This window comes from Pseudomonas sp. B22129 (genome assembly GCF_044218875.1).
GTDB lineage: Bacteria > Pseudomonadota > Gammaproteobacteria > Pseudomonadales > Pseudomonadaceae > Aquipseudomonas.
The window spans coordinates 2,259,019-2,315,111 of the sequence record NZ_CP162592.1; the positions used below are offsets into that span (position 1 = coordinate 2,259,019).

The 56,093-nt window shown below is 61.5% G+C and carries 51 protein-coding genes (2 of these 51 only partly in view); 30 read left to right on the forward strand and 21 right to left on the reverse strand.

Going from position 1 to position 56,093, the window contains the following annotated elements; translation table 11 throughout:
- Both AB4P94_RS10315 and AB4P94_RS10320 read right to left on the reverse strand, forming a co-directional pair.
- A protein-coding gene (locus tag AB4P94_RS10315) for a cation diffusion facilitator family transporter (protein ID WP_395610427.1) crosses the window boundary here: on the reverse strand, positions 1-647 show its 5' portion. 247 nt of this gene lie to the left of the window's left edge; the window shows 647 of its 894 coding nt (coding positions 1-647); the start codon lies at positions 645-647; its stop codon lies beyond the left edge, outside the window.
- A 9-nt stretch (positions 648-656) separates the two neighbouring features.
- Positions 657-1,076, reverse strand: coding sequence for a polyribonucleotide nucleotidyltransferase (locus AB4P94_RS10320; RefSeq protein WP_395610428.1), 420 nt, complete (start codon positions 1,074-1,076; stop codon positions 657-659).
- A gap of 239 nt (positions 1,077-1,315) precedes the next feature.
- On the opposite strand from AB4P94_RS10320, the gene hrpB reads away from it, so the two are divergent.
- Positions 1,316-3,823 (forward strand): ATP-dependent helicase HrpB, encoded by a 2,508-nt coding sequence (gene hrpB / locus AB4P94_RS10325; protein ID WP_395610429.1) that lies wholly within the window; start codon positions 1,316-1,318, stop codon positions 3,821-3,823.
- 124 nt (positions 3,824-3,947) lie between these two features.
- On the opposite strand, the gene AB4P94_RS10330 is transcribed toward hrpB, so the two are convergent.
- The gene (locus tag AB4P94_RS10330; RefSeq protein WP_395610430.1) at positions 3,948-5,036 is read right to left on the reverse strand and encodes an endonuclease/exonuclease/phosphatase family protein; all 1,089 of its coding nucleotides are present in this window, start codon (positions 5,034-5,036) and stop codon (positions 3,948-3,950) included.
- Positions 5,037-5,076: 40 nt separating this feature from the next.
- A complete protein-coding gene (locus tag AB4P94_RS10335) occupies positions 5,077-5,736 on the reverse strand; it encodes a YciC family protein (protein WP_395610431.1) in 660 nt (219 codons plus the stop codon).
- A gap of 180 nt (positions 5,737-5,916) precedes the next feature.
- Here AB4P94_RS10335 and AB4P94_RS10340 point away from each other — a divergent pair, with 180 nt between their 5' ends.
- From AB4P94_RS10340 to AB4P94_RS10350, 3 genes are all read left to right on the forward strand, one after another.
- Positions 5,917-6,687 carry a DUF2076 domain-containing protein gene (locus AB4P94_RS10340; RefSeq protein WP_395610432.1) on the forward strand — a complete coding sequence of 257 codons (771 nt, stop codon included), beginning with the start codon at positions 5,917-5,919 and terminating at the stop codon, positions 6,685-6,687.
- A gap of 119 nt (positions 6,688-6,806) precedes the next feature.
- Positions 6,807-7,283: an NYN domain-containing protein gene (locus AB4P94_RS10345; RefSeq protein WP_395610433.1), complete on the forward strand. Its 477-nt coding sequence runs from the start codon at positions 6,807-6,809 to the stop codon at positions 7,281-7,283.
- Between the two features lie 25 nt (positions 7,284-7,308).
- Positions 7,309-7,920, forward strand: a complete 612-nt coding sequence (locus AB4P94_RS10350; protein WP_395610434.1) for a PolC-type DNA polymerase III — start codon at positions 7,309-7,311, stop codon at positions 7,918-7,920.
- Between the two features lie 283 nt (positions 7,921-8,203).
- Here AB4P94_RS10350 and AB4P94_RS10355 read toward each other — a convergent pair whose 3' ends face one another.
- Positions 8,204-8,902: a cyclase family protein gene (locus tag AB4P94_RS10355; RefSeq protein ID WP_395610435.1), complete on the reverse strand. Its 699-nt coding sequence runs from the start codon at positions 8,900-8,902 to the stop codon at positions 8,204-8,206.
- Positions 8,892-9,347 (reverse strand): Lrp/AsnC family transcriptional regulator, encoded by a 456-nt coding sequence (locus AB4P94_RS10360; RefSeq protein WP_395610436.1) that lies wholly within the window; start codon positions 9,345-9,347, stop codon positions 8,892-8,894. The genes AB4P94_RS10355 and AB4P94_RS10360 overlap by 11 nt, the downstream gene beginning before the upstream one ends.
- 160 nt (positions 9,348-9,507) lie before the next feature.
- Here AB4P94_RS10360 and yedA point away from each other — a divergent pair, with 160 nt between their 5' ends.
- Positions 9,508-10,404: a drug/metabolite exporter YedA gene (yedA, locus tag AB4P94_RS10365; RefSeq protein WP_395610437.1), complete on the forward strand. Its 897-nt coding sequence runs from the start codon at positions 9,508-9,510 to the stop codon at positions 10,402-10,404.
- A gap of 48 nt (positions 10,405-10,452) precedes the next feature.
- Positions 10,453-11,790 (forward strand): DEAD/DEAH box helicase, encoded by a 1,338-nt coding sequence (locus AB4P94_RS10370; protein WP_395610438.1) that lies wholly within the window; start codon positions 10,453-10,455, stop codon positions 11,788-11,790.
- A 113-nt stretch (positions 11,791-11,903) separates the two neighbouring features.
- Here the strand turns inward: AB4P94_RS10370 and AB4P94_RS10375 are convergent, their stop codons facing one another.
- The 3 genes from AB4P94_RS10375 to AB4P94_RS10385 all read right to left on the reverse strand — a co-directional run bounded on the left by AB4P94_RS10375 (position 11,904) and on the right by AB4P94_RS10385 (position 17,846).
- A complete protein-coding gene (locus tag AB4P94_RS10375) occupies positions 11,904-13,127 on the reverse strand; it encodes a TIGR03862 family flavoprotein (protein ID WP_395610439.1) in 1,224 nt (407 codons plus the stop codon).
- Between the two features lie 240 nt (positions 13,128-13,367).
- Positions 13,368-16,697 carry a type III effector HrpK domain-containing protein gene (locus AB4P94_RS10380; protein ID WP_395610440.1) on the reverse strand — a complete coding sequence of 1,110 codons (3,330 nt, stop codon included), beginning with the start codon at positions 16,695-16,697 and terminating at the stop codon, positions 13,368-13,370.
- 228 nt (positions 16,698-16,925) lie between these two features.
- On the reverse strand, positions 16,926-17,846 hold the full coding sequence (locus tag AB4P94_RS10385; RefSeq protein ID WP_395610441.1) for a histone deacetylase: 921 nt from the start codon (positions 17,844-17,846) through the stop codon (positions 16,926-16,928).
- Between the two features lie 75 nt (positions 17,847-17,921).
- On the opposite strand from AB4P94_RS10385, the gene AB4P94_RS10390 reads away from it, so the two are divergent.
- From AB4P94_RS10390 to AB4P94_RS10400, 3 genes are read left to right on the forward strand one after another with little or no spacing between them, the layout of a single operon-like run.
- Positions 17,922-18,491 carry a GNAT family N-acetyltransferase gene (locus tag AB4P94_RS10390; RefSeq protein ID WP_395610442.1) on the forward strand — a complete coding sequence of 190 codons (570 nt, stop codon included), beginning with the start codon at positions 17,922-17,924 and terminating at the stop codon, positions 18,489-18,491.
- A 38-nt stretch (positions 18,492-18,529) separates the two neighbouring features.
- Positions 18,530-19,399 (forward strand): acyl-CoA thioesterase II, encoded by an 870-nt coding sequence (gene tesB / locus AB4P94_RS10395; RefSeq protein ID WP_395610443.1) that lies wholly within the window; start codon positions 18,530-18,532, stop codon positions 19,397-19,399.
- Positions 19,396-19,983 (forward strand): HAD family hydrolase, encoded by a 588-nt coding sequence (locus AB4P94_RS10400; RefSeq protein WP_395610444.1) that lies wholly within the window; start codon positions 19,396-19,398, stop codon positions 19,981-19,983. Before tesB ends, AB4P94_RS10400 begins: the two co-directional genes overlap by 4 nt.
- Before the next feature lie 132 nt (positions 19,984-20,115).
- Here the strand turns inward: AB4P94_RS10400 and AB4P94_RS10405 are convergent, their stop codons facing one another.
- The 3 genes from AB4P94_RS10405 to AB4P94_RS10415 form a co-directional block, all read right to left on the reverse strand.
- Positions 20,116-21,102, reverse strand: coding sequence for an alpha/beta hydrolase (locus AB4P94_RS10405; protein WP_395610445.1), 987 nt, complete (start codon positions 21,100-21,102; stop codon positions 20,116-20,118).
- Positions 21,103-21,990, reverse strand: coding sequence for a neutral zinc metallopeptidase (locus tag AB4P94_RS10410; protein WP_395610446.1), 888 nt, complete (start codon positions 21,988-21,990; stop codon positions 21,103-21,105).
- A gap of 156 nt (positions 21,991-22,146) precedes the next feature.
- Positions 22,147-22,563, reverse strand: a complete 417-nt coding sequence (locus tag AB4P94_RS10415; RefSeq protein ID WP_395610447.1) for a membrane lipoprotein lipid attachment site-containing protein — start codon at positions 22,561-22,563, stop codon at positions 22,147-22,149.
- Between the two features lie 184 nt (positions 22,564-22,747).
- On the opposite strand from AB4P94_RS10415, the gene AB4P94_RS10420 reads away from it, so the two are divergent.
- A complete protein-coding gene (locus AB4P94_RS10420) occupies positions 22,748-23,626 on the forward strand; it encodes a DMT family transporter (protein WP_395610448.1) in 879 nt (292 codons plus the stop codon).
- 1 nt (position 23,627) lies between these two features.
- Here AB4P94_RS10420 and AB4P94_RS10425 read toward each other — a convergent pair whose 3' ends face one another.
- The gene (locus AB4P94_RS10425; protein ID WP_395610449.1) at positions 23,628-24,962 is read right to left on the reverse strand and encodes an MFS transporter; all 1,335 of its coding nucleotides are present in this window, start codon (positions 24,960-24,962) and stop codon (positions 23,628-23,630) included.
- A 212-nt stretch (positions 24,963-25,174) separates the two neighbouring features.
- On the opposite strand from AB4P94_RS10425, the gene quiC reads away from it, so the two are divergent.
- Positions 25,175-27,076 carry a 3-dehydroshikimate dehydratase QuiC gene (gene quiC / locus AB4P94_RS10430; RefSeq protein WP_395610450.1) on the forward strand — a complete coding sequence of 634 codons (1,902 nt, stop codon included), beginning with the start codon at positions 25,175-25,177 and terminating at the stop codon, positions 27,074-27,076.
- A gap of 77 nt (positions 27,077-27,153) precedes the next feature.
- Positions 27,154-27,795, forward strand: a complete 642-nt coding sequence (locus AB4P94_RS10435; RefSeq protein WP_395610451.1) for a TetR/AcrR family transcriptional regulator — start codon at positions 27,154-27,156, stop codon at positions 27,793-27,795.
- Between the two features lie 135 nt (positions 27,796-27,930).
- Here AB4P94_RS10435 and AB4P94_RS10440 read toward each other — a convergent pair whose 3' ends face one another.
- Positions 27,931-28,779 (reverse strand): shikimate dehydrogenase, encoded by an 849-nt coding sequence (locus AB4P94_RS10440; RefSeq protein WP_395610452.1) that lies wholly within the window; start codon positions 28,777-28,779, stop codon positions 27,931-27,933.
- A 5-nt stretch (positions 28,780-28,784) separates the two neighbouring features.
- Positions 28,785-29,225, reverse strand: a complete 441-nt coding sequence (gene aroQ, locus AB4P94_RS10445) for a type II 3-dehydroquinate dehydratase (RefSeq protein WP_017253796.1) — start codon at positions 29,223-29,225, stop codon at positions 28,785-28,787.
- Positions 29,226-29,433: 208 nt separating this feature from the next.
- Between aroQ and AB4P94_RS10450 the strand changes: the two genes are divergently transcribed.
- From AB4P94_RS10450 to AB4P94_RS10490, 9 genes are all read left to right on the forward strand, one after another.
- Positions 29,434-29,955, forward strand: a complete 522-nt coding sequence (locus AB4P94_RS10450) for an RNA polymerase sigma factor (RefSeq protein ID WP_395610453.1) — start codon at positions 29,434-29,436, stop codon at positions 29,953-29,955.
- 63 nt (positions 29,956-30,018) lie between these two features.
- Entirely contained in the window at positions 30,019-31,017 is a 999-nt protein-coding gene (locus tag AB4P94_RS10455) for a FecR family protein (RefSeq protein ID WP_395610454.1), read from the forward strand.
- A gap of 149 nt (positions 31,018-31,166) precedes the next feature.
- On the forward strand, positions 31,167-33,923 hold the full coding sequence (locus AB4P94_RS10460; protein WP_395610455.1) for a TonB-dependent hemoglobin/transferrin/lactoferrin family receptor: 2,757 nt from the start codon (positions 31,167-31,169) through the stop codon (positions 33,921-33,923).
- Positions 33,924-34,030: 107 nt separating this feature from the next.
- Entirely contained in the window at positions 34,031-34,648 is a 618-nt protein-coding gene (locus tag AB4P94_RS10465) for a heme acquisition protein HasA (protein WP_395610456.1), read from the forward strand.
- A 174-nt stretch (positions 34,649-34,822) separates the two neighbouring features.
- Positions 34,823-36,553 carry a type I secretion system permease/ATPase gene (locus AB4P94_RS10470; protein WP_395610457.1) on the forward strand — a complete coding sequence of 577 codons (1,731 nt, stop codon included), beginning with the start codon at positions 34,823-34,825 and terminating at the stop codon, positions 36,551-36,553.
- Positions 36,550-37,875: an HlyD family type I secretion periplasmic adaptor subunit gene (locus AB4P94_RS10475; protein ID WP_395610458.1), complete on the forward strand. Its 1,326-nt coding sequence runs from the start codon at positions 36,550-36,552 to the stop codon at positions 37,873-37,875. The genes AB4P94_RS10470 and AB4P94_RS10475 overlap by 4 nt, the downstream gene beginning before the upstream one ends.
- The gene (locus tag AB4P94_RS10480; protein WP_395610459.1) at positions 37,872-39,188 is read left to right on the forward strand and encodes a TolC family outer membrane protein; all 1,317 of its coding nucleotides are present in this window, start codon (positions 37,872-37,874) and stop codon (positions 39,186-39,188) included. The genes AB4P94_RS10475 and AB4P94_RS10480 overlap by 4 nt, the downstream gene beginning before the upstream one ends.
- Before the next feature lie 135 nt (positions 39,189-39,323).
- A complete protein-coding gene (locus tag AB4P94_RS10485; protein WP_395610460.1) occupies positions 39,324-39,752 on the forward strand; it encodes a DUF4160 domain-containing protein in 429 nt (142 codons plus the stop codon).
- Positions 39,749-40,189, forward strand: coding sequence for a DUF2442 domain-containing protein (locus AB4P94_RS10490; RefSeq protein WP_395610461.1), 441 nt, complete (start codon positions 39,749-39,751; stop codon positions 40,187-40,189). Before AB4P94_RS10485 ends, AB4P94_RS10490 begins: the two co-directional genes overlap by 4 nt.
- Here the strand turns inward: AB4P94_RS10490 and trmA are convergent.
- Positions 40,186-41,265, reverse strand: a complete 1,080-nt coding sequence (gene trmA, locus AB4P94_RS10495; protein ID WP_395610462.1) for a tRNA (uridine(54)-C5)-methyltransferase TrmA — start codon at positions 41,263-41,265, stop codon at positions 40,186-40,188. The genes AB4P94_RS10490 and trmA overlap by 4 nt on opposite strands.
- Positions 41,262-42,557, reverse strand: a complete 1,296-nt coding sequence (locus AB4P94_RS10500) for an NCS2 family permease (protein ID WP_395610463.1) — start codon at positions 42,555-42,557, stop codon at positions 41,262-41,264. Before AB4P94_RS10500 ends, trmA begins: the two co-directional genes overlap by 4 nt.
- Before the next feature lie 209 nt (positions 42,558-42,766).
- Here AB4P94_RS10500 and AB4P94_RS10505 point away from each other — a divergent pair, with 209 nt between their 5' ends.
- From AB4P94_RS10505 to AB4P94_RS10520, 4 genes are all read left to right on the forward strand, one after another.
- Positions 42,767-43,213 carry a DUF4879 domain-containing protein gene (locus AB4P94_RS10505; RefSeq protein WP_395610464.1) on the forward strand — a complete coding sequence of 149 codons (447 nt, stop codon included), beginning with the start codon at positions 42,767-42,769 and terminating at the stop codon, positions 43,211-43,213.
- A gap of 96 nt (positions 43,214-43,309) precedes the next feature.
- Positions 43,310-43,819: a (2Fe-2S)-binding protein gene (locus AB4P94_RS10510; protein WP_395610465.1), complete on the forward strand. Its 510-nt coding sequence runs from the start codon at positions 43,310-43,312 to the stop codon at positions 43,817-43,819.
- Positions 43,816-44,805: an FAD binding domain-containing protein gene (locus tag AB4P94_RS10515; RefSeq protein WP_395610466.1), complete on the forward strand. Its 990-nt coding sequence runs from the start codon at positions 43,816-43,818 to the stop codon at positions 44,803-44,805. The genes AB4P94_RS10510 and AB4P94_RS10515 overlap by 4 nt, the downstream gene beginning before the upstream one ends.
- Entirely contained in the window at positions 44,802-46,985 is a 2,184-nt protein-coding gene (locus tag AB4P94_RS10520; protein ID WP_395610467.1) for a xanthine dehydrogenase family protein molybdopterin-binding subunit, read from the forward strand. Before AB4P94_RS10515 ends, AB4P94_RS10520 begins: the two co-directional genes overlap by 4 nt.
- Before the next feature lie 144 nt (positions 46,986-47,129).
- On the opposite strand, the gene AB4P94_RS10525 is transcribed toward AB4P94_RS10520, so the two are convergent.
- Positions 47,130-48,377 (reverse strand): MFS transporter, encoded by a 1,248-nt coding sequence (locus tag AB4P94_RS10525; RefSeq protein WP_395610468.1) that lies wholly within the window; start codon positions 48,375-48,377, stop codon positions 47,130-47,132.
- 318 nt (positions 48,378-48,695) lie between these two features.
- On the opposite strand from AB4P94_RS10525, the gene AB4P94_RS10530 reads away from it, so the two are divergent.
- The 3 genes from AB4P94_RS10530 to AB4P94_RS10540 are packed head-to-tail and all read left to right on the forward strand — an operon-like array spanning position 48,696 to position 51,324.
- Positions 48,696-50,135, forward strand: a complete 1,440-nt coding sequence (locus tag AB4P94_RS10530; RefSeq protein WP_395610469.1) for a cytochrome ubiquinol oxidase subunit I — start codon at positions 48,696-48,698, stop codon at positions 50,133-50,135.
- A 1-nt stretch (position 50,136) separates the two neighbouring features.
- Positions 50,137-51,144, forward strand: a complete 1,008-nt coding sequence (cydB, locus tag AB4P94_RS10535; protein WP_053258117.1) for a cytochrome d ubiquinol oxidase subunit II — start codon at positions 50,137-50,139, stop codon at positions 51,142-51,144.
- Positions 51,145-51,156: 12 nt separating this feature from the next.
- Entirely contained in the window at positions 51,157-51,324 is a 168-nt protein-coding gene (locus AB4P94_RS10540; protein WP_395610470.1) for a DUF2474 domain-containing protein, read from the forward strand.
- Between the two features lie 63 nt (positions 51,325-51,387).
- On the opposite strand, the gene AB4P94_RS10545 is transcribed toward AB4P94_RS10540, so the two are convergent.
- Positions 51,388-52,512: a methyltransferase gene (locus tag AB4P94_RS10545; protein WP_395610471.1), complete on the reverse strand. Its 1,125-nt coding sequence runs from the start codon at positions 52,510-52,512 to the stop codon at positions 51,388-51,390.
- A 164-nt stretch (positions 52,513-52,676) separates the two neighbouring features.
- On the reverse strand, positions 52,677-53,384 hold the full coding sequence (locus AB4P94_RS10550) for a LuxR family transcriptional regulator (protein ID WP_395610472.1): 708 nt from the start codon (positions 53,382-53,384) through the stop codon (positions 52,677-52,679).
- Between the two features lie 389 nt (positions 53,385-53,773).
- On the opposite strand from AB4P94_RS10550, the gene AB4P94_RS10555 reads away from it, so the two are divergent.
- Positions 53,774-54,550 carry a ferredoxin--NADP reductase gene (locus tag AB4P94_RS10555; protein WP_395610473.1) on the forward strand — a complete coding sequence of 259 codons (777 nt, stop codon included), beginning with the start codon at positions 53,774-53,776 and terminating at the stop codon, positions 54,548-54,550.
- Positions 54,551-54,596: 46 nt separating this feature from the next.
- Here the strand turns inward: AB4P94_RS10555 and mscL are convergent, their stop codons facing one another.
- Positions 54,597-55,013 (reverse strand): large-conductance mechanosensitive channel protein MscL, encoded by a 417-nt coding sequence (mscL, locus tag AB4P94_RS10560; RefSeq protein WP_395610474.1) that lies wholly within the window; start codon positions 55,011-55,013, stop codon positions 54,597-54,599.
- A 286-nt stretch (positions 55,014-55,299) separates the two neighbouring features.
- On the opposite strand from mscL, the gene katB reads away from it, so the two are divergent.
- Positions 55,300-56,093: the 5' portion of a catalase KatB gene (gene katB, locus AB4P94_RS10565; protein ID WP_395610475.1), read on the forward strand. The gene runs 748 nt beyond the window's last position; 794 of the gene's 1,542 nt are visible here — the first part of the coding sequence; its start codon is at positions 55,300-55,302; the stop codon falls past the right edge of the window.

Consider the following 56,093-nt stretch of genomic DNA (forward strand, 5'->3'; position numbering starts at 1 on the left):
ACATCCGGCGGCAGCTCCTCGTCCATCAGCACCGCAAAGCTTTCCCGGGCGATCTGGATTGCGCTCCACAAAATGTAGGCGGCGATGCCCAGGCCGAACCAGGCGTCCACCTGGTTGTAGCCAAAACCTGCCAACACCAACGCCACCAGAATGCTGCCGTTGAGCATCAAGTCCGAACGGTAGTGCAACGAGTCCGCGCGCACCGCGTTGGAGCCGGTTTCCCGGATCACCCGGTGTTGCAGCATCAACAGCGCGACTGTAAGCACCAGCGAAAACACAATCACGCCGATGCTCAGCCACGGCGCGCCCACGGGCTCCGGGTGCTGCAAACGCTGATAGGCCTGAAACGCGATCAACACCGCACTGCCCGCAATAAACAGCGCCTGGGCCATGCCCGACAGTGACTCGGCTTTGCCATGCCCATAACGGTGGTCGTCATCGGCCGGGCGCAGCGCGTAATGCACCGCCAGCAGGTTCAACAGCGAGGTCACGCCGTCGAGCAGCGAGTCGGTCAGGCCGGCAAGCATGCTCACCGAGCCACTGAGCCACCATGCGATGGCCTTGGTGATAATCAGCACGCACGCCACACCCACCGAGGCGCGGGTGGCCAGGCGCAAAAGCCTGGCGTGTTCGGGACTGCTGGTCATGGGCGGTCCTTAAGCGGCGGGTTGCAGGCCCAAAGACGCAAGTTGTTGCACGCTGCCCTTGAACTGAATCATGCGCGGGTCGTCCAGCGGCAAGGTGCGGCCGGTTTCTTTCTGGATGATGGTTTGCAGCTTGGCGTTGTCGACCTTGCCGTCAGCGCCGATGGCTTCGTGGAGTTTCTCCGGGGCGACTTGGGCGGTCTTGCCCGGTTCAAAGTAGATGGCGCCGGTGGCGAAGTCCACGCCGAACGCGATCAGGCCCGGGATCACATAGAACAGCAGGCCCACGGCGTCGAGCACGGCGATGGTCGGGTCGATCTTGCCGTCGATCTGGCCACGGCGGTCGGGGTAGAAAATCGAACCGCAGGCCGTCAATTGGCTCAGCAAGGTGACGGCGAGGACACCGCCGATGATGCGGGAAGCGATACGCATGAGGACTCTCCTGAACACAATTAATACGAAACTATAAGCGACGAAGATCCAATGTGGGAGCGGGCTTGCTCGCGAATGCAGTCTGTCAGTTGATGAATATGTGACTGATGCACCGCATTCGCGAGCAAGCCCGCTCCCACATTTGACGGTGTTGCCAAGTCAATTGGGGGTTGCCTGTGAGACCACCACCGGCATCCAGCCGTTCGCCGTTATACTCGCCGCTCTGCTTTGGAGCCAGTATGAATTCGTTGCCGATTGATGATGTTTTACCCGCCCTGCGTGACGCCTTGGCGAATCGCCATGAAGCCGTGCTGGAAGCGCCGCCCGGCGCCGGTAAAACCACCCGCGTGCCCCTCGCGCTGTTGAACGAGGCGTGGCTGGCGGGGCAAACCATCCTGATGCTCGAACCCCGTCGCCTTGCCGCACGTGCCGCGGCCGAACGGCTGGCCAGCGAGCTGGGGGAAAAGGTCGGCGAAACCGTCGGCTACCGCATTCGCCTCGACAGCAAAGTCGGCCCCAACACCCGCATTGAAGTGGTCACCGAAGGCATCCTCACCCGCCGCTTGCAAGATGACCCGGCGCTGGACGGCGTGGGCTTGCTGATCTTCGACGAATTCCACGAACGCAGCCTCGACGCCGACCTCGCACTGGCCCTGAGCCTCAATGGTCGCGACCTGTTTCGTGACGAGCAGCCGCTGAAAATCCTGCTGATGTCGGCCACCCTCGAAGGCGAACGCCTGTCTGGATTGTTGAACGACGCGCCGATCCTGCGCAGTGAAGGGCGCATGTTCCCGGTGCAGATGCGCTGGGGCAGGCCGTATCAAGCCGGTGAATTTATCGAGCCGCGTGTGGTGCAGACCATCCTCGAAGCCGTGCACGACGAGACCGGCAGCATTCTGGTGTTTCTGCCGGGGCAGGCCGAGATTCGCCGGGTTAACCAGCAATTGGCCGATGCCCTGGGTGATCGTCCGGATGTGCTGCTGTGCCCGCTGCACGGCGAGTTGGACCTCAACGCTCAGCGCGCCGCCATCGACCCGGCCCCCGCCGGCAAACGCAAAGTGGTACTGGCCACCAACATTGCCGAGACCAGCCTGACCATCAACGGCGTACGCGTGGTGATCGACGCCGGGCTGGCGCGGGTGCCGCGTTTCGACCCCGGCAGCGGTATGACCCGCCTCGACACTCAGCGGATTTCCCGCGCCAGCGCCACCCAGCGTGCCGGGCGGGCAGGGCGCCTGGAGCCGGGCGTGTGTTATCGCCTGTGGTCCGAGGACCAGCACGAGGGCCTGGCCGCCTACAGCAGTGCGGAGATTCTCGCGGCCGACCTCGCGGGCCTGGCCTTGCAGCTGTCGCGCTGGGGCGTCACGCCAACGCAGTTAGTCTGGCTGGATGTGCCTCCGACTGCCGCGTACGCCCAGGCCCAGGATTTGCTGGTGCGCCTCGGCGCCTTGAATGAAGACAAGCTGACCGCCCACGGCCAGAAGATGGCCGAGTTGCCGGCTCACCCGCGTATCGCCCATTTGCTGTTGCGCGGACAGGATTTGGGGCTGGCGGCGACGGCCTGTGATGTCGCGGCCTTGTTGGGCGAGCGCGATATCTTGCGCGGTGGCGGTGCGGACCTGCACAGCCGGCTGGCTTTGCTCAGTGGCGAAGAGCGCGCACGCGGCACCCAAGGCGGCGTGCAGCGCGCCAGGCAGCTGGTCCGGCAATATCGCGGCTATTTAAGAGGCAACGCGACGCAGCCGGTGGCCGACCCCGACCACCCGCGCTGGCTAGGCGCCTTGCTGGTGCTGGCCTACCCGGACCGCGTCGCCCAGCAACGCCGCCCCGGTGGCGCCGAATACCGCCTGGCCAATGGTCGCGCGGCGCTGTTTGCCGAGGCCGACAGCCTGATGAAACAAGCCTGGCTGGTGATCGCCGACCTTGGCAGCCGCCAGGGCCAGCGCGAAGAACGCATCTACCTCGCAGCGGATTTTGATCCGGTGCTGTTTGACACGGTGCTCGCCGAGCAAGTGCGCAACGTCGACCAGTTGGACTGGGACGAGCGCGAAGGCGTATTGCGCGCCGAACGCCAGCGCAAGGTCGGCGAACTGGTGCTCAGCCGCGAGCCCCTGACCGGCCTCGATGAAGCCGCGCGCAGCCAGGCGCTGGTCAACCTGGTGCGCCGCAAAGGCCTGGAGCTGCTGCCGTGGACGCCCGAGCTGCGCCAATGGCAAGCCCGCGTCATGCTGCTGCGCCAACTGGACGCCGGTAAAACCAGCGAATGGCCCGACCTCAGCGACAGCGCCTTGCTCGCCAGCCTTGAACACTGGTTGATGCCGTACCTGGGCAAAGTCTCGCGGCTCAGCCATTTTTCCAGCCTGGATATCTCCAGTTTCCTGCACAACCTGCTGCCATGGCCGCTGCCCCAGCGCCTTGACGAGTTGGCGCCGCAGCATGTGAAAGTGCCTTCGGGTTCCTCGGTGCGCCTGGATTACAGCGAACAGCCGCCGATTCTGGCGGTGCGCTTGCAAGAATTGTTCGGGCTGGCAGACACGCCGCGCATTGCCGGTGGTCGCCAAGTGGTCAAGTTGCACCTGCTGTCCCCGGCGCGCAGGCCGGTGCAGGTGACGCAGGATTTAGCGAACTTCTGGCGCAGCACGTATGCCGAGGTGAAGAAGGATTTGAAGGGAAGGTACCCGAAGCATTACTGGCCGGATGATCCTTTAGTTGCCGAAGCAACCGCCCGGATCAAACCCCGTAAGTAAGGCCTGTGGAGATCAAATGTGGGAGCGGGCTTGCTCGCGAATGCAGTCTGTCAGTTGATGAATGTGTGACTGATGCACCGAATTCGCGAGCAAGCCCGCTCCCACAGGGTTTCTTTGGTGTTTGTTATTGCGCGGCGGGCAGCAGGAACCGTGCAATCACCGGCAGGTGGTTGGAAATGCGCAACGTATCTTCCTGGCGCACCTTGGCCTCCACCCGCTTGATCCTAGGGCTGTAAAACAGGTAATCCAATGTACGATCCGGCCCCTCCACGCGCGGGTCATTCGGGAAGTGCGTCAGCCATTTCGCCCGGTCAATCCCGCTGGCTTCACTGTTACTCGGGATCATCGGGTATTTATCCCACAGTAAATGCAGCTCGCTGTCGGGCGAATACTGCCCGCGTTTGCCGGCATCCAGCCGCAGGAATTGCCCCAGCGGCAGCAGGTTGAAATCCCCGCCAATCAGCCACGGCGTGCCGCGGCCTTCGAATTTATCCAGCAACTTTACCGTGGCTTTCACCTGTTCCTGCACGGCGGTGCGCCCAGGTACGTCGCCATCCAGGCGCGTGTTGAGCACCGCCAGTTGGCCGCCGTCACTCAAAGGCAGGTAGGTCAGCAGCAAGGCGGGTTTGGGTTGGAACTGACGGCTGATGAAATTCGCCGGGGACACCGGCAGTTGCAAGCGTTCTGCGTGTTCGACCTGGTAGCGGCTCAGGGTCACGAGCTTGCGGCCGACGCTGCCGAAGATATGCAGGTTGGGCACAAAGTCGGCTTTCCAGTCGAACGCCTGAGCGCTGCACGGGTAGAGGTCGACCAGACGTTCCTGAAGCAGCGCGACCTGGTCCTGGTAGTGGGACGCTTTGGCGCCTTCGTCGAGCTCCTGCAACAGCAGGATGTCGGGCTGTTCGTCGCGAATCACCCGCGCCACTTCGTCGAGGCTGAAAGCCATGTCTTCCACGGTCGGCAGGTCGTCGGGGCCGCTGCCGTCGGTGGTGTCGTACCAGAATACGTAGTTCTTGCCGGCCAGGTATTGCACGTTCCAGGTCATGACCTTGAGCGCCTGCCCCGGCAGCAGGGTCGGCGCACGCGGCGCGACGCAGCTCACGGGCAGGATCTGCTTGTCGTCAGGGCGCCAGGTCAGGCTGTAGATCAAGGCCGTGAGCACGCCTGCAAGAATCAACAGGCTCAACACGGTTATGCGCAATAAACGGGTCATCGGCTCGGCTTATAGCGTTTTGGAGGTGCCACGGAGCATATCACCGCGCGTCGGCATCGCCACCGATCAGCATGAATAAACGGAACAAGACCACGCTGGTGAACAGTTGCAGGAAGCTGTGGGCGCTGTCGATCAGCACACCCAGCAACGGCGCCGGGTTTGGGTAGGCTGCGACGCTGGCGCCTTTGAGCAGCCACAACGGCGTCATCACGCACAGCAGGCACACCAGGATTCGCCAGAAATGCCCGCGAGTCAGGCGGAAACTCTCCTTCATCGCCTCCAGCGCCGGCATGCCGCGCAGCACCAGCAGGTACTCGGCAAACGCCAGCACCACCATCAGCCACAGGCCCGGCAGGAAATACAGCGACAGGCCAAGCAGAATCAGCAGTGTGCTCAGGGCCGTCAGCAGGGCGAAACGCGGCCACAGGGTCAGGGCCATCGCCCATAGGTCCTTGGTGTTCGGCGATTCGCCACGGGTGCGCGCATCCAGAAACAGAATCAACGCGCCGGTGTACAGCGGGTACACCAACAGGCCGACCACCACGCTGTAACCGGGGAAGGCATCCGGGCCCAGCGTGTGGTCGAGCACCTGTTGCAGCAGGGCTTCGAGGATCACCAGTGGCAAGCACAACTGGACGATGGCGCCCAGGTTGCCTCGGGTAAAACGAAAGGAGTCGCGCAGCACATCTAACGGATTCATCAGGTTCATCACAGGCCGAAAAGCAAGGACGACACTTTAACCGATCATGAAGAAAGGTGAGCAAACGTAAACCTTGCGTAAAGGCCATTGAAACGTCTGGTAACAGCCCCATAACTAGCACGTAGCCCTCCTGAACACAGGCGGGCCCATGATTTCTACCGGCAATCTAACGAGGTCGCCATGAACAGCGAAGAGCAAACCCTGATCGATGGACTGTTTTCACGGTTGCAACAAGCCGAAACGGACTCAGCCCCCCGCGACGCCCTGGCCGAAGCGCGGATCAAGGAGCACCTGACACGCCAACCGGCTGCCGGGTACTACATGACCCAGTCGATTTTGGTGCAGGAACACGCGATCAAGAGCCTCGACGCGCAGAACAAACAGCAGGCGCAGCAGATCCAGCAATTGCAGGATGAACTGCAACAAGCCAAGGCTCAGGCCGCGCAACCGGCGCCGAGCAGCGGTGGCTTCCTGTCGAGCATCTTTGGTGGCGGTAGCAACCGCGATTCGCAGCCTGCCCAAAGTGCTCCACCGTCCTCTGGCGGCTGGCGTGAACCGGCGCGGCCTCAGTTTGGCCAGCCAGCACCGCAGCAAAACTACGGTGCTCCGCAGCAGAATTACCAACAGCCACAGCAGGCACCCGCCGCGCCAATCGGCAGCGGTTTCCTCGGTGGTGCGCTGAAAACCGCCGCCGGCGTGGCCGGTGGTGTGATGCTGGCCGAAGGCATCAGCAGCCTGTTCAACCACAACTCGCAACAGCCGCAAGTCGTTGAAGAAATCATCCGCGAAGAACCAGCGCCCGCCAGCGACCAAGGCGGTTGGGGCAACGATGACCAACGTTTTGCCGGCGGTAATGACAGTTGGGGCAACGACAGCTCCTCGGACAGCTTCGCCGACAATGATTATTCCGACGACTCCTCCTCGTTCGGCGACGACGACTCCTTCGTCTGACACCCCCAAAGCCCGGTGCGCTTTGTCGCCCCGGGCTGATTTTTCGCTGAAACTTTCCCATGGCTGGCATACTGGCAACCTTTCCGGGCGCTGGCGCCTGGCTGTCATGAGGAAGTGCGGTGAAGAAAATTGCGGTGTTCGCCGATGTACAAAACCTCTATTACACCGTGCGCCAGGCGTATGGCTGCCACTTCAACTACGCCGCCCTGTGGGCTGACATCAGCGCGCGCGGGCAGATCGTCGAGGCGTATGCCTATGCCATCGACCGTGGCGACAGCAAGCAGCAGCAATTCCAGCAGATCCTGCGCAACCTGGGCTTCACGGTAAAACTCAAACCCTACATCCAGCGTGCCGACGGCTCGGCCAAAGGCGACTGGGACGTGGGCATTACCCTGGACATCATGGACGCCGCCGACCACGTCGACGAAGTGGTGCTGGCCTCCGGCGACGGTGATTTCGACATGCTGCTCGAACGCATCATCCAAAAGCACGGCGTGCAAGCCGTGGCCTACGGCGTGCCGGGGCTGACGGCCAACTCGCTGATACGCGCCGCCAGCCGCTACGTGCCGATCGAAGGCGCGCTGCTGCTTAAATAAACAGTTGGACGGAGTTGGAACAGGTTTGGAACGTATAGCAGTCATCGACTTTGAAACCACCGGCATTACCCCGAGCAGCCACTGCCGGGCCACGGAAATCGCGGTGGTCATCCTCGAACGCGGCCAGATCGTGGACCGCTACCAGAGCCTGATGAACGCAGGCGTGCGCGTGCCGGGCTTTATCGAACAACTCACCGGCATCAGCAACGCCATGTTGCGCAGTGCGCCCCCGGCCGAGCGGGTGATGAATGAGGTCAATGAATTCGTCGGCACCACGCCGCTGCTGGCCCACAACGCCGCGTTCGACCAGAAGTTCTGGGACTTCGAACTGGGCCTGATCCGCCGCACCCGCCTGCAAAAATTCGCCTGCTCCCTACTGCTGGCGCGCCGCCTGATGCCATCGGCGCCCAACCACAAACTCGGCACCCTGAATGCCTTCGCCCAATTGCCCCACACCGGCAAGGCTCACCGGGCGATGGCGGATGCGGAGATGGCGGCGAACCTCACAGCGCATTTGGCCAATGAACTGCGCGGCACCCACGGTTTGCGCGAACTGTCCCACGACCTGTTGTGCACCCTGCAGAAAGTGCCAGCCGCGAAGATCAATGAGCACCTGAAAAAACATCGCGGGTTTTGAGCCCCGCGAAGATCTCATGTGGGCAGAGCACTAATTGTGGTGAGCGGGCTTACACCCGCGTTGGGCTGCGAAGCGGCCCCAAAACCTGACACCCGGTTCTAACTGAAAGAACGCGGCGCCCTGATTGGGGCCGCTACGCAGCCCAGCGCGGGGCAAGCCCGCTCACCAGAACAGCCCATTCGCCCTAGAGTCTCCCACAGTAAATTGCATCTAGGCCTGGCGACTCGGTCATCTGTGGGAGCCGGGCTTGCCCGCGATGGCGTCAGTTGGCGTGGCGATGCAGTCAGGGAATAAAAGCCATCACTGAAGCCGGTGAACCCGATCCGCCTTCCAGCGCCAATACGCCAATCACCAGCGTTGAGCCCTTCGCCGGTAAAAGGTCGAGGTTGGTCAAGCACTCCAACACAATGCCATTCCCGGCCAGCACCGCGTGGTTCGTCGCGAATGTGTTGCTTTGCCCCGGATCAACCCCGTGGGTGTCGATGCCCACCCCGGCGATCTGGCGCTGGGTGAGCAAAAAACCAATTGCCGCTTCACCTATTCCCGGAAAGTGCGAGCCTTGTGCGTCCTGGCTGAAAAACGCAGCGGGGTCATGCCACCGGTGTTGCCAGCCGGTGTACATCAAAACCACCGAGCCTGCTTCGATCATGCCGTGCTGGCATTCCCAGTCTTCAATATCCTGCGGGCTGATTTCATAATCCGAATTGCTCTGGGTTCGACTGCGTACATCAATCACCACGGCAGACCGTACAAGGTCCTGCGGGTTGTAGCCGTCAATGCTGATCCCGTCCGAATAAAAACTGTTCGGCGCATTCATATGGGTCGCGCTGTGCTCGCCGAGGCTGAAGCGGCGCAGGAAATAACCGTCCTTTTCCAGTGAGGCGACGTCTTCGAATGTTACCGGTGGGTCCCCCGGCCACAGAGGGATGTGCGGTGTGATCGGGTGGCTGAGGCTGATGACCTGGCTGTGCTTACCCACCATTTTTCACCTCCAACTGGCCCAACGGCACCCGCCGTTCTATCGCGCTCGACAAAATAATCGAGGTCTTGCTGAACCCGAACTGCGCAATCCGGTTGATCAGGTTCTCCAGCTCCGGCATCGACCCCACCGCCGCCTGCATGATCACGCACGGGTCCCCCGTCACCCGGTGGCACTCGGTCAGTTCCGGGATTTCACCCAAGGCGTCATACACCTTCTGGCTGCCATGGTTGGTCAGCCGCAACTCAATCACACACTGAATCGGCAAGCCCACTTTGGCCAGGTCCACCTTGGCCTGGTACCCGGTGATGACGCCGCTGGCTTCCAGTTTGGCCACGCGTTCGGCCACGGCGGGGGCGGAGAGGTTGACCGTGCGGGCGAGTTGCGCGTAGGAGGCGCGGCCGTCTTCGAGCAGGGCGCTGAGGAGCATTCGGTCGTATTTGTCCATGATAAGGCTCCAATTGCGCAGGGCTTTCGAAAGCACGGTTTATAGCCTTCATAACCATGCTTTGAAAAGTGTATGGGCGCTTTAAACAGGTTTTGTAACTTATGTTTACCGGGCGGCCTTTCTAGAATAAGCCTCCCGTCTCCTGCCGCAGAGCTGCCCAATGCCTGGCCCACGTCGCTTCCCCTTACCGTTGATCGCTGCCTTTTTTGCGTTGTATGTGATTTGGGGTTCCACCTACCTGGTGATCCGCATTGGCGTGGAGTATTGGCCGCCGTTGATGCTCGGCGGGATTCGCTTTTTGGTGGCCGGCTTGGCGATGTATGGCTTTTTGCGCTGGCGCGGGGCGCCTGCGCCGACCTGGGTGCAGTGGAAGGCGGCGGCCAAGATTGGCGTGTTGCTGCTGACCTTCGGCAATGGCGCGGTGACGGTGGCCGAGCACACTGGCGTGGCCTCCGGCGTAGCCGCGCTGGCGGTGGCGACGGTGCCGTTGTTTACGTTGCTGTGCGGATATTTCTGGGGCGCGCGTAATACGCGCCTGGAGTGGGCCGGGGTGGTGCTGGGGATTATCGGCATTGCCATGCTCAATATGGGTTCCAACCTGCAATCGAGCCCGACCGGTGCGATGCTGCTGCTGTTTGCCGCCGCGTCCTGGGCCTTTGGTTCGGTGTGGAGCAAGCACTTGCCGTTGCCGGCGGGCGCCATGGCCAGTGCGGCGGAGATGATCGTCGCCGGTGTGTTGCTGCTGGTGGGTAGCGCCCTGACCGGCGAACGCCTGCATGCCATTCCGCCGATTGAAGGCTGGCTGGCCCTGGCTTACCTGGCCGTGTTCGGTTCGATCATCGCCTTTAATGCCTATATGTACTTGCTCAAGCACGTGCGCCCGGCAGCGGCGACCAGCTATGCCTATGTGAACCCGGCGGTGGCGGTGTTGCTGGGGATCGTCTTCGTCGGCGAAACCATCGGCAAGGAAGAAGCACTGGCGATGCTAGTGATCATCAGCGCCGTGGTGTTGATCGGCTTGCCCCAGTGGCGCAAGCCGAAGCCGGAAATAAGGTAAACTGCGGCGCATTGCGGCTTTGCGCTGAATTTTTCCTACGGTAAACACATGACTTTCGCCTCCCTTGGCCTGATCGAACCCTTGCTGCGCGCCCTTGAGACGCTTGGCTACCAGACCCCGACGCCGGTGCAGGCGCAAGCCATTCCGGCGGTGCTGGCCGGTCGCGACCTGATGGCCGCAGCCCAGACCGGCACCGGCAAGACCGCCGGTTTCGCCCTGCCACTGCTGCAACTGCTGACCATGGAAGGGCCGAAAGTCGCCGCCAACTCGGCGCGCGCGCTGATCCTGTGCCCGACCCGCGAGCTGGCCGAGCAGGTTCACGCCAGCGTCGCCGAATACGCGCAACACCTGCCGCTGACCACCTACGCGGTGTACGGCGGTGTGAGCATCAACCCGCAGATGATGAAGCTGCGCAAGGGTGTCGACATTCTGGTCGCCACGCCGGGCCGGCTGATCGACCTGTTCCGCCAGAACGCGCTGAAGCTCAATCAGCTGCAAACCCTGGTGCTTGACGAAGCCGACCGCATGCTCGACCTGGGCTTCTCCGAAGAGCTGGCGAACATCTACCGCATGCTGCCGAAAAAGCGCCAGACGTTGCTGTTCTCCGCGACCTTCTCCGATGACATCCGCCTGCTCGCCGGGCAGATGCTCAACGACCCGCTGAGCATTGAAGTGAGCCCGCGCAACGTCGCCGCCAACACCGTGAAGCAATGGGTGGTGCCGGTGGACAAGAAGCGCAAGCCCGAGCTGTTTGTGCACCTGATGCGCAAAGGCCGCTGGAAGCAGGTGCTGGTGTTCGCCAAAACCCGTAACGGCGTGGATGCGCTGGTGGACAAGCTGCAGGGCCTGGGCATCAATGCCGACGGCATCCATGGCGACAAGCCGCAGGCGACCCGCCAACGTGCGCTGGACCGTTTCAAGTCCAGTGATGTGCAGATTCTGGTGGCCACCGATGTAGCGGCCCGTGGCCTGGATATCGAAGACCTGCCGCTGGTGGTCAACTTTGACCTGCCGATTGTGGCTGAGGATTACATCCACCGTATCGGCCGTACGGGTCGTGCGGGCAACACCGGTGAGGCGATTTCCCTGGTGTGTGCCGACGAAGTGAACATGCTCTCGGCTATCGAGATGCTGACCCGCCAGACCTTGACCCGCCAGATGGAGCAGGACTTCGAGCCGGAACATCGCGTGCCCGAGACTGATGCCAGCGGGCAGGTGGTGAAGAAACCGAAGAAACCGAAGAAGCCCAAAGCATCAGGTGGTGGCGGCGGCAAGCGCAACCTTGGCAAGTGGGTGGACAGTGGGGAAGTGGCGCCGGCGGAGCCTTCGATCAAGCCGGTGCGCAAGGTGCCGGTGTTTAATACCGGGCCGCGTAAGAAGAAGTGATTTTGCGGGGTGGCTGAGGGCCTCATCGCAGGCAAGCCAGCTCCCACATTTGATCGAGTTCCAACATTGGAATGCAGTCAAATGTGGGAGCGGGCTTGCCCGCGATGGCGGTCTCAGCGCTTAAGCCATTCCAACAGGCCCCGCCCAGCCGCCCGCCCACTGGCAAAACACCCCGTCAGCAAGTACCCGCCCGTCGGCGCTTCCCAATCCAGCATCTCCCCCGCACAAAACACCCCCGGCAGTTGCTTGAGCATCAAACGCTCATCCAGCGCCTCGAACGGCACGCCGCCGGCGGTGCTGATGGCTTCGTCCATCGGGCGGGTTTTTACCAGTGTCAGCGGCAACGCCTTGATAGCCACCGCCAGTTGCGCCGGGTCATTGAAGTGTTCAGCCGGTGCCAACTCGCGCAACAACGCGGCCTTCACCCCCTCCAACCCCAACTGACTGTGCAAATGCTTGCTCATCGACCGCGAGCCACGTGGTTTGGCCAAGGCGGCTTGCACCTTGTGCAGCGGTTTGCTCGGCAGCAGGTCGAGATGCACCGTCGCCGCGCCATCACGGTTGATCGCTTCGCGAATCGGCGCCGACAGCGCGTAGATCAGGCTGCCTTCAATCCCGCTGGCGGTGACCACGCATTCGCCGAGCCGGGGCTTGTCATCGCCCAGGCCAATGGCGACGTTTTTCAATGGTGCGCCGGCGAATTTGCTGACCATCAATTCAGTCCAGGCTGACACCTCGAAACCACAGTTGCTCGGTTGCAGCGGGGTGTAAGGCACGCCTTTGTCTTCAAGCAGCTTGAGCCAGGCACCGTCGGAACCCAGGCGCGACCAACTGCCGCCGCCAAGCGCGAGCAGTACCGCGTCGCTGTGGACCGTTTTCTCACCGTCCGGGCTGTGGATAAGTAAGTCGCCGTCGGCATTCCAGCCGGTCCAGCGATGCCGGGTGTGGATAACCACGCCTTGATCGCGCAGGCGTTTGAGCCAGGCGCGCAGCAGCGGTGCGGCTTTCATGTCGGTAGGAAATACCCGGCCGGAGGTGCCGACAAAGGTCTCGATGCCCAGCCCATGAATCCATTCACACAACGCTTCGGCGCCAAATGCCCGCAACAGCGGCGCCATGTGCGGTGCGCGCTCTGCATAGCGCGACAAAAACGCCGGGTAGTCTTCGGAGTGGGTGATGTTCATGCCGCCCACGCCCGCCAGCAGGAATTTGCGCCCCACTGATGGCATGCCGTCATACAGGTCTACCCGAACGCCCGCCTGGCTCAAGACTTCAGCGGCCATCAGCCCGGCAGGGCCGCCGCCGATAATGGCGACGTGGGAGGAGGTGGTGGACATCGGCAGGCCTGGTCAAAAGCAAAGGGTGCCCATTGTAAGAGATGCCGCGCATTTGTGGGGGTAGGAACGAGCTTGCTATGGCGAGCAAGCTCTTCGTGGCGAGCAGGCTTGCCCTGCGTTGGGCTGCGAAGCGGCCCCAAAACCAGACACCTCGGCTCAAACTGAAGAGCCGCGGCGTCCTGATTGGGGCTGCTGCGCAGCCCAACGCAGGGCAAGCCTGCTCGCCACAAAGAGGTGGGGTCAGGCAAAGCCGGTGCCGGTGTTGAGCGGGTACTCATCCGAGCGGTCGGCGTCGGTGATCGGGCCGCCCGTCAGGCCGTATTGGTCAAGCACCGGCACCAGGGCACCGAAGAACGCATCCTGTTGTTTCTCGCGCTTGACCACTTCGATGATCGGGAACACGAACGAGGTGATGATGCCCACGCCCGCCGCCGCCCAGCCCAGCACCCCGGCGAAGGTGCCGGCGATGGCTGCCGCGTCCGCCACGCCAAACAACCCGGCGCCACCTTCGATGATCGAGGCCACCGCCGCGCCGGTACCGAGGGCGCCGCTGGTGAGGGAGAAACCGGCGTTGAGCTTGTCACCGGCGAAGGCGCTGTTGACCCCGCTGATCAGGCCGAACACGCCGCCGATAAAGCTGCCGGCGCCGCCGACGATTTTGCCCAGGTTGCCGAGTTTGTTGAGGCCGTCGGTGTTCTGCACCATTTTCCCCGTCGGGAAGTCGCCAATGCCTTGTGGCTTGGTGGGGTCAATCGGCGTGGGTTTCCAGGCCATGCCGTAGCCGGCTTCCTTGGCGTATTTGGTACCGCCTTCGGTGATCAACCCGGCGAACTGCATGCCTGCCGCCACACGCCCGGCGTTATCGGCCGGGCTGTTGCCGCCGGTGGCCGAGCGCGCCGCCAGTACACCACCGGCGAGCAGGGCGCTGCCGATGTGCAGCAGGCCTTGTTTGTAGGCGTCGCTGGCGTTGAGGTTCAGGCCGTCTACGGCTTTGGGCAACACGTCGCTGATCTTCTGGGTCTGGCGGTTGACGTCCCACATCGAGCGGATCAGCGAAATCACGTCCTGCGGCTTGATCTGCGCGCCGGTGGAGTCTTTGAACATGTCCGGGTTATCGGCCATGGCCTGGTTGAGGATGGCGGTGGTTTTGGCCTCGTCGAAGTTGCCATTGGCGTCGCCGAATGCGTTTTTCAACACGTCGTCATTGGCGCCGTTGACCAGGCTGTCGGACACCGCCTGGTTGACGTATTGCTGCACGGTGGACGAGTCCTGCGCCGATACTTTGTCGCCGAGGAATTCCTTGAGCAGCGAAGCGTTGGCCGCGTATTGGCCGATCACGGTCATCGGGTCGGCATTTGGCGCGGCGAGGCCGTTTTGCAGGTCTTGGCCGCTGACGATGTGGTCCTGGAAGTATTGTTGGATGTCGGCCGACTTGCCGGATTTGTCGGCAATCGCCTCCAGGTCTACGCTGCCGTTGCCGCCCAGTGCCATGTCGGTCAGGGTGGCGTCGGTACCCGCCAGGCTCAGGCCGTCGACGAGTGACACCGGGTTGCCATTGCTGTCTTTGGTCGCCAGCGCGGTGTTGATCACATTGCCGCTGTTGATCTGGCTGTCCTGGTAATGCTGCATCTCGGTTTTGATCGCCGGGTCGCTGTTGACGATGTCTTTCATGCCGCCGGCCTGGTTCTGCGCCATGAAAGTTTTGACGTCAGGGTCGGAGGCCAGCTGATTGACGGCTGCGTCCAATTGGTCGGCGACCTTGGATTTGGTCGGGTTGAGGTGGTATTCGCTGTCGGCGGTGATCCCGGCATACAGGTCACCGTCGCCCACTTTGTCGCTGGAGGCCAGGCGCGCACGGGCGTCGCTGAGTTCCAGCATCACGGCGGTCTTGGTTTTACCGTCGTAGTTTTGCGGGTTTTGCAGCACGTCCTGGGTCAGCTTCGAGGTGTCGACGTCGGCCACGGAGCTGCGGATCGAGGCGTTGCTGAGCATCATCAGCACGCCATGGTCGTCGGTCGGCGCCTGGTTCTCCAGCCACGCGCCGAGGTTTTTCTGCTGGGTGATGCCGTCGGCGGTCGCGGTGGCGGGCAGGTCGCCGGCCATGTCGAGGGTGCGCATCATGCCGGGGGTGGACCAATAACCCGCAGCGCCGGTCAGTTCCGGGCTCAGGCCGCTGTCGTTCTTGATGGCATTGAGGTTGTCGGTGGTCAGGCTGCCATTGTTGGCGCGCTGGTTCGGGCCTTCCATCGCAGGGCCTGCACTGCTGACCAGCGAAATATTGGCCATGACCAGCGCGGCAGACTTGGCGTTTGCCTTGGCCAAGTCGGTGGCGCCCGGGTTTTTGCTGAGAAAGGTGCTGTAGGACTTGGAAGCGGCTGACAGGTCCTTGTTCGACTGGCTGACGAAACTGTCGACGTTGCTGTGGGTAATCACCCCGTCGCTGCCGCCGAGGCCGCCGCTGTCGAGGGCGTTCATCAGGCTCGGGCTGCCGGCCAGGTATTTGAGGCAGGCCTGGGCTTCGGGCGGCAGGTCGGCGGGCGGGTTGGCGAAGTCAATCGGGCGGTCGTGCATACCCCATTTGTCCCAGTTGTCGCTGAGCATTTTCGCGGCTGCGCGCGGGCGGTCGAGGTCGCGCTCTTCCTGGGTCGGTGTGCCGCTGGTGTTGCCGACGATCTTGTCCCAATCCTTGGGGTTGGCGTATTGGGAATTGTCGATCCAGTTGGTGTCGACTGCGCCGCCGACGTTGAAAATGCCGTTGGATTCCTTGACCACTGAGGCATACAGGTCAGGGCTGATGGCTTGGGACACGATCACCTTGTCGCCGGACGCCGTTTCGTAACGGATCAGGCCGTGGCCGAGTTCTTCCGGCGTGCCGACCAGGCTGACACTCCCGGTTTCGCTGGCGTCGGCGAGGGTGTAGCCAGCGTTTTTGCTGTCGTTTATCAGGCCCCAGGTCTGGCCGTCGCCTGCCACCTGGTTGTACAGGTCGGGGTTCACTTCGCGGCTGACCACGACTTTGTCGCCCGAAACGGTTTCGTAGCGGATAAGGCCCGGGCCGATTTCATCCACAGGGCCGATGGCGCTGTAGTCACCCAGGCCCGGCGCGGTGTCACCGGCCTGGGCGATGCGGTAGCCATCGGCCTTGCTGGCATTGAGCGCGTTCACGGCGTCGACCTTGCTGGACATGCCGTCGAAGAGGTAGGGCGTCATCTGTTTGATAATGATGATGTCCTGGCCGTCGCGGGTTTTCAGGTCCAGCACGTTGTCGGAAATCTTGGTAATGCTGGCGATGTCGGCCAGGGGCACGCCGGTGTTGCTGATGTCGGCGAGGTTCGGGTCGTTGAGGCGTTTGATGGCTTCTTGGTCGCCGGTGGCCATGACGTCGGCGATCTTCTGGTCTTTGGTGTTGTCGGTGACGCCGCTCGCCAGCACTTTGAAGTTGCCGGGTTTGGCGGTGTCCTTGAAGCCCGCCACGGCGCGGGCCATGGCTGCTTCAAAGGTGGATGCGACCTTTTTCAACGCGTCGTCATTGCCGGGGGGTGTCACGGTGCCGATCTTGTAAGTTGCCATCGCCGGATACTCTGGAAGCGGGAAGGCTTTCAGGGTGACGGCGGCGTGAGGCAGTTTTGTTTCAAATCTGGAACAGGTGCGATGTTCCACAACGTTTCACGGCTGTGGACAAGTATCTGGTCAAAAAACGTACAGTTGCGTGCAGGCCATGTGCCTGCGCGCTTTCAGACGCTTACGCTCAAGTTATCCACAGGTGGTTCCACAGGCATTGTGGGTAACGCCCACACTTCAATGACAGCCTGATGACGTCCATACCCGTTGCGCGCTGTGGTGCAGGATGCCGTGGCGGCGGGCCAGGGCAGGGCGGTCCTTGCTGTAGCCGCCGCCGATCACGCCCATCACCGGAATGTCGCGGCCCAGGCAGTGGCGCATCACGCTTTCATCGCGGGCGGCGACGCCAGCGTCGGCCAGCTTGAGGTAACCGAGGGCGTCGTCTTTGTGCACATCCACGCCAGCGTCGTAGAGCACCAGGTCGGGTTGGTAGAGCGGCAGCAGGTAGTTGAGCGCATCGTCCACCACCTTGAGGTAGTCGGCGTCGCCCATGCCCATGGGCAGCGGGATGTCCCAATCGCTCTGGGCCTTGCGCGCCGGGAAGTTCTTTTCGCAGTGCAGCGATACGGTGATGGCGTCCGGCGTGTCATGGAGGATGCGCGCGGTGCCGTCGCCCTGATGCACGTCACAGTCGAAGATCAGCACGCGGTTGACTCGCCCGCTGGCCAGCAGGTAATGGCTGATCACCGCCAGGTCATTGAAGATGCAAAAGCCGGCTGGGTAATCGTAGTGGGCGTGGTGGGTACCGCCCGCCAGGTGGCAGGCCAGGCCGTGTTCCAGCGCCTGCTCGGCGGCGAGGATCGAACCGCCGACCGCGCGCACCGTACGCCGCGCCAGGGCTTCGTTCCACGGCAGGCCGAGGCGCCGTTGGTCTTCGCGGGACAACTCGCCACTCATGTAGCGTTCGATATACCCGGTGTCATGGGCCAGGGCCAGAATCTGGGGCGGGCATAGCTCGGGGCGCAGCAATTGGCTGTCGTCGGTCAGGCCGCTGGCCACCAGGTGGTCGCGCAACAGGCGAAACTTGTCCATGGGGAAGCGGTGGTCCGCCGGGAACTCAGGGCTGTAGTCATCGTGGTAGATCAGGGGCAGTGGCATGGGATTTTCTGACGGGAACCTGCGACGCATCTTACCCGCGTTGTACACTCACGCACATGGCAAGGGAGGGGACCCATGGAGCCGATACTGGAATTGGAAAGCGCACGGCTGGTGCTGCGCCAATGGCGCGACAGCGACCTGACGGAATTTGCCCGCATGTGCGCCGACCCGCAGGTAATGCGTTACTTCCCGGCCAGGCTGAGCCACCTGGAAAGCGCGGCGCTGATCGGCCGCATTCGCGGGCACTTTGCCGAATATGGTTTTGGCTTTTGGGCCTTGCAGCGCAAGGACACCGGCGAGTTCATCGGCCTGACCGGGCTGCAAAACGTCAATTTCGAGGCTGGGTTCACCCCGGCAGTGGAAATCGGCTGGCGCCTGGCCCGCGAACATTGGGGCCTGGGTTACGCCAGTGAGGCGGCGTGGACGGCATTGCGCTGCGGCTTTGATCGCCTGCAACTGGACGAAATTCTCGCCTTCACCACTGAAGCCAATCTGCCATCACAAAAAGTCATGCAGGCCATCGGTATGCATTACGATCCCCAGGCAGATTTTGAACACCCCAAGGTCGCAGCCGATGACCCGCTGCGCCATCATGTGTTGTACCGCATCACCCGCGCCCAATGGTTGGATACGCTGCACGGATAAGCAGCCCGGAATGCCCCATCGTTTGTAGGAGTTGCTCTATGAGCCAAGTATTGGAAGATCTGGTGGACTTGCTGACCCTGGAGCCGATCGAGGAAAACCTCTTTCGCGGCCGCAGCCAGGACCTGGGTTTTCGCCAGTTGTTCGGCGGCCAGGTGCTCGGCCAATCGCTGTCGGCGGCGAGCCAGACCGTAGAAGAAGCGCGGCATGTGCATTCCTTGCACGGTTATTTTTTGCGCCCGGGCGATGCGGCGTTGCCGGTGGTGTATTCGGTGGACCGCGTGCGTGACGGCGGCAGCTTCAGCACGCGGCGTGTGACCGCGATCCAGAAGGGTCACCCGATTTTCACCTGCAGCGCCTCGTTCCAGTACGACGAAGAAGGCTTCGAGCACCAGACCACCATGCCCGTGGTGGTCGGCCCGGAAAACCTGCCGTCGGAGCTGGAGCTGACCCAGCAGCGCGCGCACCTGATCCCCGAGCACATGCGCGACAAATTGCTGTGCCCCAAGCCGATTGAAGTGCGCCCGGTTACCGAGAAAGACCCGTTCAACCCGCAGCCGTCCGACCCGGTCAAATACGTGTGGTTTCGTGCCGACGGTGCGTTGGCCGACTCGCCCGCGCTGCACAAATACCTGCTGGCCTACGCCTCGGACTTTGGTCTGCTGACCACCTCGTTGCTGCCCCACGGCAAAACCGTGTGGCAGAAAGACATGCAGGTCGCCAGCCTCGACCACGCGCTGTGGTTCCATGCCGACCTGCGCGCCGATGACTGGCTGCTCTACGCCATGGACAGCCCGTGGGCCGGCAACTCCCGCGGGTTCTCGCGGGGCAGCGTGTACAACCGTGCCGGGCAATTGGTGGCGTCGGTGACCCAGGAAGGTTTGATTCGCCATCGCAAGGACTGGGCATGAGCCTCACGGACATCAAGCATTGGGTGTTCGACATGGACGGCACCCTTACTGTGGCCGTGCATGATTTTGCGGCGATTCGCGTAGCGCTGGAGATTCCGCCCGAAGACGACATTCTCACCCATCTCGCCGCGTTGCCGGCTGATGCAGCGGCGGCCAAACATGCCTGGTTGCTGGAACATGAGCGCGAGTTGGCGCAGGGTTCAATCGCGGCAGAAGGTGCGGTGGAGCTAGTGCGCGAACTGGCCGGGCGGGGTTATCGCTTGGGCATTTTGACCCGCAATGCGCGGGAGTTGGCCCATGTGACGCTGGAAGCGATTGGCCTGGCGGACTGCTTCGCCGTCGGCGATGTGCTGGGGCGTGAGGATGCGCCGCCCAAGCCAGACCCCGGTGGCCTGCTGAAGCTGGCGGCGGCCTGGGATATTGCGCCGAGCGCGATGGTGATGGTGGGGGATTACCGCTTTGACCTGGATTGCGGCCGGGCGGCGGGGGCGCGCACGGTGTTGGTGAATTTGCCGGAGAACCCGTGGCCGGAGTTGGTGGACTGGCATGCGCAGGATTGCGCGGCCTTGCGCCGAATGATTTAGCCCACCTGATGAAGATCAAATGTGGGAGCGGGCTTGCTCGCGAATGCGGTGTGTCAGCAGCAAATAAGCTGATTGATCCACCGCATTCGCGAGCAAGCCCGCTCCCACATTTCTAACCGCGTTTTTCAGTGACTACTTCGCAAACAATACCTTCTCGCCCTCAGGCGACGTAAACATCCCGTCCCCGTTATGCCCAACCCCCGGCACTTCCACCAGTTTGTGAGCCAACTGCGGGTGGCGCGCCTTGAGGTAGTCAAAATAGTTGTGCCCACGAATCAGGCGATACGGCCCCTGGGTTTCGGCTTCGCAGCTTTTATCCAGCGCCGGGTGGTTCGGGTCGGTGTCCTGCTGGCCCAGCAGGTAGGTCACGTCGCGTGACACATACGCCTGCTCAAGCTGCTGCGCGCTCTGGCCTTTGGCGTAGTCGGGCAGGTTCTGCATGCCGTATTTCCAGTCGTTGAAGCCGGGGCAACTGGCCACGTCAAACTTCACCGGGCGTTGTGGCGTGAAGTAGGCGTAGGACGATGGGTTGGCGACCACGTAGCGCAGGCTGATGCCTTCGGTTTGCAGCATCGGGTGATCGTGGCCGGTGAGGGCAAAACGCTGCACCACCTGGCCGCCGCCGGAATGCCCGGCCACCACGATTTCTTTCAGGGCCGGGAACAGCTTGCGGTTGCCCAGGTGTTTGATGATCTGGTCGAGGGCGCCGTAGGAGCTGACTTGGCCGGGGCCGGTCGAGGCGTCGCCGGCCATCCAGTCATTGCTGTTCCAGCGCAGTACGCCGTTGTCCAGATGGTTGCGCTTGATGTCGAACTGGTTGAGAAACTGCGGTGCAATCACCAGCGTATTGCCGGCCTGGCCTGCGTGCTCGGCGGCCGATTCGCCGCTTTGCAGGTAGGTCTGCGCATTGCGCAGGCGGCCATGCACGATGATCAGCGCGCGGGTGACCTGGGGCAGTGGTTTGCTCCAGTCCTGGCTCAGGCCGACGCTGAGGTCACCGGCGTCCAGGTGAAAACGATCGGGGCTGACTTCCTTGACGCCGTGTTCTTTCTCGGCGGCCCAAGTGGTGGTGGAGCAGGTCATCATCAAGCCGAGCAGCAAACCCAATCGTTTATTCATTTAGAGACTCTTGGCGGTAAAGGTGTCGCATTGAGTGATCTGGCCCCCGGCGAAGCCAGTCTTGAACCAGCGAACCCGCTGTGCCGAGGTGCCGTGGGTAAACGAGTCCGGCACGACGCGCCCTTGACCCTGTTGCTGCAAACGGTCATCGCCGATGGCGTTGGCCGCGTTCAGTGCTTCTTCAATATCGCCGGGTTCCAGCCAGTTCAGGCGTTTTTGCGCCCGGTTGGCCCACACCCCGGCGAAGCAGTCGGCTTGCAGTTCCTGGCGCACCAACAGGCCGCCATCGCCCTGCATCTGCCGACCTTGCTGGCGCGCGGCCTGAATCTTGGCCGAGATGCCCAGCAGTGTTTGCACGTGATGCCCGACTTCGTGGGCGATCACATAGGCCTGGGCGAAATCGCCGGCAGCCTGGAAGCGTTGTGACATTTCCCGGAAGAAATCCAGGTCCAGGTATACCTGTTGGTCAGCCGGGCAATAAAACGGGCCGCTGGCCGAGGTGGCGCCACCGCAGGCGGAATTCACCCGCCCACGGAACAGAATCAGTTTCGGGTTCTTGTAGGCCAACCCGTTTTCCTGGAACACCTGAGCCCAGGTATCTTCCGTGTCCCCCAGAATCGCGCGGACAAAATCAGCCTGCTGGTCATTGGCCGGCGGCGCCTGGCGCGGCTGCGTGCTCACTTGAGGCGCCTGCTCCATCTGGCCGGTCAGCTGGCCGAGGATCTGCAGCGGGTCCTGGCCGGTCAGCCAGCCAATGCCCACGATCAGCACAATCGCTGTCAGGCTCAGGCCCTTGCCGCCACCAAACCGCATCCCCCCGCCCCCACCGCCACTGTCATCGCGGGCATCCACCACGTTGTCGCTGCGTCGGCCTTTTTTCCATAGCATGGGGCAATCCTCTCGATAAACCTTGGGGAACAGTGTTGTTGGTGCATGGGCATGGCGCCAGCCCGGCTGTCCGACAGGTACGAGAGCGGCTTAGTATCGCTGCTGTCAGGCCGTGCCGGCAGGGGCGCCAGATGAAAGTTGTGTCAGGTTGGCAGGTCAGTCGCGGCAGTAACCTTCGCCGGTATCGACGATCAGGCAATCCTTTTTATCCGCCAGCCATTTCAAACCGGTGGCTTCGCCGTCACCGGCGCTCAGTTGCTGCGGGCCGTCGGGGCGGGTGAAGGCGATGCCGTCTTCGTTGGCTTCGCCCTTGAAAGTGCCGGAGTCGTCGGCGTCGAGGCCGTATTGCATGGTCAGAATGTAGTGGCCACGGCCAATGCTGTCGTCTTTGGCGATGGTCAGGTTCAGGCCCTCCACGCCGATCCACTTGCCGACCCATTTATCGGTGGGCGGGGTAGCCGGTACCAGGGTGGCTTGCACCGACGCCGGTGCCGGTTTGGGGGCTTCCTTGGGTTCCTTGTTACAGGCGGTCAGCAGGGCAAGGGCAGACAGAACAAAGATGGTTTTTTTCATAGCGGGCGGCCTTGGTTAAAAAGTGTTCAACGCGCGGGCAAACATGCAGCGTTGGACTGGTATCCCGTGATTTAGTGCGCTGTTCGCACGGTGTTTGGTTATGCTCTTGGGGCAGACGCAAGCCCGGCTGCTAGATTACCGGGTTGAGTGCACAAGCGTTCAGCCCGCCACGCAAGAGAATTCAATGACTGTCAGCACCCCCCTTTCCGGCGTCAACCATCCTTTCAAAGGCATCCTGCTGATTGTGCTGGCGACGTTCCTGTTTTCCAGTCACGACGCCTTGTCCAAATACCTGGCCGGGTTCTACCCGATCGTGATGGTGGTGTGGGCGCGGTACCTGGTGCACACCTTGCTGATGGCCGGGATTTTCCTGCCCCAGTCGGGCTTGCGCGTGCTGCGCAGCAAACGCCCGGGCATGCAGGTGGTGCGCGCATTGTGCTTGTTGGGCACCAGTTTGTTTTTCACGGCGGCGCTGCACTACATCCCGCTGGCGGAAGCCACGGCGGTGAACTTCCTGGCGCCGATCCTGGTGACCGCGCTTTCAGTGCCGTTGCTCGGCGAGCACGTGACGCGTGGCCAATGGCTGGCGGTCATCTGCGGGTTTGTCGGCGTGCTGATCATCATCCACCCCGGCGGTGAGCTGTTTACGCCGGCGGTGCTGCTGCCGCTGTGCTCGGCGCTGTTCTTCTGCTTTTACCAATTGCTTACGCGCATCCTCAGCCAATATGACACGCCGACCACCAGCAACTTTTTCGCCGGCCTGTGCAATACCCTGGTGATGAGTGCGCTGGTGCCGTTCTTCTGGCAAATCCCGACGCTGTGGCACGGTGCATTGATGCTGGCGCTGGGCACGTGCGGGATGACCGCGCACTTGATGTTGACCCAGGCGTTCCGCTTCGCGGCGCCGGCCTTGCTGGCGCCGTTCGGCTATTGCCAGATCGTGTTTGCGGGGTTGTTGGGGTGGCTGGTGTTCAACCATACCCCCGACGTGACCACGGTGGTCGGCATCGGGGTGATCTGCATGAGCGGGCTGGCCGCTGCCTGGCAGCAGCGGCGACGTTGAATCAAACGTCTACGGTCGGAATCTTGCGCGGCGCCATGAAGTACATCCACGTCAGCGCAATGAAGTACATCGCCGGGATCAGGGTGAACAACACGGTGTAGTTGTTGTTGGTCACGGTAAGAATATGGCCCACGATCTGGGTCATGAACATGCCGCCGATGGCTGCGCACATCCCGCCAAAACCAAACACCGTGCTCATCATGTGCTTGGGCGTGTAGTCCATCACCAGGCTCCAGATATTGGCGGTCCAGGCCTGGTGCGCGCCGATGGCCAGGGAGATGGCGAACACCGCGACCCACAGCTGGCTGGAACCGGCGGCCATGATCACGCCGACGATGCAGCAGGCAAACAGCAGCATCGACAGCAGCCGCGCCTTGATCGGATTCATGCCGCGGCCGATCAGGAATGACGAGAGAATCCCGCCGCCCACGCTGCCAAAGTCAGCGGTCAGGTAGATGATGATCAACGGGATACCCATTTGGGTCACGTTGATGCCCAGGTTGTATTGCTGGTTCAAAAACGGCGGCAGCCAGTACAGATAAAACCAAAACACCGGCGCGGTCATCGAGTAGGCGAGGGCGAAGGCCCAGGTGCCGCGCATGCGCAGGATACGGCTGAACGGCACGCGGGGTTGTTCCGGTTCGACTTCCTGTTGCACGTAGTCTAGTTCGGATTGTTTAACGGTCGGGTGGTCTTCGGGGTTGTAGTACTTCAGGCCCCAGCACACCAGCCAAATCCCGCCGAGTGCCGACATGCACAGAAACGCCGCCTGCCAGCCCCATACGTGGAGGATCAGCGGCAGCAGCATCGGCGTCATCATCGCGCCGACGTTGGTACCTGCGTTGAAGATACCGGTGGCCACTGCGCGTTCCCCGGCGGGGAACCACAATCGTGTGGTCTTGACGCAGGCCGGGTAGTTGGCGGCTTCGGTCAGCCCGAGGATAAAACGGCACACCATAAAGCCGACGGCCGAGGTGGCCAGGCCGTGGGCACCGGTGGCCAGGCTCCACAGCAACACGGCGCAGAAGAACACACGCTTGACGCCGATGCGATCGATCAGGCGGCCTTGCAGCACAAACCCAATCGCGTAGCCCACCTGAAACCAGAAGTTGATATTGGCGTAGTCCATCGCCGTCCAGCTCATTTCCTTGGCGAGGATTGGCTGCATGACGCCGAGGGCGGCACGGTCGATGTAGTTCAGGGTGGTGGCGAAGAACACCAGGGCCAGCATGCCCCAGCGGGTTTTACCCACGGCCAGGGCGCCGCGGACTTTGTCGCCGATGCCGGCGTGCGGGTTGCCCGGGCGCGCGGCCAGGACGGAGTTTTGCGAAGGCATGAGGTCGTACCCGTTTTTTGAAATTTTTATGGTGTGTTCTGGGTCTTGTTGCTGAATCGATGGTGCGCAGCGACTAAAAAATCGTCAATTCGCCAAAGGGGCATAGTGTTCGATAATCGCACCGAAAACTAACCGGTTCGTACATTTCAATTGCTGCGTGTAGGCTGGGGGCGAATAATTTGCCACAAATAACAATTGCCGGGAGTCGCCCCATGCAACGTTCCATCGCCACCGTTTCCTTGAGCGGCACCCTGCCGGAAAAGCTCGAAGCCATCGCCGCTGCCGGTTTTGACGGGGTCGAGATCTTCGAGAACGACCTGCTGTATTACGACGGCAGCCCGCGCGAAGTTAAGCAAATGTGCGCCGACCTGGGCATCGCCATCACGCTGTTCCAGCCGTTTCGCGACTTTGAAGGCTGCCGCCGCGACCGCCTGGCACGCAACCTCGAGCGTGCCGAGCGCAAGTTCGATTTGATGCAGGAACTGGGCACCGACCTGGTGCTGGTGTGCAGCAATGCCTCGCCAGACTCGGTGGGCGATGAACGTATTTTGCTGGATGACTTGAGCCTGTTGGCCGAGCACGCCGGCCGTCGTGGCTTGCGCATCGGTTACGAAGCGCTGGCCTGGGGCAAGCATGTGAACACCTGGCAGCAAGTGTGGGACCTGGTGCGTCAGGTCGATCACCCGGCCCTGGGCGTGCTGCTCGACAGCTTCCATACCCTGTCGCTCAAGGGCGACCCGAGTGCCATCGCCGAGATTCCCGGCGACAAGATCTTCTTCGTGCAAATGGCCGACGCGCCAATCCTGGCCATGGACGTGCTGGAGTGGAGCCGGCATTTCCGCTGCTTCCCGGGGCAGGGCGAGTTTGACCTGGCCGGGTTCCTGGCGCCGATCATCAAAAGTGGCTACACCGGGCCGCTGTCCCTGGAAATTTTCAACGACGGTTTTCGCGCCGCACCGACCCGGGCGAATGCGGCGGATGGCTTGCGCTCGCTGCTGTACCTGGAAGAGAAAACCCGCGCGCGCTTGCAGCAGGAGGCGCCGGCGCAGCCCGTCGAGATTCTGTTTGATACCCCGCCCGCCAGCGAATACGACGGCATTGAATTCCTTGAGTTTGCTGTGGATGAAAGCCTCGGCGCCAAGCTGACCCATTGGCTGGAACGCCTGGGTTTCGTCAAGGCCGGGCAGCATCGCTCCAAGAGCGTGAGCCTGTTGCGCCAGGGCGATATCAACCTGATCCTCAACTGCGAACCCTATTCCTTTGCGCATAACTTTTTCGAGGCCCATGGGCCGTCGCTGTGCGCCACGGCGGTTCGCGTCAAGGACAGTGCCAAGGCCCTGGAGCGTGCGGTGGCTTATAAGGGCCAGCCGTATCGCGGGCTGGTGGGGCCCAATGAGCTGGAGTTGGCGGCAGTGCGCGCGCCGGATGGGAGCCTGATTTATCTGGTGGACCCGTCCGAAGGCGCGCTGTACGACACCGACTTCAACCTGCAACCTGCCGCGTCATCCAGTGGCGGCCTGCTGCGCATCGACCACATGGCCATGGCGTTGCCGGCCGACAGCCTCGACAGTTGGGTGCTGTTCTACAAGAGCTTGCTGGATTTCGAAGCCGATGACGAAGTGGTGCTGCCTGACCCTTACGGCCTGGTGAAAAGCCGCGCGCTGCGCAGCCGTTGCAGCACGATTCGCCTGCCGCTGAATATTTCCGAGAACCGCAACACGGCGATTTCCCACGCACTGTCGAGCTATCGCGGCTCGGGCGTGCACCACATTGCCTTCGACTGTGCGGACATTTTCGCCGAAGTCAGCCGGGCCAAGGAGGCAGGCGTGCCGTTGCTGGATATCCCGCTCAACTATTACGACGACCTCGCGGCGCGCTTTGATTTTGACGACGAATTTCTCAGCGAGTTGGCGTACTACAACGTGCTGTACGACCGCGACGCTCAGGGCGGTGAGTTGTTTCATGTGTACACCGAGCCGTTCGAGGGGCGGTTTTTCTTCGAGATCATCCAGCGCAAGCACGGTTACGCCGGTTACGGCGCGGCCAACGTGGCGGTGCGCCTGGCGGCGATGGCCAAATCGCGCAGCGGCGCGGTGCGTCAGGCGCGTTTATAAGGGCGGGCCGGGTGCTTCCTTCGGCGCGCATCGCGGCCCATAATCAGCGCCTGCATAACACTGGCCGTGAGCGCACCATGACCACCGAGGCACCTCGCAAGAGTCGTAAGAACAACCCGGAAAAGACCCGCGAAAACATTCTCCAGGAAGCCATCGTCGAGTTTGTTCAGCAGGGCCTTTCCGGCGCTCGCGTGGACGCTATCGCCGAGCGCATCCACACCTCAAAACGCATGATCTATTACTACTTCGGCAGCAAGGAGCAGTTGTACGTCGAGGTGCTGGAAAAGCTCTACGGTAACATCCGCAACACCGAAACCCGCATGAACCTCACCGAGCTGGAGCCGCGTGAGGCGATCCGCCGGCTGGTGGAATTCACCTTTGATCACCATGACCAGAACGTGGATTTCGTGCGCATCGTCAGCATCGAAAATATCCACAATGCTGAATACGTGAAGCGTTCGGATGCGATCAAGGCGATGAACAGCAACATCCTCGAAGCGCTGGGCGCCACGTTGCGGCGCGGGGCTGAAATGGGGGTGTTTCGCGAAGGGCTGGAGCCGTTGGACGTGCACTTGCTGATCAACTCGTTCAGCTTTTACCGGGTGTCCAACCGCCATACGTTCAGTGAGATTTTTCAGATCGAGCTGTCGGATGAGGCCGTGAAGCAAAGGCATCGGGAGATGATTTGTGAGTCGGTGATGCGGTATCTGCAGGCCTGAATCTTCAGACTGTAATGCAATCAATGTGGGAGCTGGCTTGCCTGCGATAGCGATCTGTCAGTCACATCATCGTTGACTGAACCACCGCTATCGCAGGCAAGCCAGCTCCCACAATGTTTGATCCGGTTTCGGCGGTCAGGTGTTCATGCTTTGAAAGTGCTGCAACATCCTGTCCGCATCCGGCGTTTCGCCACTGAACAACTCAAACGCCTTCACCGCCTGAAACACCGCCATGTTGCCGCCATCCAGCGTGCGACAACCCAATGCCCGGGCGCTGCGTAACAGCTCGGTTTCCAGCGGGAAATACACAATCTCCGCCACCCACAATTCAGCCCGCAACAGGGCCGCCGGCACCGGTGTGCCCGGCAGTTTGGCCATGCCCATGGGCGTGGTGTTCACCAGGCCATCGGCCTCGGCCATGGCGCTTTCCAGATGGCTGCCCACCTGGGCGCGGCCGGCACCAAAACTCTGGACGAGGTTATCCACAAGGTCGCGGGCGCGGCTGGGGTCCACGTCAAAAATACTCAAGTGTTCCACACCCTCGGCCAACAGTGCGTGCGCTACTGCCGCGCCTGCACCGCCAGCGCCCATTTGCACTACGTGATGACGGGCGACATCGTTCAGGTTGCGGCGAAACCCTTCGGCAAAGCCCAGGCAATCGGTGTTGTGGCCGATGCGTTTGCCGTCCTTGAACACCACGGTGTTCACCGCGCCAATGCCCCGGGCCTCGTCGGACAAGTCATCCAGCAATGGCAGGATGGCCTGCTTGCACGGGTAAGTAATGTTCAACCCGGTGAAGTGCATCCATTCGGCGGCGTCCAGCAGGCCGGGCAGGGCGTTGATGTTCAGCTTGAGTGGCTCCAGGTCAATCAGGCGATACAGGTAGCGCAGGCCCTGGGCATCGCCTTCGCGCTCATGCAGCGCGGGGGTGCGTGAGGCCTGGATACCGGCGCCAATCAGGCCGGCGAGGATGCGCGGTTTCATCGAGCTCACCCTTTTAACGTGTGGCTGAAATGTTCGAGTGCCAGGTGGTAGCCATGGCTGCCGAAGCCGGCGAGCACCGCTTTGGCGATGGGCGACACAAATGAGTGATGCCGAAACGCCTCGCGCGCATGCACGTTGGATAAGTGCACCTCAATCACCGGCACTTCACTGGCCACCAGCGCGTCGCGAATCGCCACGGAGGTGTGGGTCCAGGCCGCCGGGTTGATCACGATACCCGCGCAGCGGGCGCGGGCGCCGTGGATCCAGTCGAGCAATTCGCCTTCGTGGTTGGTCTGGCGGAATTCGATTTTCAAACCGAGTTTTTCCGCGCTGCGGCCACACAGGGCAGCCACATCAGCCAGGGTTTCATGGCCGTAAGTGGCGGGCTCGCGAGTGCCGAGCAGGTTGAGGTTGGGGCCGTTGAGCACCAGCACGATGGGCGGCATTGGGGGGTATCTCCACAGTTATTATTCGTTGTGCAGATAAAATGTACCGGATGGTTAATTCGGTCAATTGATCGTGGCGGATGTGTTCGATTACCGAACCTTTAATCAACCGTTCCTCGCATTGGAATCAGATTAGATATCAATTGAAAATCATTCTCGACAACGCTTAAGATGCCCGCCTGTTTCCTCAACATTCCAGGGAGTCGGTTTGTCGGACGTGGATCTCAAAGGCCTGTTTCTCAAGCATGCCGATACCCTGCGCGGGTATCTGGCGCGCAAGGTACGGGACCCGCAGTTGGCCGCAGACCTGGTGCAGGAGAGTTTTCTGCGCCTGGCGCAAAAGCCGGCCGACGAGCGCATCGACAACTCCCAGGGCTATCTCTATCGAACGGCGAGCAATCTGCTGATCGACCATATTCGCCAGGAAGCGCGGCGCAAGACAGACTCCGTGCCCCATGAGGCGCTGGCCGAAATTGAAGATGACGTGGCCGGGTTGGAGGCTCAGGCAATGGCGCAGCAACAGCGACAGGCATTGAAGCAGGCACTGGCGGAGTTGCCGGAACGTACCCGGCAGATATTCCGCTTGAACCGCATCGAAGGCATGACCCACGCCCAGGTCGCCCGGCACCTGGACATCTCTGACAGCTCCGTGCAAAAGCATCTGGCCAAGGCCCTGGCCTATGTGATGCAACGTTTGCAGGAAGGCGAAGTGGCGCCACCCGACGAATGAATTACCGAAAAACTCTGGGTCAGACGTCACAGCGTTTACATAACGAAAATTCGAGATTCACACGTGAATAGCCAGGGTCCGCAACAGCACAGCATTACCGAGGCGGCTGCCGAGTGGGCGGTGCGCCTGCACGCCGGTGCCCTGACCAAACAGGAGCAGGCCGAACTGCAACACTGGATCGCCTGCGACAGCCGCCATGAAGCGGCATTGCGCTTTGCCGAGCAGACGTGGGCGGCCCTTGGCGAGTTGCACGAAGATGAGCCGGTGCATCGCCAGCGGCCTGCGCCTGCGGCGCTGCCCATGCGCCGATCCCATCGGCGAAGGCCCTGGCGGCGCGCGGTGGCGGCCGCGTTGGTCGTGGTGGTGGCCGGTGTGGGTTGGCTGCGCGGGCCGGATGCGCTGCTGCGGATGCAGGCCGATTACGTCACGCAAAAAGGCGAGGTGCGCACGGTACACTTGGCTGACGGCAGCACGGTCGAGCTGGATTCCGCCAGCGCCATTCGCCTGGATTACGACGGTGTGCAGCGGCGCATCAGCCTGATCCAGGGTTCGGCGATTTTTGACGTGGCACCGAGGGTGGGTGAAGAAACGCGGCCGTTCGTGGTGCAAAGTGCCGGCGGGCAAACCCGTGCGCTGGGCACGCGCTTTGTGGTCGAGCGCGAGGATGAGCGGCAGGCCTGGGTTGGCGTGCTGCAGCACAGCGTGGAGGTGTCGCTGCAAGCTACACCGAAAACAGGCCCCGGCGAGCGCGTGCTCAAGGAAGGCCAGGCGGCGCGTTACAGCCCTGACGGTGGCGTGGTGCCGCTCGATCAATTCGATGTGGAGCGCGCCACCAGTTGGCGACGCGGCGTGTTGATCTTCGACCGGTTGCCGTTGGCCAACGTCATCGAACAGCTCAACCGCTATCGCCCGGGCCGTGTGGTGCTGGCCGATTCCGCGTTGGGCGATCGAGAAGTCAGCGGCGTGTTCCGCCTCGACATGCTCGACACCGCCCTCAGTACATTGACCCGCGAGCTTCAAGTGCAACGCTTGGACCTGGCCGGCCTCAGCCTGATCTATTGATGGCCCGGTGGGGGCTGCTCCCACCGCCTGCAAAATCCTCCTCTGAAAAACTTTCAAAAAAACCTTACTGACTTCCCGCGCCTCGCACGTCTTGCTAGGTGAGAAGCATTCGCATAAACAAAAATACGCTTAGCGCAGGGAAACTTCACATGTCAGCACTCACCAAGGGGCGCAGCACCGGTAGCCGGTTGGCCCTGGCCATTCACCTGGGCTTGTTCGCCGTTGCGGCGCCTGTCTATGCCGCGCAGCCGCAATCGGGTGCTGCCCAGCCTGCGGCGCTGACGTTCGACATTCCTGTGCAACCCCTCGGCAGTGCCGTATTGGCCTTCGCCGACCAGGCCGGCCTGCAAGTGCTGTTCGACAGCCAGCGCCTGCAAGGCTTGAGCAGCACGGCGCTCAAGGGCAGCTTCAGCGTGCAGGAGGGCCTGGGGCGTTTGCTCGGCGCTGCGCCGGTGGAGTACCGCTTTACCGGTGAACGCCAGGTGACCCTCAACCGCGTCGCCGCCGACCACGACAGCGCGATGACCGTCGGCACCACCACCATTACCGGCAACACCAACGGCCAGGCCGGTGACTGGGTGTACCAAACCCCAAAGTCCGTGGCGGTGATCAGCCGTGACATGATCGACAAACGCCCGCCGCGTCACGCCGCCGACATGCTCGAAGAAACCGCCGGTGTGTACACCGCCGTCAACCAGCGCGACCCTGGCCTGTCAGTGAACATCCGGGGTGTGCAGGACTACGGCCGCGTGAACATGAACATCGACGGCATGCGCCAGAACTTCAACGTCAACGGCCACCAGCAGCGCAACGGTACGATGTTGATCGACCCGGAGTTCATCTCCAGTATTGAAATCGACAAAGGCAGCCAGTCAGGCCAGGGCGGGGCGGCGGTATTGGGCGGGATTGCCTCGTTCAAGACGCTGGAGGCCAGTGAGTTCCTGAAGGATGGCAAAGAAATCGGCGGGCGTTTTCGTGCCGGCAGTGGCATCGGCGAGCTGGGCAATGGCACCTACTTCAATGGCAGCGGAGTGTTTGCCTTTGGGGATGAGCGCGGCGATGTGTTGCTGGGGTACAGCGAGCGGCATTTCGGCGATTACCGGGGCGGTTCGCACAACGATCAGAACCTGGGCACCAACCTGCGCGCCAGAAAATATGCGCCGGCCGCGTTTGACCATTGGTTGAACAGTGAAGTGGGCGATTCGGGCAGCGTCACACGCTCACAGCTCCTCAAGTTCGGCCTCAACCTGCCCAATGACCAGCGCGTGCAACTGAGCTACCTGGAAAGCGACACCGACAGCAACGATACCTGGGGTTACATCACCCAAGACCTGCAAAGTAACTACTACCTGCGCAACAGCAAAAACAACCTGAACGCCAAAAACGTTGCGCTGGATTACCGCTATACGCCGGATAACCCGCTGGTCGATTTCAAGGCCAAGGTGTATTTCGTCACCACTCAGGAAGACCGCGACAATGCGCCGAACACGGCGTCAGTGAGTTCGGGCAATTACACCCCCGGCTACACCGACCATTTTCAAACCGACACCTGGGGCCTGCAGGCTGACAACACCTCGCGCTTTGACTTCGATGCATTCGGCCACCTGAGCTGGAACTACGGCGTGGAGGTTTACCAGGACAGGTTCAAGCCACACAGCAATAAGGTCGAATCAACCAATGGCGCCAACGGGGTATTGCCCTATGTCGAAGGTGCCAACCCGCTCGGCAAGCGCACCATTGGCAGCCTGTTCAACAACCTGCAGTACGAATATGACGGCTGGCTGACGCTGGATGCTGGCCTGCGCTATGACCGTTACCGCCTGGAAGGCGAAACCGGGATGACGCTCTATAAACGCCCGGCCATTGCCAACAGTGTGGAGGGCGCCCGCCGCGTCGATGAGGTGTTTGATGTGGACCGGGAGGAGGGGCGCTTCTCTCCCACGTTTGGCATCGGCATAAAGCCCGGGCCCGACTGGCTGCAACTCTATGCACGCTGGGGCAAAGGCTGGCGCCCGCCGGCCGTCACCGAAACCTTCATGACCGGCCGGCCCCACGGCGGCGCTTCGGGCGAACGCGTGTTTCCCAACCCCTTCCTCAAACCCGAGGAGTCCCGGGACTGGGAAATGGGCGTGAATGTGTTCAAGGAGTCGCTGTTTTTCAATGACGACAGGCTCGGGGTGAAAGTTGCCTACTTCGATACCCGCATCGAGAACTTCTCGTTCCTGAACCACAGCGTCACGTTGCCCGAAACCAACGTGGGCGGCTTTACCGGGATCATGGCGTACACCAACAACCTGAACCCCACGCGTTTTCGCGGTATGGAATACCAACTCAACTACGACATGGGCCGTGCCTATGCCAACTTGAGTTACACCCACATGATCGGCAGCAACGAGTTCTGCTCGAAGAACTATTACATGGGCGGCGCGAAGAAACGCGGGCGCACGCTCAGCTCCAAATATGAGCGCTATACCCGCCCCAATGGCACGACCGGCCTGCGGCTTGTCAGCACTTATGAATGGCTCGATGACGCTGCGGCGAACGATAAGGAAAGTTGCGGCCGCATCATGGGCAACGCCACCTACATGCCGGCTGACCGCGGCTCCCTGACCCTGGGCGCGCGGTTCCTGGACAAGCGGCTGGATACCGGTGTGCGGGTGCGTTACAGCTCCGGCAATGGTGAAAACCTGAATAACCAGGGCTACGACTTTATCGACCAGGCGATGTGGCCCAAGTACACGGTGTACGACCTGTACGCCAGTTACTGGATGACCGACCACCTGAACATCGCACTGGCCCTGGAAAACGCCACCGACGAAGCCTATTTCGTCGCCATGGGCGATGCCAATAACTTGAGCCTGGCGCGCGGGCGCACCTTGAGTGGAATGCTCGAATACAAGTTCTGACCGAGTGCGCACGCTGCGCGCTCAGTAAACAGTTTTGCCCAAGGGTGGGCAAAAAGTGCGCCGGAGTGCGTGCTGATCAATAGCGTTGTTTATAACGAGGTTTAGTGATGACTATTTCTGTTAATTACGAGTCGGCTCTCGGTTCTATCTCGCTGTCGGACTACCTGACGGATTGGGCGGCAGGGTTTGCCACGGCAGGTCACGGCACCGGCAATACCGGTGGTTTCAGCAACGGCACGTTCAGCGGCGATCAGTACTCGACTCACGGCGCCAATGGTTCCGAATACGCCTTCATTGCAGACAGCAACACCAGCAATGGCCTGCACTATGTCTTCAACCCGACGCTGCCGGCTTCCGACAACCAGAACCACTACCTGTGGGGCAACCTGGATAACGTCGAACTGGGCACCGGCCTGAGCGGCGGCAGCGGCAGCGACTTTGACCTGAGCGGTTACAAGGCCGCCTTCAACGGCCTCGACCTGTCTGCCGCCAGCGGCGCAGGCCGTGCCGGCAACGTGGTTCAGGACGTGATCTACGGCCTGATGCAGGGCAACACCACCGCGCTGGAAACCGTGCTCAACAACCTGCTGGACGACTTTGGCCTGTCTACCGCTTCTACCTTCGACCAACTGGCGGCTGCCGGTCTGGGGCACGCGACCCCATCCGCCGACGTTGCGCTGGTCGGTGTGCAAGACGTGGCGCAGGACTGGGCACTCGCTGCCTGAACACCTGCGGCATGAAAAAAGCGAATGGAAGATCGCTCCCCCATTCGCTGCATGACACACCGCCGTCGCTAAAGCCTTCTACCTCTTCAAGCGGCGGCGGTGCCAAATTCTGCGCAGCGCCGTATCGCGTGTCAACGCGGCGGCGCTGCCCGCTTAACCCTTTGAGAATCCCAGATGCGCCACGCCGGCAACGAAACCCTGGCCGCCCTCACGGCCTATAAAAGTGGCTTCTTCAACATCGGCCTGTTCTCGGCGGTGATCAACCTGCTGATGCTCGCCCCGGCGCTGTACATGTTGCAGGTCTACGACCGTGTGTTGGCCTCGGGCAATGAGATGACCCTGCTGATGCTCACGCTGATGATCCTCGGCCTGTTCGGCCTGATGGGCGCGCTGGAGTGGGTGCGCAGCCAAGTGGTGATTCGCCTCGGCACGCAAATGGACATGCGCTTGAACAGGCGGGTGTACGACGCCGCCTTCGAAGCGCAACTCAAGGGCGGCACCCAGGCCGCTGGCCAGGCGCTGCATGACCTGACGACGCTGCGCCAGTTCGCCACCGGCCAAGCGCTGTTCGCGTTTTTTGATGCGCCGTGGTTTCCGGTGTATTTGCTGGTGATCTTTTTGTTTCACCCCTGGCTCGGGCTGCTGGCCCTTGGCGGGGCGCTGATTTTGATCGGGCTGGCGTGGGTCAACCATCATGTCAGCCAGGCGCCGATGGCCCAGGCCAGCCAGCTGTCGATCAGCGCCAGCCAACAGGCCACGGCCAACCTGCGCAATGCTGACACCATTGAAGCCATGGGCATGCTTGCTACGTTGCGCGGGCGCTGGTTCAGCCAGCATCAGGCGTTCCTCGCCCAGCAGAACCTGGCCAGTGAAAAGACCGCCGCCGTCACCGCCTGGTCCAAGGGCGTACGCCTGGCGTTGCAGTCGTTGGTGCTGGGGTTGGGCGCCTTGTTGGCGGTGCAGGGTGATATCACCCCGGGGATGATGATTGCCGGCTCCATCCTGATGGGCCGGGTGCTCAGCCCGATCGACCAGTTGATTGGCGTGTGGAAGCAATGGAGTTCGGCGCGGCTGGCGTATGAACGTTTGTCACAACTGCTCGCGGCTAACCCGGCACGGCCGCAGCGCATGAGCCTGCCGGTGCCCAAGGGCCAATTGAGTGTGGAACAGCTCAGCGCCTGTGCCCCCGGCACGCGCCGCCCGGCGGTGAGCAACCTGGGTTTCAGCCTGCCAGCCGGTGAAGTGCTGGGAGTGATCGGGCCATCGGGCTGCGGCAAATCCACACTGGCCCGGGTGCTGGTGGGCGCCTGGGCGCCGATGGCAGGCAAGGTGCGGTTGGACGGTGCAGACCTGGCGCAATGGGACAAGAGCCAACTCGGCCCACACATTGGCTACTTGCCGCAGGATATCCAGCTCTTCGCCGGCAGCATCGCGCAAAACATCGCACGGTTTGCCGAAGTGGACGCGGACACCGTGCTCGCCGCAGCGCAAATGGCCGGCGTGCATGAACTGATTCTGCAACTGCCCGAAGGCTACGACACCTTGCTGGGGGAGGGCGGTGCCGGTTTGTCCGGTGGCCAGAAACAGCGCGTGGCCCTGGCCCGCGCGCTGTATGGCTTGCCTGCGCTGATCGTGCTGGATGAGCCCAACGCCAATCTCGATGAAGTGGGCGAATACGCCTTGCTCCAGGCCATCGCCCAGCTCAAGCAGCAGCGCCGTACGGTGATTCTGGTGACCCACAAAGCCAACATTTTGAGCCTTACCGACCAACTGCTGATCCTCAAGGATGGCCAGATGCAGGCCTTTGGCCCGACCGCACGAGTGCTGGAGGCGCGGCAGAAACCTGCGGCGAACAAACCGGTGACGAGCATGAGTTACCGCCTCGGTGAAGGAAAACAGGCATGAGCCAGATCAAACCGGTGTGGGGCAGCGAGCCGCCGAACAATGTGCTGGCGCTGGACGACAGGAAATATTCGCGCCTGGGCTGGCTGCTGGTGCTTGGCGGGTTTGCCGGGTTCCTCGGTTGGGCGGCGTTGGCGCCGCTGGACAAGGGCGTGGCGGTGTCCGGCAAGGTCATGGTTTCCGGCCATCGCAAGACGGTGCAACACCCTTCCGGGGGCATCATTGAGCGCATTGAAGTCCGTGACGGTGAGGTGGTCAGCGCCGGTCAGGTTTTGCTGCGGTTGAAGGAAACGCCGTTGCGCGGGCAGATGCAGTCCTTGCACAGTCAATACCTCGCCTCCCTGGCCAGTGAGGCGCGTTTGAATGCAGAGAGTGAAGGCTTGCCGGCCATTGATTTCGGGCCGCAATTGCTCAATGACTCCGACGCCACCAGCACGCTGGCTTTGCAGCGGCAACTCTTCACCAGCCGAGCCCAGTCGCTGGCGACCGAACAGCAGGGCCTGCGTGAAACCATCGCCGGCGCCGAGGCCCAGCTTCGCGGTACGCGGGACTCGCAAGCGAGCAAAGTCCAGCAGCGCGCCGCGTTGAATGAGCAACTGCAGGGCTTGCGTGAACTGGCACGCGACGGCTACATCCCGCGTAATCGTCTGCTCGACAGTGAACGGTTGTATGCCCAGCTTGACGGTGCCATTGCCGAGGATTTTGGCCGCATCGGCCAATTGCAGCGCCAGGTGCTGGAGCTGCGCCTGCGCATCCGCCAGCTCGGCGAAGACTTCCAGAAAGACCTGCGCAGCCAGCTTGCCGATACCCGAACGCGCAGCGACGATTTGCGCAACCGCCTGGCCTCCGCCGAGTTCGAACTGGCCAACAGCCAGGTGCGGGCGCCTGCGTCCGGCGTGGTAGTGGGGTTGCAGGTGTACACCGAAGGCGGGGTGATCAAACCGGGCCAGGCGTTGATGGACATCGTGCCCCAGGGCGAACCGCTGCTGGTGGAAGCGCGGGTGCCAGTGCAGATGGTCGACAAGGTGCACCCGGGCTTGCCGGTGGAGTTGCTGTTCTCGGCCTTCAACCAGGCCACCACGCCACGGGTGGCGGGCCAAGTCACGCTGGTTTCGGCGGACCGTCAGGTCGATGAACGCACCGATGAGCCTTATTACACGCTGCGTGCCCAAGTCAGCGCAGCGGGCATGCAGCAACTGGCCGGCGTGCAAATCCGCCCGGGCATGCCGGTGGAAACCTTCGTCAAAACCGGCGAGCGTTCGATGCTCAATTACCTGTTCAAACCTTTGCTTGATCGCACCCATATGGCGCTGGTGGAAGAATGAAGGCGTTGTTGTTTGCCCTGTGTTTTGGCTGTACTTCGGCGGCGCACGCCTTGGGGTTGTTGGACGCCTATGACCTGGCCCTGCGCAACGATCCGACCTTTCAGGCGGCGATCCAGGCGCGTGAGGCGGGCGAAGAAAACCGCGTGATCGGCCGGGCGGGGTTGTTGCCGAACCTGTCCTGGAATTACAACAACTCGCGCAACACCTCTGAAGTGACGGCGGGCAACGCCACCAGCGACCGCGATTACCGAAGCTATGCCTCGACCCTGACCTTGCAGCAACCGTTGCTGGATTACGAAGCCTATGCACGCTTTCGCCAGGGCACCGCCCAAGCGCTGATGGCTGACGAGCGCTTTCGCAGCAAAAGCCAGGAGCTGGCCGTGCGGGTGCTCAGTGCCTACAGCCAGGCATTGCTGGCCCAGGAACGCATCGAGCTGAGCCGTGCGCAGAAGCGCGCGTTTGCCGAGCGCCTGCAACTCAATGACCGTTTGCTCAAAGGCGGTGAAGGCACGCGCACCGATGTGCTGGAAACCCAGGCGCGCCTGAGCCTGGCGCAGGCCGAGGAAATCGAATCGATGGATGCCCAGGACAGCGCTTTGCGCGAGCTGGAAGCCATTGTCGGGCAACCCCTGCAAATCGAAGCACTGGCGCCTCTGGCCCGTCAGTTCGAAACGCCGCCACTGGAACCCAATCGCTTCGAAGCCTGGCGTGAGTTGGCCATGGCAAACAACCCCGAGCTCAAATCCCAGCACCATGCTCTGGACGTTGCGCAATACGAAGTGGAGCGCAAACGTGCCGGCCATTTGCCCAAAGTCAGTCTGTACGCCAGCAGTCGTCAGACCAGCTCCGATTCGGAAAGCAGCTACAACCAGAAGTACGACACCAACAGCGTCGGCATCCAGGTCAGCTTGCCGCTGTTTGCCGGTGGCGGGGTGTCGGCTTCCACGCGCCAGGCGGCGAACCAACTGTCCCAGGCCCAGTTTGAGCTGGACGCCCAAACCTCGGCCACGCTGGTGGAACTGCGCAAGCAGTTCAACCTCAACACCAGCGGCGCGGCAAAAGTGCGTGCCTATGAAATGGCCGTCAGTTCTGCCGCCGCGCTGGTCACCGCCACGCAAAAGAGTGTCGCCGGCGGTGAGCGCGTCAACCTCGACGTACTTGATGCCGAGCAACAACTCTTCACCGCCCGCCGCGACCTGGCGAATGCGCGGCATGCGTATTTGCTGGCAAGGATTCAGTTGAAGTATTACGCGGGGTTGCTCAGCGAGCAGGACTTGCGGGTGTTGGCGGGGTATTTCCAGCCGTCGGCATGAGTGGTTACAACCCGGCGTTCGCCGGGTTGTCTGTCGTTACTAATCTGTGAAACAGCTCCAGTTGCAGGAGCCGGTTGTCGGGCGGCACGCGGAAAAGTGTTGCCTGAAGGAAAATAACCTAACGGATGGGTTACGATGAGAGTAGGGAATTACAAAGGATATGTAATTGCGGTGTTTCTCAGGGACGAACATTGCCCGCCCCATGTACATGTCCGGGGAAAGGGCTGGGATGCGCGCTTTCGTTTCAGTTTTCTGAATGGGCGCGTGGAATTGTGGGACGTGGACCCGCAACGGCGCCGGCCACCGGTCGCCGTTCTGGAAGGCATTCGTCAGGCGCTGCTGCAGCCGCATTATCTGGCGCGGGCACGCAGGACCTGGTGGAACAACCTGCAAACGGTCTGCCTGGAAAACCATTCCTGGGATTGGGAAGCCGCTGAAGTGATACCGGGTCTGGTGATCCGGCGAGGTGTCTCTGTAATCGCCAGTGCCCGGCACGATGTGGCAGGGCCGCGAACAATTTTGAATCTGGTCAGGGTGCCGGATCCCGTGGAGATTGAGTTATGACAGTCGTGAAAGCCAAGGTCTATCCCGATGTACCGCTCACCGATGTCGACAAGGCCCTGGCACGCGGGCGCAAGCTGAAACGCTTGTACGCCAGCGCCAGCTCCGTCAGCCATGAAGATGGCTGCATCTGCATCGGTTTCAGTGACGGCAGCCGCGTTATGTTGCCGGTTGCCGGTCTTGCGGAGTTCGAAGGGTTTTCCAGTGAGGACTTCGAGCAACTGGAAGTCGGGTTTGGCGGCAAGGCGTTGTGCTGTGAACCACGAGACCTGCATGTGTCGATCTCTGGCCTGGTGTCCACCAGCCCGCCCTTGATGGCCCTGGCTGCCAGCATGGTGGCTTCGCGCAACGGGCGCAAAAGCAGCACCGCCAAATCGGCCGCCGCCCGTGCCAATGGCAAGAAGGGCGGGCGGCCACGCAAAAAGCCCGAGGAGGGTTAGCGGCGGGTCAACAATACCCCTGATTCCATATGGTGCGTCCACGGAAACTGATCAAACATCGCGCATTGGGTGATGCGGTGGGTGTCATGCAGTTGCGCAATATTTGCCGCCAGCGTCTCCGGGTTGCAGGAGATGTACAGGATGTTGTCGAAGCGTCGGGTCAGTTCGCAGGTGTCCGGGTCCATGCCGGCGCGCGGCGGATCGACGAACACGCTGCCGAATTCGTAGCTTTTCAGGTCGATGCCGTGCAGGCGGCGGAACGGCCGTACTTCATTCAGCGCTTCGGTGAGTTCTTCGGCAGACAGGCGCACCAGGGTGACGTTATCCACCGCGTTTTCATCGAGGTTGCTCAGGGCAGCATTGACTGACGTCTTGCTGATTTCGGTAGCCAGCACGTTGCGTACGCGTGTCGCCAACGGCAGCGTGAAGTTACCGTTGCCGCAGTACAGCTCCAGCAAATCATCCGGGCGATCACCCAGAGCCTCAAAGGCCCAGTTGAGCATTTTCTGGTTCACGGTGCCGTTGGGCTGCGTGAACGCGCCTTCGGGTTGGCGGTAGCTGAAGGTGCGCCCGCCGACATCAAGTTTTTCCACCACGTAGTCGTGGCCGATGACATCGCGCTTGCCCTTGGAGCGGCCGATGATGCTCACGTTCAAGTCAGCGGCCAGCTTGTTCGCGGCAGTGTGCCAATGCTCGTCCAGCGGGCGGTGATAGCACAGGGTAATCATCGCGTCGCCGGCCAGGGTGGTGAGGAACTCCACCTGGAACAGCTTGTGGCTCAGGGCGGCGCTGGCTTGCCAGGCGGCCTTGAGCTGCGGCATCAACTGGTTGATGCGCAGGCTGGCGATAGGGAACTCTTCGATCAGGATCGGCGTGCGCTTGTCGTCTTGCGAAAACATTGCGTAATGGCGTTCGCCACCTTCGCGCCACAGGCGGAACTCCGCGCGCAGGCGGAAGTTCTGCAGCGGCGAGTTGAAGACTTGCGGCTCGGGTGCGTCGAACGGTGCCAGCAGGTCACGCAAGCGCGTGACCTTGTCTTGCAGTTGAGCGGTGTAGCTTGCGGCGTCAAAAGTCATGCGTTGAACCAGCCCAGCTTGATCACGAACAGAATCGACAGAATCACCAATGCCGGGTTCAGCTCACGGTAGCGGCCCGAAAGCAGCTTGATGGCGGTCCAGGCGATGAAACCGAAGGCGATGCCGTTGGCGATGGAGTAAGTGAACGGCATCGCCAGGGCGGTGATCACCACCGGCGCTGCAACAGTGATGTCATCCCAGTCGATTTCCGCCAGGCCGGAGGTCATCAGTACGGCTACGAACAGCAATGCAGGCGCAGTGGCGAAGGCCGGAACACTGGCTGCCAGCGGCGAGAAAAACAGCGCCAGCAGAAACAGGATAGCGACCACGATAGCGGTCAAACCGGTACGGCCACCGGCGCTCACGCCCGCAGCGGATTCGATGTAGCTGGTGGTGGTCGAGGTGCCCAGCAACGAGCCGGCCATGGCTGCGGTGCTGTCGGCGATCAGCGCACGGCCCATTTTCGGCATGTGGCCGTCCTTGCCCATCAGGCCGGCGCGCTTGGCAACGCCGATCAAAGTGCCGGAGTTGTCGAACAGGTCGACGAACAGGAAGGCGAAGATCACGCTGACCAGGCCGATGTCCAGCGCGCCTTTGATATCCAGCTGCAGGAAGGTCGGGGCCAGGGACGGAGGCATGGACGTCACGCCGCCGAACGGGGTAACGCCCAGTGCGATGGAGACGATGGTCACCGCGAGGATGCCGATCAATACCGCGCCGCGCACGGCCAGGGCTTCCAGTGCAACGATCAGTACGAAGCCGAGGGTGGCCAGGATCGGCGCCGGTTGTTTCAGGTCGCCCAGGCCGACCATGGTGGCCGGGTTGCTGACCACGATGCCGGCGTTATGCAAGGCGATCAGCGCCAGGAACAGGCCGATACCGGCGGCAATCGCCGAGCGCAGCGGCAACGGAATGCTGTTGATGATCCACTCACGGATTCGGAAGATCGACAGCAGGAAGAACAGCACTGCCGAAATGAACACCGCGCCCAGCGCCACCTGCCAGGTGTGGCCCATGTGCAGCACGACGGTGTAGGTGAAGAAAGCGTTGAGGCCCATGCCCGGTGCGAGGGCGATCGGGTAGTTGGCGATCAGGCCCATCACGGTCGAACCGATGGCGGCCGCCAGGCAGGTCGCAACGAACACTGCGCCCTTGTCCATGCCGGTCTCGCCGAGGATGCTCGGGTTCACGAACAGAATGTAGGCCATGGCCAGGAACGTGGTGATCCCCGCGAGAATCTCGGTGCGCACGTTGGTGTTGTGTGCTTTGAGTTGAAACAGCTTTTCCAGCATGCCGGCTCCCTGTGACGCTATCTTGCGTCGTTATTTGTTGACCTCTAAGTCAAAGCACAAACTGCGCCAAGCGCCTGTGGTTTCAGAGAGGATCGGAAAAAGCGGCGCATCATACCAGCAGCCGAGGCCATGTGGCGCACGGGGTAGGTTTTGTAGGCCATGGCCTTGAGGCATACTGCGCCGACGTTCAATTCAGGGTCATCGACAGCATGAAAAAAGCCAACGCGTGGAGTCTAGCTCTGATCGCCAGTATCAGCCTGTGGCTCGGTGCAGCACCGGCGTGGGGCGCCACTGCACCGCCCTTGAGCGAGGTGCGCGTGTTCAAGGTCGAGTCGGCCGGTTGCAGCGAAACCATTCCGGAACGCGCAGAAAGTACCCAAATGTGCACGCACCGCGGGCTCACCAAAGTCTCGGTGATGGAAGTCGGCCTGGGCAAAAGCCCCATGGGTCGCTTCAACGGCGCTGAGTTGAATGGGCAACGCACGCCGGTTTGCCAGGTCGGCAACATCAGCCAGGCCTGCAGCGGCGCAGGCACGGTGATGGGCTACATCTATGTGTTTGACGTGAATGTCCAGGATTCCGGCTGGTTCGACTACAGCAACACCTCGATCACCGGTCCGCAGAATACCTTGCAGACGCTGCTCAACATCCGCTGATCAATCCCCTTGAACGCTCATAACACCGGGAAGTCGTAGCCCTGAGACGGCGATTTTCCTGAACGCCGCGGCGGTACACCAACCCGTGAGGTGTTTATGAGCGCAACTCCCAATGGCGCGGCGGCCACACCGTTCGTCAGCCACCCGATACGCCTGACCCTCAACGGCCAGGAACGCCAACTGGACGTGCTGCCCTGGACCACGCTGCTCGACCTGTTGCGCGAACAACTGGACCTGGTCGGCAGCAAAAAAGGCTGCGACCACGGCCAATGCGGCGCCTGCACCGTGTTACGCGATGGCAAGCGCGTGAATGCCTGCCTGACCCTGGCGGTGATGTGCGACGGCGCCGACCTGACCACCATCGAAGGCCTGGCCGCAGGTGACGTGCTGCACCCGATGCAGCAAGCTTTCATCAAGCATGACGCCTTTCAGTGCGGCTATTGCACGCCCGGCCAGATCTGTTCCGCCGTCGGCCTGGCCAATGAAGGCCGCGCGACGGACGCCGCGCAAATCCAGGAGTTGATGAGCGGCAACCTCTGCCGTTGCGGGGCCTACAGCAATATCCGCGATGCCATTGAAGACGTCGTGCTGGGAGGTGACCAATGAACCCCTTCCAGTACAGCAAGCCGGCCGATGTGCAGGAGGCCGTGCACCTGAGCAGTGCCGCCTCGCGCTTTATTGCCGGCGGCACCAACCTGCTGGACCTGATGAAAGAAAACATCAGCCGCCCCGAACACCTGATCGATATCACGGGCCTGCCGCTGCGGGGCGTTGAAGCAACCGCTGACGGCGGGGTCATGATTGGTGCGCTGGTGAGCAACGCCGACCTGGCCTGGCACCCGTTGATCGAAAGGCGTTATCCGTTACTGTCGCAAGCGATTCTTGCCGGGGCTTCACCGCAACTGCGCAACATGGCCAGCACTGGCGGCAACCTGTTGCAGCGCACCCGGTGCTACTACTTTTATGACGCCACGGTGCCGTGCAACAAACGCGAGCCTGGCAGCGGTTGCCCGGCGCGCACGGGGTTGAATCGTATCCACGCGATTCTCGGCGCCAGCGAGCAATGTGTGGCGACGCATCCCTCGGACATGTGCGTAGCCCTGTCTGCACTGAGCGCGCGGGTGCATGTGGAAGGACGGGGCGGCGCGCGCGTTATCGAATTTGCCGACTTTCACCGGTTGCCCGCCGATACACCGCAGCGTGATAACCAATTAGCCGACGATGAACTGATTACGGCCATCGAGCTGCCCGCTGACCATTTAGCCGGCCACAGCCATTACCTGAAAATCCGCGACCGCGCCTCCTACGCTTTTGCCTTGGTGTCCGTCGCCGCTGCTCTGGAACTGGACGGTGACACCATCATCGACGCACGCCTGGCCCTGGGCGGTGTGGCCCACAAACCCTGGCGTGACCGCGCGGTGGAAGCCTCGCTGATTGGCCAGAACGTCAGCCGCGAAACCTTCAGCAACGCTGCCGACGCCCTGTTGCAGGACGCCGAACCGCTGGAGCACAACGGCTTCAAAATCAAGCTCGCACGTCGCGGGATTATTCGTGCCCTGAGCGACGCCGCCGTCGCAGGAGAACGTTCATGACCGCTATCGGCAAACCGTTGGACCGGGTTGACGGTCTGCTCAAGGTCACCGGCCAGGCGCGGTATGCCGGTGAGTTTCCCGAGCAGGGCCTGCTCCATGGCAGCGTGGTCTCCAGCACTGTCGCCAAAGGCCGCATCATCAGCATTGATGCTTCAAAAGCGCTGGCGTTGCCGGGTGTCGTCATGGTGCTCGACCATCTCAACCGGCCCAAACTGGCCAGCTACGATGAGGCCTTCGCCGACGCCGATGCAGCCGACGGCTCGCCCTTTCGCCCGCTGTATAACGACCGCGTGCTCTACAGCGGCCAGCCCCTGGCCTTGGTGATTGCCGACAACCTCGAGTTGGCAAGGCACGCCGGCTCGCTGGTGGAAATCGAGTATGAACGCGAGGCGTTCGAGACGGACCTCGTAGCGTTGCAGGAGCAGGCTCATCCGTCGCCCCAGAACCCGCCCGCGCCACGCGGCAACTTCCAGGCCGAATGGGCCGCCGCCGCCGTCAGCCTCGATCTGCACTACAGCACCCCCATCGAGCACCATAACCCCATGGAACCGCATGCCAGCACCGTGCTGTATCAGCATGACGGCACCCTGCATATCCACGACAAAACCCAAGGCCCGCAGAACTGCCAGGCTTATGTGCAAAACGTCTTTGGCCTGGATAAAAGTCAGGTGCGGATCTTCGCCGCCTTCGTCGGCGGCGCCTTTGGCTCAGGCCTGCGCCCGCAATACCAACTGCCGCTGGCGGTGATGGCGGCATTGGCGCTCAAACGTTCGGTGCGCGTGACCCTGACGCGTCAACAAATGTTCACCTTCGGCTACCGCCCGCGCACTTTGCAGCGTTTGCAGATGGGCGCTGCTGCCAATGGTCGCCTGCTCGCCCTGGGGCACACGGCGGTTGGCCAGACCTCACGCTTTGAAGACTTCAGCGAACACGTGGTCGAGTGGAGCGGCATGCTTTATCACTGCGACAACGTGCAGCTCACTTACAAGCTGGTACCACTGGATGTGTTCACGCCCCTGGATATGCGCGCGCCCGGGGCCGCGCTGGGTGTGATTGGCCTGGAATGCGCCATGGACGAGCTCGCTTGCGCCCTGGGCATGGACCCGGTACAGCTGCGTTTGATCAACTACGCCGAGCGCAACCAGACCGAAAACAAACCCTGGTCGAGCAAAGCCCTGCGCGAGTGCTACAGCGAAGGCGCCGAACGGTTCGGCTGGAACCAACGCAACCCGGAACCGCGCAGCATGCGTGATGGCCGTCAGTTGATCGGTTGGGGCATGGCTGGCGGCGTGTGGGAGGCCTTGCAGATGAAGGCCAGTGCCAAAGCGTGCATTGATGCGCAGGGCAAACTGACCGTGAGCAGCGCCACCACCGATATCGGCACCGGCACTTACACGGTCATGACCCAGATTGCTGCGCAGGCCAGCGGCGTTCCCGTCGAGAAGGTGGTTTTCCTGCTCGGTGATTCGTCATTGCCGACCGCGCCGTTGCAGGGCGGCTCGTTCACCGTTTCATCTGTAGGCACCGCTGTGCAGCAAGCGTGCGAAGCCTTGACGGCAAAATTGTTGGCTGTTGCGCGGCAAACCTACCCGGTATTCAAGGAGGCCAAAACCGTACGTTTCGAAGACGGGCAGTTGCATGCAGGCAGCGTCAGTGTGTCGTTGGCGCAATTGGTCAAGGACACCGGTGAAGAGGCATTGGAAGTGCAAGTCGACAGTAAGCCGGATAAAAAACGTGAAGGCTACGCCACGGCGACTCACTCGGCGGTGTTCGTTGAAGTGCGTGTGGATGAAGACCTGGGCACCATCAAGGTCAGCCGGGTGGTCAGCGCGATTGCGGCCGGGCGCGTGGTCAATCCGAAAATGGCACGCAGCCAAATCCTCGGCGGGGTGGTGTGGGGGATTGGGATGGCGTTGCACGAGGAGACCCAGATCGACCATCAACTGGGCCGCTACATGAACCACAGCCTGGCCGAGTACCACATCCCGGTAAATGCCGATATCGGCGAAATCGAGGTGGTGTTTGTCGAAGAGCATGACGAGATCGTCAATGCCTTGGGTTCCAAGGGCGTGGGTGAGATTGGCATTGTCGGCGTGGCGGCGGCGGTGGCCAATGCGATTTACCATGCCACCGGAAAGCGGGTGAGGGACTTCCCGATCACGCTGGACAAGGTGCTGTAACCCGATCTTCCAGACACTGAAGGTCTAAAAAATGTGGGAGCGGGCTTGCTCGCGAATGCGGTGGATCAGCCAACCCATCGGGTGACTGACCCACCGCATTCGCGAGCAAGCCCGCTCCCACATTGACCGTATTGCCACATTGGCTCAGGTGGTGGGCTTGATGCTTTCTTCCACCGGCACATGCATCCGGTCGCGGTTGGCCAGGCTGGGGAACAGTTTTATCCACACCCCGGTCACCACCAACGTACCAATCCCGCCCATGACCACGGCAGGCACGGTGCCAAACCAGTGGGCAGTAATGCCGGATTCAAACTCGCCCAACTGATTCGATGCGCCGATAAACAGGCCGTTGACCGCACTGACTCGCCCGCGCATTTCATCCGGCGTCTCCAACTGCACGAAGGACGCACGGATCACCATGCTGATCATGTCGGCCGCGCCCAGCACTACCAGCACGCCTAAGGAAAACAGGAACGAGGTCGACAGGCCGAAGGCAATGGTAGCCACGCCGAACACGCCGACGGCGGTGAACATCACCCGGCCAACGTGGCGGTCCACCGCGAACCGCGCCAGCCACAACGACATCAGCAACGCGCCCACCGCCGGCGCCGATCGCAGCAGGCCCAGGCCCCAGGCGTCGGTCAGCAGAATGTCCTTGGCAAACACCGGCAGCAATGCGGTGGCGCCGCCCAGCAGCACGGCGAACAGGTCGAGCGAGATGGCGCCGAGGATGTCCGGGCGGCTGCGGATAAAACGGATGCCGGCCAGCAGCGAATCAAGAGTCGCCTTGGCTTTGTTCAGGGGCAACTGGCGCGCGGGAAGGTTGAGGGTCAGCACGCAGGCGATCAGGTACAGCGCCACGGTGGGGCCATAGACCCACACGCTGCCAAAGGCATAGAGCAAGCCGCCGAGGGCGGGCGCAACGATGGTGGCCAGTTGCTGCGCCGATTGTGAGGACGCCACGGCGCGGGGAAATAACGCGGTCGGCACGATGCTCGGCAGCAGCGCCTGGGTAGTGGGCATTTCAAAGGAACGCGCCGCGCCCAGCAGGAAGGCGAGGATGAAGATCATTTCACGTGTTACGTTGCCGGTCAGGCCGCCGATAGCCAGCGACAGGGCAATCAGCGCCTGCACGGTCTGGCAGATGGCCGCAACCTTGCGCCGCTCATAGCGGTCAGCCACATGGCCGGTGTGCAACATGAACAGCACGCGCGGAACGAACTCCACCAGCCCGACGAGGCCCAGGTCCAGCACGTTGCCGGTCAGTTGGTAGAGGTTCCAGCCGATGGCTACGGTGAGCATCTGGAAGCCGCTGGCGGTGAAGATGCGCGCCAGCCAGAACGCGATGAAGGGGCGGTGGTGACGCAACAGCAACGCGGGTTCACTAGGCATCGGGAATTCTGGTCAGGGCCGGGGGAGCGCCGAGATTATCATTAAGTTGTAACAGATAGTTGCAACAACTGAGCTGAGGCAGTCTGTCACGCGGCAAAGGGCCACACGGCCTTCGTCCGAAAATGGGACTACTCTTTCAGCAATGCTTGATCCAGATCAAAACCGGCCCCGGGATTGTTCTGGCGGCCCGAAAGGCCAGATTCCCCACGTGGCTGGTTAAAAAAGAAACGAATTTGAATTCGCCACACTCCATATCCGTGGGGGCAGTGGGTGCAGGCTCCCAGCCAGCAGCCGGTATTACCTGACAGAGGAAGACTTATGTTCGGTTTGGAGGCGCTAGATCTCGCCCGAATTCAATTCGCGTTCACCATCTCTTTCCACATCCTGTTCCCGGCGATCACCATCGGCCTGGCCAGTTACCTTGCGGTGCTGGAAGGCTTGTGGCTCAAGACGCACAACGATACCTACCGTGACCTCTACCATTTCTGGTCGAAGATCTTTGCCGTCAACTTCGGCATGGGCGTGGTCTCCGGGTTGGTCATGGCCTACCAGTTCGGCACCAACTGGAGCCGCTTCTCGGACTTCGCCGGCGCCGTCACCGGGCCGCTGCTGACGTACGAAGTGCTCACGGCTTTCTTCCTCGAGGCAGGTTTCCTGGGGGTCATGCTGTTCGGCTGGAACAAGGTGGGGCGCAAGCTGCACTTTTTTGCCACGGTGATGGTGGCCGTGGGTACGTTGATCTCAACGTTCTGGATCCTGTCGTCCAACAGCTGGATGCAAACGCCACAGGGCTTTGAAATTGTCGACGGCCGCGTGATTCCGACCGATTGGTTCGCCGTGGTCTTCAACCCCTCGTTCCCGTACCGCCTGGCGCACATGGCCACGGCGGCCTTCGTGGCCACCGCGTTCTTCGTCGGCTCCTCGGCGGCCTGGCATTTGCTGCGCGGCAAGGACAACCCGGCGATTCGCACCATGTTGTCGATGGCGATGTGGATGGCTTTGATCGTCGCGCCTATCCAGGCGGTGATCGGCGACTTCCACGGCCTCAATACCCTCAAGCATCAGCCGGCGAAAATCGCCGCCATTGAGGGCCACTGGGAAAATATCGGTAACGAACCGACGCCGCTGATCTTGTTTGGCTGGCCGGACATGAAGGCCGAAAAAACCAAATACGCGGTGGAAATTCCGTACCTGGGCAGCCTGATCCTGACCCATTCCCTGGACAAGCAGGTGCCGGCACTCAAGGAGTTCCCGCCTGAGGACCGCCCCAACTCGACCATCGTGTTCTGGTCGTTCCGGGTCATGGTCGGCCTGGGCTTCTTGATGATCTTCACCGGTTTGTTCAGCCTGTGGCTGCGCCGGGGCGACAAGATGTACACGTCCAAGCCGTTCCTCTACCTGGCGCTGTGGATGGGCCCGTCCGGCCTGATCGCGATTCTCGCCGGCTGGTTCACCACCGAAATCGGCCGCCAGCCGTGGGTGGTCTACGGCTTGATGCGCACGGCGGATGCGTCCTCCGGGCATAGCCTGGCGCAGATGACGATTACGCTGGTGTTGTTCGTGGTGGTGTACTTCGCGCTGTTCGGTGCCGGGTTGGGCTACATGATGCGCCTGGTGCGCAAAGGCCCGCAGACCCACGAAGGCAGCGAGCCGACTCACGGTGGCCCTGGCCAGAAACGCACGCCGGCCCGTCCGTTGTCCGCCGCCGATGATGGCAGCGATGACGACAGCACCCACATCCAGCACAAGGGGAATTGAGATGGGTATTGATCTTCCGCTGATCTGGGCCGTGATCATCATCTTCGGCATCATGATGTACGTGGTCATGGACGGCTTCGACCTGGGCATCGGCATCCTCTTTCCGTTTATTCCGGGCAAGGTTGACCGTGACGTGATGATGAACACCGTCGCGCCGGTCTGGGACGGTAACGAAACCTGGCTGGTACTCGGTGGCGCGGCATTGTTCGGCGCGTTCCCGCTGGCCTACTCGGTAGTGCTGTCGGCGTTGTACCTGCCGCTGATCCTGATGCTGATCGGGCTGATCTTCCGTGGCGTGGCGTTCGAGTTCCGCTTCAAGGCCAAGGACGACAAGCGCCACCTGTGGGACAAGGCGTTTATCGGCGGCTCCATTGCGGCGACGTTCTTCCAGGGCGTGGCGCTGGGGGCGTTTATCGATGGTATCCCGGTAGTCAATCGCCAGTTTGCCGGTGGCTCGCTGGACTGGGCCACGCCGTTCACGATGTTCTGCGGCGTTGCCCTGGTGGTCGCCTACGCCTTGCTCGGTTGCACCTGGCTGATCATGAAAACCGAAGGCAAGTTGCAGGAGCAGATGCACAACCTGGCGCGGCCATTAGCCTTTGTGGTGTTGGCGGTGATTGGTATCGTCAGCCTGTGGACGCCACTGGCGCACCCGGAAATCGCCTCGCGCTGGTTCACCTTGCCCAACCTGTTCTGGTTCCTGCCGGTGCCGATCCTGGTGCTGGTGACCATGTACGGGCTGATCCGCGCCGTGGCGCGTAATGCGCATTACACGCCGTTCCTGCTGACGCTGGTGTTGATCTTCCTGGGCTACAGCGGCTTGGGGATCAGCCTGTGGCCAAACATCATTCCGCCCTCCGTGTCGATCTGGGACGCCGCCGCGCCGCCGCAAAGCCAGGGCTTCATGCTGGTGGGCACGCTGTTCATCATTCCGTTCATCCTGGGCTACACCTTCTGGAGCTACTACGTGTTCCGCGGCAAGGTCACCCACGAAGACGGTTATCACTAGGAGGGGCGTTCCATGGCTGGCAAACCTACGTTGCAAGAGATTGAACAGGCCGAGAAACAGCCGCTGTGGCGGCGCCTGGGGTGGCTGGCGATGATCTGGACCGGCAGCGTGCTGGCCCTGTTCGTGGTGGCCAGCCTGATGCGCATGTTCATGAATGCGGCCGGCCTGACCACTCACTGACATCCCGCTCCGGGCCTGACGGCCCGGTTTTCAACCCTGCCTTTTGCGAGAAAGGCAGGGTTTTTATTTGCGCGCTTTAAGGATCACGAATTTTGGTGTGGTAGCGACTTGTTCGACGCCACGGAACAACCGCGCCAGCTTGGTGTGATAGCCCAAATGACGGTTGCCGACGATGTAGAGGGCACCACCGACCACCAGGCTTTCCCGCGCCTGCTGGAACATGCGCCAGGCCAGGAAGTCACCCACCACCTGCTGCTGGTGAAATGGCGGGTTACACAGCACCACGTCCAGCGACTGCGGTGCCTGGCTGGCCAGGCCATCACCGGCGTGCACCAGGACATCGCGATCACCCAGTGCGGCGTGCCAGTTCTCGGCGGCTGATTGCACCGCCATATAGGACTCATCGACCAGTGTGTAGTGTGCATCCGGGTTTTGCAGGGCACTGGCGATCGCCAATACGCCGTTGCCGCAGCCCAGGTCCGCCACGCGGGCGCTGCCGAGATTTTTCGGCAGGTGCGGGAGGAAGGCGCGGGTGCCGATATCCAGCCCTTCGCGGCAAAACACATTGGCATGGTTCAGCAGTTCGATGGCCGGCGTGTCGAGGTTGTAACGGGTAGGGTAGGGCGAAGCAGCGACGGGGCGCTCGGCAACGGTGGCGATCAGCAACCGGGCCTTTTTAACTGCAAGCGAGGCCTGCATCGGGCCGATATAACGCTCCAGCAGTTCACCCGCCGCCCGTGGCAGATGCTTGATCATCGCCCCGGCAATCACCTCGGCGCCCGGCGCGAGCCGCCCTTGCAGGCGAATCAGCTGTTCTTCGAGCAAGGCCAGGGTCTTCGGTACGCGAATCAGCACCCGGTCGAACGGCCCGGTGGGCACAAGGTTCGCTGGGATGAACGGTACCGCGTCAAACGCTTTTGCGTTGCGTGTGAGGTTTTTTTCCAGGCCTTGGGCGGCGAGAAACGAATCGCCGCTGGACGTCACCTGCACTTTGCCTTCAAGGCTCGCCGCCAGGGCGCCGAAACTGTCATTGAGCACCAGCACGCGGGTCGCGGCGTTCGGCTGCTGGCTCGCCAGATGGCTGAGCAGGTACTCGTCGGCCGCATCGAAAGCCTGCAGCGGGTCATTGTGTTGTTCTGGCTGGCGGATCAGATCGAGCTGGGCGAAGGGGCTGTCAAGCAGGGGCATGGCGGGGGAGGCTCTGGGTCATCGATGGGCGTTCGGCGAGTGAGGGCGGTTGGCCGAACCATCTGAGTGAACTGCGAGGCGGCGCCTGTTGGGCGGCTTCAACACTCAGAACTGGCCGTAAATGTTACTTTTTTTTCGGCGGGAATACATGTGGTGTTTAGGGATCAGTCAAACAGCCCTTCTTTGGATGCACGCAGAACCGCGGCAATTTTGCTGTTGACGCCCAGCTTCCTGGAGGCACCGGCCAGATGAAACACAACGGTTCGTGGGGTAATTGACATGATTTTTCCCACTTCTTCTGCGGTCTTGCCCATCGCCGACCACCTGAGAATCTCTATTTCTCGGCAGGTCAACTTACAGGAAGGTTTAATGCTGGGTGTGTCTGCGAAACTCTGTGCCACCACCGCATGCATTGCATGACAAAGCCACAACACCTGGCCTGCCTTTTCATACAGTTCTTCGGGTGTGACGGCGCCTTTGCTGCGTCCCAGGGTCAACATGCTGCAAACCCCCTGGAAATCGTGGACCGATTGCGTCAAGGCTACGTCTACGCCAAACGACTGAGCCAGGTCCCACAGGTTCGGTTCCGAGCTAAAGACTTCCTCCTTCCAGACAACAGGAAATACATTGCGTCTACAGTGGGCTACAACAGGGTCTGTATGAAAAAAGTGAGCTTTTTTATAGGTTGACGTCCATTCGTTTGGGTAGTTGCTGAATTCAATTGGCTCCGTTTGGTTGTTTGTCAGCTGTGGGAACGTCATAAAACAACAGTGTTCAAAGCCCATTTCATAGGTTTTATTGATGACCAATTCAAATACCCTGGACGTCTCATCTTCCAACTTGATCGGCTTTGTATTGCGCCAGTTAAGCATCGGTAACTCTCCATAGGTTTCTCCGTGACTTGGGTACGGCCGGCTCCCCGAAGCGACACGAAAATCAGTGTAGGACATTGCCTACAGTGCTGAATTAAATTTTCATTATTGAACTGACGGGTCTAATCCGTTTTTTGTCGCCGTGCATTTTTCGAACATTTTGGCGCCGATATTTTCTGCGGTTTTTGAGTGACTTAAAGTCCCTGTAACAGTTAAGTAACGGACACGCCGGTGTCGTTATAAACGAACGTTAGTCAACCAATAGCCAATTGATTAGAGTTGGAGCCAAACAGCCATCATCGTTCGCGCAGGTGATATCACTACAAACCACCGGTGTTTGCGCAGGCGACTTTGAGGGACACTAGGGCACCTGTAGATCGGAGCCCGCCATGACGGCCAGTGCTGAGAAATTTACCCGCCAGACCTTGCTCGACGTGCAATCGCTGACCCCCAGCCTGTTTACCCTGCGCACTACGCGGGACGCGGGTTTTCGGTTTACCGCGGGCCAGTTCGTGCGCCTGGGCGTGACCAAAGCGGACGGCAGCACCGTCTGGCGCGCCTATTCCATCGTGTCCTCACCGTTTGACGAGCACCTGGATTTCTTCTCTATCGTTGTTCCGGGTGGGGAATTCACCAGTGAGCTGAGTCGCTTGAGCATCGGCGATACGTTGATGGTGGAACGCCAGGCCACGGGTTATCTGACCCTGAATCGCTTCGTGGATGGGCGCGACCTGTGGCTGTTGGGCACGGGCACCGGGGTGGCGCCGTTCCTGTCGATCCTGCAGGACTTCGAAGTGTGGGAGAAATTCGAGCGTATCGTGCTGGTCTACAGCGCCCGCGAGGCCAAGGAGTTGGCTTACCAATCGCTGATCAAGGAATTGGGCGAACGTGAATACCTGGCCGAGTACGCGCACAAGCTCACCTATCTGCCCATTGTCACCCGCGAACAGCACCCTGGTGCGTTGAACGGGCGCATTACCACATTGATCGAGAATGGCGAGCTGGAGCGCGCCGCCGGCGTCGCGCTGACTCCGGAACACTCGCGCGTGTTGATCTGCGGCAACCCGCAGATGGTCGACGACACCCGCCAGTTGCTCAAGCAACGCGATATGCAACTGAGCCTGAGCCGGCGCCCTGGGCAAGTGGCGGTGGAAAACTACTGGTAATAAAAAAGGCGCCCCTGCGGGCGCCTTTCTTTCAGGCCGGCTTGGATTAAAGCGGCTTGTCGTTCTGTGCTTTGAGCAGGTCGCGAATCTCGCCCAGCAGCAGTTCTTCCTTGGTCGGCGTCGGCGGCAAGCTTGGGGCCACGGCCTCTTCGCGTTTCAGGCGGTTGATGGCCTTCACGCCCATGAAGATTGCGAATGCGACGATCACAAAGTCGATGATGCTCTGAATGAATTTGCCGTACGCCAGAACGACCGCCGGGACGTTGCCCTGTGCGGCCTTGAGCGTTATCGCCAGGTCCCCGAAGTCCACGCCGCCGATCAACAGGCCGATGGGCGGCATTACCACGTCGCCTACAAAGGAGGAAACAATTTTGCCGAAGGCGGCACCGATGATGATACCGACGGCCATATCGACCACATTGCCTTTGACCGCGAAGGCCTTGAACTCACTGATCACGCCCATAAGTTATTCCTTGTTACAGATGAGAAGGGTGGAGGTCAGTGTAAGTCAGTCGTAGAGGGCTTGCGCGACACAACCGTTAACACTGTCAATTTTTATCGACACATTAAATCGCAAATAGTTTGCAAAGTGCCACCAATCGCGCGCGAAATACGCGCCATTTCAGCGGCTTACCACACTATTTTCTTTATCGGGCTGGTACTACTTTTCTATTTATCTTCTGACTCGCAGGTCACTAGCCTCTGGCAAGCACGAATGAATGTGCATAAAAAAACCAGAGGACACCTCGATGAATACCCCAATCAGCCGCAGACCAGTGTCGGCGCGTCACGCGCTGGCACTGGTCACCGCCAGCCTGCTTTCCCTCTCCGTGCAGGCCGCCAACCTGACCCGTGATAACGGCGCCGCCGTCGGCGATAACCAGAACTCGCAGACGGCCGGCGCCAACGGCCCGGTACTGTTGCAGGACGTGCAGCTTATTCAGAAGCTGCAGCGCTTTGACCGTGAGCGTATCCCGGAGCGCGTCGTACACGCCCGTGGTACTGGCGCCCATGGCACCTTTACCGTCACTGACAACCTCAGCGACCTGACCAAAGCCAAAGTCTTCGCGGCCGGCGAAGCCACCCCAGTGTTTGTGCGCTTCTCTGCCGTGGTGCATGGCAACCACTCCCCGGAAACCCTGCGTGACCCGCGTGGCTTTGCTACCAAGTTCTATACCGCCGAAGGTAATTGGGACCTGGTCGGCAACAACTTCCCGACGTTCTTTATTCGCGATGCCATCAAGTTCCCGGACATGGTCCACGCGTTTAAACCCGATCCGCGCACTAACCTGGACGACGATTCGCGCCGGTTTGATTTCTTCTCGCATGTTCCTGAGTCCACCCGCACATTGACCGAGTTGTACTCGGATTCCGGCACGCCTGCCAGTTATCGGGAAATGGACGGCAATGGCGTGCACGCCTACAAGTTGGTCAACGCCAAGGGCGAAGTGCACTACGTCAAGTTCCATTGGAAGAGTTTGCAAGGCATCAAGAACCTTGACCCCAAACAAGTGGCTGAGGTGCAGGGGCGTGATTACAGCCA

Excerpts from the sequence above, each read along its gene's own strand:
- AB4P94_RS10320 (WP_395610428.1), bottom strand. The coding sequence starts at position 1,076 with ATGCGTATCGCTTCCCGCATCATCGGCGGTGTCCTCGCCGTCACCTTG.
- hrpB (WP_395610429.1), top strand. The coding sequence starts at position 1,316 with ATGAATTCGTTGCCGATTGATGATGTTTTACCCGCCCTGCGTGACGCC.
- AB4P94_RS10330 (WP_395610430.1), bottom strand. The coding sequence starts at position 5,036 with ATGACCCGTTTATTGCGCATAACCGTGTTGAGCCTGTTGATTCTTGCA.
- AB4P94_RS10335 (WP_395610431.1), bottom strand. The coding sequence starts at position 5,736 with ATGAATCCGTTAGATGTGCTGCGCGACTCCTTTCGTTTTACCCGAGGC.
- AB4P94_RS10340 (WP_395610432.1), top strand. The coding sequence starts at position 5,917 with ATGAACAGCGAAGAGCAAACCCTGATCGATGGACTGTTTTCACGGTTG.
- AB4P94_RS10355 (WP_395610435.1), bottom strand. The coding sequence starts at position 8,902 with ATGGTGGGTAAGCACAGCCAGGTCATCAGCCTCAGCCACCCGATCACA.
- AB4P94_RS10360 (WP_395610436.1), bottom strand. The coding sequence starts at position 9,347 with ATGGACAAATACGACCGAATGCTCCTCAGCGCCCTGCTCGAAGACGGC.
- yedA (WP_395610437.1), top strand. The coding sequence starts at position 9,508 with ATGCCTGGCCCACGTCGCTTCCCCTTACCGTTGATCGCTGCCTTTTTT.
- AB4P94_RS10370 (WP_395610438.1), top strand. The coding sequence starts at position 10,453 with ATGACTTTCGCCTCCCTTGGCCTGATCGAACCCTTGCTGCGCGCCCTT.
- AB4P94_RS10375 (WP_395610439.1), bottom strand. The coding sequence starts at position 13,127 with ATGTCCACCACCTCCTCCCACGTCGCCATTATCGGCGGCGGCCCTGCC.
- AB4P94_RS10380 (WP_395610440.1), bottom strand. The coding sequence starts at position 16,697 with ATGGCAACTTACAAGATCGGCACCGTGACACCCCCCGGCAATGACGAC.
- AB4P94_RS10385 (WP_395610441.1), bottom strand. The coding sequence starts at position 17,846 with ATGCCACTGCCCCTGATCTACCACGATGACTACAGCCCTGAGTTCCCG.
- AB4P94_RS10390 (WP_395610442.1), top strand. The coding sequence starts at position 17,922 with ATGGAGCCGATACTGGAATTGGAAAGCGCACGGCTGGTGCTGCGCCAA.
- tesB (WP_395610443.1), top strand. The coding sequence starts at position 18,530 with ATGAGCCAAGTATTGGAAGATCTGGTGGACTTGCTGACCCTGGAGCCG.
- AB4P94_RS10400 (WP_395610444.1), top strand. The coding sequence starts at position 19,396 with ATGAGCCTCACGGACATCAAGCATTGGGTGTTCGACATGGACGGCACC.
- AB4P94_RS10405 (WP_395610445.1), bottom strand. The coding sequence starts at position 21,102 with ATGAATAAACGATTGGGTTTGCTGCTCGGCTTGATGATGACCTGCTCC.
- AB4P94_RS10410 (WP_395610446.1), bottom strand. The coding sequence starts at position 21,990 with ATGCTATGGAAAAAAGGCCGACGCAGCGACAACGTGGTGGATGCCCGC.
- AB4P94_RS10415 (WP_395610447.1), bottom strand. The coding sequence starts at position 22,563 with ATGAAAAAAACCATCTTTGTTCTGTCTGCCCTTGCCCTGCTGACCGCC.
- AB4P94_RS10420 (WP_395610448.1), top strand. The coding sequence starts at position 22,748 with ATGACTGTCAGCACCCCCCTTTCCGGCGTCAACCATCCTTTCAAAGGC.
- AB4P94_RS10425 (WP_395610449.1), bottom strand. The coding sequence starts at position 24,962 with ATGCCTTCGCAAAACTCCGTCCTGGCCGCGCGCCCGGGCAACCCGCAC.
- quiC (WP_395610450.1), top strand. The coding sequence starts at position 25,175 with ATGCAACGTTCCATCGCCACCGTTTCCTTGAGCGGCACCCTGCCGGAA.
- AB4P94_RS10435 (WP_395610451.1), top strand. The coding sequence starts at position 27,154 with ATGACCACCGAGGCACCTCGCAAGAGTCGTAAGAACAACCCGGAAAAG.
- AB4P94_RS10440 (WP_395610452.1), bottom strand. The coding sequence starts at position 28,779 with ATGAAACCGCGCATCCTCGCCGGCCTGATTGGCGCCGGTATCCAGGCC.
- aroQ (WP_017253796.1), bottom strand. The coding sequence starts at position 29,225 with ATGCCGCCCATCGTGCTGGTGCTCAACGGCCCCAACCTCAACCTGCTC.
- AB4P94_RS10460 (WP_395610455.1), top strand. The coding sequence starts at position 31,167 with ATGTCAGCACTCACCAAGGGGCGCAGCACCGGTAGCCGGTTGGCCCTG.
- AB4P94_RS10465 (WP_395610456.1), top strand. The coding sequence starts at position 34,031 with ATGACTATTTCTGTTAATTACGAGTCGGCTCTCGGTTCTATCTCGCTG.
- AB4P94_RS10470 (WP_395610457.1), top strand. The coding sequence starts at position 34,823 with ATGCGCCACGCCGGCAACGAAACCCTGGCCGCCCTCACGGCCTATAAA.
- AB4P94_RS10475 (WP_395610458.1), top strand. The coding sequence starts at position 36,550 with ATGAGCCAGATCAAACCGGTGTGGGGCAGCGAGCCGCCGAACAATGTG.
- AB4P94_RS10480 (WP_395610459.1), top strand. The coding sequence starts at position 37,872 with ATGAAGGCGTTGTTGTTTGCCCTGTGTTTTGGCTGTACTTCGGCGGCG.
- AB4P94_RS10485 (WP_395610460.1), top strand. The coding sequence starts at position 39,324 with ATGAGAGTAGGGAATTACAAAGGATATGTAATTGCGGTGTTTCTCAGG.
- AB4P94_RS10490 (WP_395610461.1), top strand. The coding sequence starts at position 39,749 with ATGACAGTCGTGAAAGCCAAGGTCTATCCCGATGTACCGCTCACCGAT.
- trmA (WP_395610462.1), bottom strand. The coding sequence starts at position 41,265 with ATGACTTTTGACGCCGCAAGCTACACCGCTCAACTGCAAGACAAGGTC.
- AB4P94_RS10500 (WP_395610463.1), bottom strand. The coding sequence starts at position 42,557 with ATGCTGGAAAAGCTGTTTCAACTCAAAGCACACAACACCAACGTGCGC.
- AB4P94_RS10505 (WP_395610464.1), top strand. The coding sequence starts at position 42,767 with ATGAAAAAAGCCAACGCGTGGAGTCTAGCTCTGATCGCCAGTATCAGC.
- AB4P94_RS10510 (WP_395610465.1), top strand. The coding sequence starts at position 43,310 with ATGAGCGCAACTCCCAATGGCGCGGCGGCCACACCGTTCGTCAGCCAC.
- AB4P94_RS10515 (WP_395610466.1), top strand. The coding sequence starts at position 43,816 with ATGAACCCCTTCCAGTACAGCAAGCCGGCCGATGTGCAGGAGGCCGTG.
- AB4P94_RS10520 (WP_395610467.1), top strand. The coding sequence starts at position 44,802 with ATGACCGCTATCGGCAAACCGTTGGACCGGGTTGACGGTCTGCTCAAG.
- AB4P94_RS10525 (WP_395610468.1), bottom strand. The coding sequence starts at position 48,377 with ATGCCTAGTGAACCCGCGTTGCTGTTGCGTCACCACCGCCCCTTCATC.
- AB4P94_RS10530 (WP_395610469.1), top strand. The coding sequence starts at position 48,696 with ATGTTCGGTTTGGAGGCGCTAGATCTCGCCCGAATTCAATTCGCGTTC.
- cydB (WP_053258117.1), top strand. The coding sequence starts at position 50,137 with ATGGGTATTGATCTTCCGCTGATCTGGGCCGTGATCATCATCTTCGGC.
- AB4P94_RS10540 (WP_395610470.1), top strand. The coding sequence starts at position 51,157 with ATGGCTGGCAAACCTACGTTGCAAGAGATTGAACAGGCCGAGAAACAG.
- AB4P94_RS10545 (WP_395610471.1), bottom strand. The coding sequence starts at position 52,512 with ATGCCCCTGCTTGACAGCCCCTTCGCCCAGCTCGATCTGATCCGCCAG.
- AB4P94_RS10550 (WP_395610472.1), bottom strand. The coding sequence starts at position 53,384 with ATGCTTAACTGGCGCAATACAAAGCCGATCAAGTTGGAAGATGAGACG.
- AB4P94_RS10555 (WP_395610473.1), top strand. The coding sequence starts at position 53,774 with ATGACGGCCAGTGCTGAGAAATTTACCCGCCAGACCTTGCTCGACGTG.
- mscL (WP_395610474.1), bottom strand. The coding sequence starts at position 55,013 with ATGGGCGTGATCAGTGAGTTCAAGGCCTTCGCGGTCAAAGGCAATGTG.